Here is a 57,671-nt window from a genome sequence, read left to right as displayed (position 1 = left end):
TCCCGTCGCGTATGCGTTTTCGCGCATGCCGCCGCCCGGCATCGGCGCCATCCGCCAGATCCTGACGTCGCCGCTGATCATTCCCGCCATCCTGGTCGGCCTGGGCTTGCTGCATCACCTGGTCCTGACCATCAACGCGCCCGTGTACGTGGGCCTCTTGATCGGCCATATCGCACTGTTGATTCCGTACTCGGTGCGCGTGGTGTACGCCAGCCTGGTCAATTTGCGCGTGGATATCGAGGATGCCGCCATCACGCTGGGCGCGTCGCGCCTGCGCGCGTTCTTCATGATCGTGCTGCCGAATATCCGCAACGCCGTGATCGCTGCCTTCTTCCTCGCCTTCGTCACCTCGTTCAACCAGGTGCCCGTGTCGCTGTTCCTGACGGGACCGGGCATCAGCACCTTGCCCATCGAGATGCTGGGGCATATGGAAAACAGTTTCGATCCGTCGATCGCTGCCCTGTCGACCTTGCTGGTCTTGTTCACCATGGCCTTCGTGATGGTGACCGAGAAGGTGCTGGGCATTTCTAAATACATGTAAGAGGCAACACACGATGAGTTATCTGGAACTGCACAAGCTGAACCTCGGCTACGCCAAGAACACGACGTCCGTGAAAGACCTGGACTTGCACGTCGAGCAGGGCGAACTGATTTCCCTGCTGGGCCCCAGCGGCTGCGGCAAGACCACCACCATGCGCGCGATTGCCGGCCTGATGCCGCTGCAGTCGGGCCGCATCGTGCTTGACGGGCGCGAAATCGGCAAGCTGGCGCCGAACAAGCGCAATATCGGCATGGTGTTCCAGTCGTACGCGCTGTTTCCGCACCTGAATGTGTACGACAACATCGCTTTTGGTTTGCGCCTGCGCAAGGTCGCGCCGGCCCTGCTGAAAACCAAAGTGGAAGCGGTGATCGCCGCCGTGGGACTGACCGGTTTTGAAACCCGCTTGCCGGCGCAGATGTCCGGCGGCCAGCAGCAGCGCGTGGCGCTGGCGCGCGCCATCGTCGTCGAACCGGCCCTGCTGCTGCTGGACGAACCGCTGTCGAACCTGGACGCCAAGCTGCGCGTGCAGATGCGCGCCGAGCTGCGCCGCATCCAGCGCGAACTGGGCATCACCATGCTGTACGTGACGCATGACCAGGAAGAAGCGCTGGCGCTATCCGACCGCATCGTCGTCATGAACGGCGGGCGCATCGAGCAGCTGGCCGCGCCGGAAACCGTCTTCAATACGCCGTCGACGCGTTTCGTCGCCAACTTCATGGGTTTTGAAAACCTGTTCGACTACCGCGACGGCGCGCTGCACCACGCGGGCGCCAGCCTGCCGTACACGTCTGCCGTCGCGGCCGGCACCACGGTGCTGGGCTGGCGTCCGGACAAGGTGCGCGTCTGCGCCGCCGACGACGCAGCGGGCCAGTATCCTGGCACCGTGCTGGCACGGGGCTTCCTGGGCGACACCGTCGAATACCTGCTGCAAACGCCGCTGGGCCAGGTCAAGGGCATTTGTGCGGCCGGTGGCGCCACCTGGCGCGAAGGCACGGCCGTGTCTTTCGTGCTGCCGTCCGACAGCGCCCTGTGGCTGGGCGCGTGATTTCTGAATGGAGCGCAGCATGACCCAAGCCTTGAAGAAAATCTGGCTCGACACCGATCCCGGTTTCGACGACTGGCTGACGATGTTGCTGCTTGGCAGCAATCCCGATATCGAGTGGCTGGGCGTGAGCGTGGTGGCGGGCAATGCGCCCGTCGACATCACCTACGACAACGCCTTGCGCATCAAGGCGCATGACGGTTTGACGGTGCCCATTTATCGCGGCTGCGAGCAGCCGCTGGCCGGCGTCATCGAAACGGCGCAGCGCATCCTCGGTGACAGCGGCATGCCGACCACGGGAGAGATCCTGCCACCGGGTGCCGCCAGCGACGCTACCGCCCACGCCGTCGATGCGCTGATCGCCGCCGTGCGCAGGCATCCCGGTCAGATCACCATCATGGCGATTGCGCCGATGACCAATATCGCAACCGCGCTTGCCAAGGCGCCCGACATCGCCGAGAAAATCGTTGAAATCATCCTGATGGGCGGTTCGACCGACCAGGGCAACCATACGGCGGCGGCCGAATTCAATATCTATGCGGACCCGGAAGCGGCTGCTCAGGTGTTCCAGGCGGGCATCCCGCTGCGCATGTTCGGTTTGAACCTGTGTCGCCAGTTGCTGGTGACGAACGGGGAAGTGCAGCGTCTGCGCGCCATCGGCACGCCGCGCGCGCAGCGTCTGGCCGGCTACCTGGAAGCGTATGTGCGCATCCGCAGCGCCGACGGCTCCGTGCCCATGCCGATGTACGACCCCGTGGTGGCCCTGTACCTGGAAGCGCCGCAGCTGTTCCAGTTCCAGAGCGCCCACGTGGCCATCGAATTGACGGGCGAACTGACGCGCGGCATGACGGTGTGCGAATTCCGCGTGCCGCGCCGCGCGCCCATCAACACGCAAGTGGCGATGCTGGCCGATGGCCCGGCCGCCATCGAGCGCCTGATGCGCCGCCTGGCCGCCATTCTCGTCTGACCCACTTCACTACGAAACGAGCTTCATGTCTAATTCACCCCTGAGCATCGAACAGTTTTTACGCGCCATGCCGAAGGTGGAGCTGCATTGCCACCTGTTTGGCACGGTGCGCCAGGCAACTTTCCGCGCGCTGGCTGCCAAGTCGGGCAATGTCGTCACCCCTGATGAAATCGACGCGTTTTATACGCGTGGCGACAAACCGGTGGGCGTGCTGCGCGTGCTGCGCGCGCTCGATGCGCACCTGATCGTCTCGCCGACCGACCTGTATTGCCTCGCCTACGAATACCTGGAAGACGTGCATGGCCACGGCGTGCGCTATGCGGAGTTTTTCTGGAACCCGACCGGCACCGTGCGCGTGTCGGGCATCCGCTATGACGCGGCGCAAGACGCCATCGTGGCCGCCATCCGCGACGCGCAGCGCGACTTCGGCGTGATCGGCCGTTTGATTCCCAGCATCGACCGCGAAGCCGCTCCCGCGGAAGCCGTGCAGATGGTGGAATGGATGAAGGCGCACCGCGCGCCGGAAGTCATCGGCATCGGCATCGACTACCGTGAAAACGACCGCCCGCCCGAACTCTTCATCGAAGCCTACCGCGCCGCGCGCGAAGCCGGCTTCAAATGCACGGCGCATGCGGGTGAATTCGGCATGCCGTGGATGAACGTGGCGACGGCCATCGAGCAATTGCAGGTGGACCGGGTCGACCATGGCTACACGATTGTCGACAACCCGGAACTGGCGCAGCGCTGCGTGGAGCGGGGCCTGGTGTTTACGGTCGTGCCGACCAATTCGTATTATCTGCGCACGCTGGCGCCCGAACGCTGGGCGCTCGATCACCCGATTCGCGCCATGGCCAAGCTGGGCCTGAAACTGCATCCGAACACGGACGACCCGACCCTGCACCACGTGACGCCGACGGGCGCCTGGATGATGATGCGCGAATTCGGTTTCGGCCTCGATGACATGCGCGGCTTCATGTTGAATGGCCTGGACGCGGCCTGGATCGATGAGAGTACGCGGCGCGACTGGCGCGCCGATTTTACGCGCGAGTTCGACGCGCTGCGCGCCCGCGTCGCCGACGTCTCTTAAGCTGAAACAGGTGGTGGCAGCAGCAAGGACGGAAACGCCCGCTGCGGACACGCCTGCCGTTCGCACACCTTGCAGCCCGTGCCGATGGGCGTGGCGCTGGAAGGGTCGTGCAAATCGAGTCCCTTCGAGTAAATCAGCCGGTGCGCCTGCGAGATGTCGCAGCCCAGTGCCACGGCAAAGGTCTTGCCCGGCGCGCGGAAGCCTGGCGAGGCCGTACTCACCTGGCGCGCGATCCATAAATATGTGCAGCCGTCGGGCATGCTGGCCACTTGCGTCAGCACCTGGCCCGGATGGCTGAAGGCGTCATACACGATCCACAGGGGGCAGGTGCCGCCCACCCGCGAAAAGTGAAAGTCCGTGGCCGACTGGCGCTTCGAGACATTGCCGGCGCGGTCGACGCGCACGAAGAAGAAGGGCAGTCCCGCTGCCTCGGGGCGCTGCATGGTGCTCAAACGGTGGCACACGGCTTCGAAACCCACGCCGAACTGGTGCGCCAGGCGCTCGATATCGTAGGCGCGCGTCTCCGCCGCCTGCAGGAAGCGTTGATACGGCATCAGCAGGGCGCCGGCAAAGTAATTCGAGAATGCCAGGCGCGCGCTCGTTTGCGCGGCCGCGCCGGAAAATCCCGCCGCCAGCACCAGGGCATCGATCAGCTCGCTGTGCTCGAGCAGGCTGATTTGCGCCGCCATCTGGAAGGCGCGCTGGCCGCCCGTCAGGGTGTCGGGCAGCCACAGGATGTGTTGCTGGGCATCAAAGCGGTGCTTGCGCACCATGCCCGCGTCGCCATCGGACAGTTGCACCTGGATGCCGTGGCGCGCCAGCAGCCGGCTTTGCAGCGCGTCGAGCGCGCGCAACTGCGGATCGAGTTCGCCGGCCACCAGTTCGGCCGCCCGGTCCAGCTCATCGATATAGTTTTGCCGCCGGTTCAGGTATTCGCGCACTTCCTCGTCCGTGGAGGGCGCCGCCGAGCTGGCGCCGCGGCTACCGTCGTCGAGGCGCGCGGCCAGCGTGTCGGCCCGTTCCGCCATCACCCGGTAGCGCCGCTGCAGCAGCAGGATGGAACGCGCCAGTTCCGGCATGTTTTCCACCAGCATTTTGAGTTCGGCCATCGAGGTGGGCGGCGCGTCGGGCAATTCGCCGAACACGTCGCGCACGTCGGCCACCAGGCTGGCGCTGTCGTGTTCGGAGAAAATTTGCGGATCGACCCCCAGTACCGTGCCGATGCGCAACAGAATCGGCACCGTCAGCGGGCGCTGGTTGCGCTCCATCTGGTTCAGATAGCTGGGCGAGATGCCCAGGGACTTGGCCAGCGCCACCTGCGTCATGCGCCGTTCCTCGCGCAGCCGCTGCAGGCGCACGCCCATGAAAACCTTTGCCATCGCGCTTCCTCTTCCCCGGTTTGTGGAATCTGCAAATTTACAATATTTGCAGATTAACAGATTCAGCTTTGCATTATCTCGCATTTTCACGCCTTGTTTGCGGCGACGATTGTGCGAATAATGCAAACAGACCTATACCCACACCAGGAGACACCGAGTGACCACGCAAACTACTATTCCGACCGTTCCACTGTTGATCAACGGCGAGTGGGTTGAATCCCAAACCACCGTCTGGCGCGACGTCGTCAACCCGGCCACGCAGGAAGTGCTGGCGCGTGTGCCGTTTGCCACGCCCGATGAAGTCAATGCCGCCATCGCCTCGGCCCAGCGCGCCTTCAAAACCTGGCGCAAGACGCCGATCGGCGCCCGCGCGCGCATTTTCCTCAAATTGCAGCAACTGATCCGCGAAAACATGGCCGACCTGGCCGCCACCTTGACGATGGAACAGGGCAAGACCCTGCTCGACGCGGAAGGCGACGTGTTCCGCGGCCTGGAAGTGGTCGAGCATGCCGCCAATATCGGCACCCTGCAGATGGGCGAATACGCGCAAAACGTGGCCGGCGGCGTCGACACCTACAGCGTGATGCAGCCGCTGGGCGTGTGCGCCGGCATTACCCCGTTCAACTTCCCCGCCATGATCCCCCTGTGGATGTTCCCGATGGCGATTGCCTGCGGCAATACCTTCGTGTTGAAGCCATCGGAGCAAGATCCCCTGGTGACGGAAAAACTCGTGCGTCTGGCCCTGCAAGCGGGCATCCCGGCTGGCGTGCTGAACGTCATTCACGGCGGCGAAGACGTGGTCAACGCCCTGTGCGACCATCCAGACATCAAGGCCATCTCGTTCGTGGGATCGAGCAAAGTGGGCACGCATGTGTACCAGCGCGCCAGCCTGAACGGCAAGCGCGCGCAATGCATGATGGGCGCCAAGAACCACGCCGTCGTCTTGCCTGACGCCAATAAAGAACAGACGCTGAACCAGTTGCTGGGCGCCGGTTTCGGCGCGGCCGGCCAGCGCTGTATGGCCGCGTCTGTCGCCGTGCTGGTGGGGGCGGCGCGCGAGTGGCTGCCGGAGTTGTCTGCCAAGGCGCAAACCCTGACGGTCGGTGCGGGCAAGGATAATCCGGACCTGGGCCCCGTGATTTCCTGCGCGGCGAAAGAGCGCGTCTTCAGCCTGGTCGCCAAGGGCATCGAACAGGGCGCCGTGCTGACCCTCGATGGCCGCGACGTGAAGGTCGATGGCTATCCGAACGGTAACTTCGTCGGCCCGACGATTCTCTCCGGCGTGAAACCCGGCATGGTCGTGTATGACCAGGAAATCTTTGGCCCGGTATTGATCGTCGTCGAAGTCGACACGCTCGATGAAGCGATTGCCCTGGTGAACGCGAATCCGAACGGCAATGGCACGGCGCTGTTCACGCAAAGCGGCGCGGCCGCACGTTATTTCCAGGAAGAAATCGACGTGGGCCAGGTCGGCATCAACGTGCCCATTCCCGTGCCCGTCCCCCTGTTCAGCTTTACGGGTTCGCGCGGCTCCAAGCTGGGCGACCTGGGTCCGTTCGGCAAGCAAGTCGTGCTGTTCTACACGCAGACGCAAACGATTACCCAGCGCTGGTTCACGGACGCGGCCTCGGTGGGCAAGGTCAACACCACCATCAGCCTCAAGTAAGGAGCCGGCATGGACTTTGAATTGAGCGACGAGCAGCGCCAGTTTCAGCAGGCGGCGCGCGCGTTTGCCGAAGGCGAACTGGCGCCGCACGCGGCGCATTGGGATGCGGAATCGATCTTCCCCGTGGAAACCATTGCCAAGGCGGGTGAGATGGGCTTTTGCGGCCTGTACACGCCGCAGCGCTGGGGCGGCCTGGGCCTGTCGCGCCAGGATGCGGCCATCGTCTTCGAGGAGCTGGCCGGCGGCTGCACCTCCACCACGGCCTACATCACCATTCACAACATGGCCACCTGGATGCTGTCGCGCTGGGGCCAGGAAGCCCTGTGCGACGAGTGGGTGCCGGCTATGGCCGCCGGTCAGAAGCTGGCCAGCTATTGCCTGACGGAACCGCAGTCGGGTTCCGACGCGGCGTCCTTGCGCACGAAAGCCGTCAAGGATGGCGACTTTTATGTGCTGGACGGCACGAAAGCGTTTATCTCCGGCGCGGGCCAGACGGACATGCTGATCGTCATGGCGCGCACGGGCGGCGAAGGCGCGGCCGGGATTTCCGCGTTTGCCGTGCCGGCGAATTTGCCCGGCATCGTGTATGGCAAGAAAGAAGAAAAGATGGGCTGGAACAGCCAGCCCACGCGCATCATCAGCTTCGACCAGGTGAAAGTGCCTGTTGGCAACTTGCTGGGCGCGGAAGGCGAAGGCTTTGCCATCGCCATGAAGGGCATCGATGGCGGGCGCATCAACATCGCCGTATGCTCGGTGGGCACGGCGCAAGCGGCCCTCACGCGGGCGCAGGCGTACATGAAGGAGCGCACGCAGTTCGGCCGCGAGCTGGCGCAATTCCAGGCCTTGCAATTCAAGCTGGCCGACATGCTGACGGAGCTGGTGGCGGCGCGCCAGATGGTGCGCCTGGCGGCCTGGAAACTGGACCAGGAAAGCCCGGACGCCACCGCGTATTGCGCCATGGCCAAGCGTTTCGCCACGGATGCGGGTTTTAATGTCGCCAATGATGCGTTGCAATTGCACGGCGGCTACGGCTACATCCGCGAGTACCCGCTTGAGCGCCACGTGCGCGACACGCGCGTGCATCAGATCCTGGAAGGGACGAATGAAATCATGCGCCTGATCGTCGCGCGAGCGATTTTGAAAGACGGCGCCACGGAGACCTTACGATGAGCAAAGTGTATACCAATCTGCTGCTGGAACGCCGTGGCCACACGGCCCTGGTGACCCTCGACAACCCGCCCGCCCACACGTGGACCCTGGCCAGCCTGAACGCGCTGACGCAGCTGGTGGCCGACCTGAATGCCGACCCGGACGTGTATGCGCTGGTGATCACGGGCGGCGGCGCCAAGTTCTTCTCGGCGGGAGCCGATCTGAAAGTGTTTGCCGACGGTAACAAGGACACGGCGTTCGCCATGGCAGCCGCGTTTGGCGAGGCGTTCGAGGCGCTGTCCGCGTTTCGCGGCGTCAGCATCGCCGCCATCAATGGCTATGCCATGGGCGGCGGGCTCGAATGCGCGCTCGCTTGCGACATCCGCATCGCCGAAGAACACGCACAGATGGCCTTGCCGGAAGCGTCCGTCGGCTTGCTGCCGTGCGCGGGCGGCACGCAGCATTTGCCGTGGCTGGTGGGCGAAGGCTGGGCCAAGCGCATGATTTTATGTGGCGAAAGAGTTGATGCGGCCAAGGCCCTGGCCATCGGCCTGGTCGAGGAAGTTGTGCCTACCGGCAAGGCCGCCGCCACGGCGCTGGCGCTGGCCGCCAAGGTGGCGCGCCAGAGCCCCAGCAGCGTGACGGCGTGCAAGACCCTGATCCAGGGCGCGCGCAGCCATCCGCTGGTCAATTCCCTGCCCGACGAACGCACCCTGTTCCTGGGCCTGTTCGATACGCAAGACCAGAAAGAGGGCGTGCAAGCGTTCCTGGAAAAACGTCCGGCGGAGTGGCGCAATGGCTGAAACCTTGGTTGAGACCGTCAAGATAGAAGAACGCGACTGCCCCGGCGGCATGAAGCTGGGCGTCATCACCCTCGACGCACCGAAGTCCCTGCACGCGCTGACCTTGGAGATGATCCGCGCCATCGACAGCGCGCTGGTGCGCTGGGCCGGTGACGATGCCATCGCCTGCGTGGTGCTGCAGTCGTCGACCGACAAGGCCTTCTGTGCCGGCGGCGACGTGCGCAGCTTGCGCACTGCCGTGGTCGAGCAGCCGGGCGTCGTACCGAATCCGCAGGCGCTCGCTTTCTTTGCCGAGGAATACCGGCTCGACCACCGCATCCATACGTATGTGAAACCGCTGCTGGTGTGGGGCGGCGGCATCGTCATGGGCGGCGGTCTGGGCCTGATGGCCGGTGCCAGCCACAAAGTGGTGACGGAAAGCACGCGTATCGCCATGCCGGAAATTACGATCGGCCTGTTCCCGGACGTGGGCGGCAGCTGGTTCCTGGGCCGCATGCCGGGGCGCAGCGGCTTGTTCCTGGGCTTGACGGGCGCGCCTATGAACGCGGCCGACGCGCTGTTTGCGGGCCTCGGTGATTATTTCCTGCGCCAGGAAGAGCGCGCCATGGTGCTCGACGCGCTGGCGCTGGCGCAATGGCAAGTGGATGCGCCCGCGAACCACCAGCAGCTGAGCCGTTTGCTGCGTGGCTTCTCGGCCCCGGCGTCCATGCTGCCCGTCTCCGAAGTGCGCGCCAACTTCGACGCCATCGCCGCCTTGACGCAAGCGCCCACTCTGCCCGAAGTGGTGGCCGCCATTGCCGCGTATGACGGGGATTCGGCCTGGCTGCAAAAGGCGGCCCATACACTGGGCAAGGGCGCGCCCACTTCGGCCGCCCTGGTGTGGGCCATGCGTGAGCGCACTCTTCACCTGAGTTTGGCGCAAGTGTTCCAGCTGGAACTCATTGTTGCCGTGCAATGCTGCGCCCACGCGGACTTCAGCGAAGGCGTACGTGCCTTGTTGATCGACAAGGACAATGCGCCGCAATGGCAGCCGGCCAGCCTGGCGGAGGTCGGCGACACGTATCTCAATGAATATTTCACGGCGCCGTGGAGCACGCATCCGCTGGCCGACCTACCCATTTAAACATTTAAGTAGTGCATAAAAATGCTCAGGGCTAGGCGCCTTGCCGAAGGCAGTACGACCAGTACGACTAGGCAAGGCAACAACGCCATGGGCTTTTTTAGGCGCTACAGGAGACATTATATGCAACATATCGCTTTTATCGGCCTGGGCAACATGGGCGCGCCGATGGCCCGCAACCTGGTGGCCGCTGGCTTCCACGTCTCCGTGTTCGACCTGGCACCAGCGGCAGTGGCGTCGCTGGTCGAAGCAGGCGCTACGGCGGCAGCATCCGCCAGCGCAGCCGTGCAGACGGCCGATGCCGTCATCACCATGCTGCCAGCCAACAAGCACGTGCAGGAACTGTACCTGGCCGCCGGCGGCGTGCTCGACTCGGCCAAGCCCGGCGCCCTGTTCATCGATTGCAGCACCATCGCCGCCGATGTGGCGCGCCAGGTGGCGCAGGCAGCCAGCGAGCGTGGCTTTGCCATGATCGATGCGCCCGTCTCGGGCGGCACGGCAGGCGCGGCGGCCGGCACCCTGACCTTCATCGTCGGTGGCAGCGTAGCGGCCTTGCAGCAGGCGCGTCCCCTGCTGGAAAAGATGGGCAAGAACATCTTCCATGCGGGCGAGGCGGGCGCGGGCCAGGTGGCGAAGATTTGCAACAACATGCTGCTGGGCATTTTGATGGCCGGTACGGCCGAGGCGCTGAACCTGGGCGTGGCGCATGGCCTGGACCCGAAAGTGTTGTCCGACATCATGGCCAAGAGCTCGGGCCGCAACTGGACCCTGGAAGTGTACAACCCGTGGCCGGGCGTCATGGAGGGCACGCCCGCGTCGCGCAATTACACGGGCGGCTTCGGCACGGCGCTGATGCTGAAAGACCTGGGCCTGGCGCAGCAGTCGGCCTTGTCGGCAAACGCGCCCACGCCACTGGGCGGCCTGGTGCGCCAGCTGTACCAGATGCATGCGCAAGCCGGTTATGCGCAGCAGGATTTCTCCAGCATCGTGCACATGCTGCAGCCTGGTTTGCAAACGCCTGCCGCCTGAGAAATTTTGGGCAAAAAAAAGCCCGCTGGTAAAAGCGGGCTAAATCCAATTCTTGGAAGAGTTGGAGGAGACAGATGCATTATGCTGCATCGCCACATATAACTCCAATTTATCTTTGGAATATCAATTATATATTTACGTGATATCTCTTCCCAGTAGCCGCATGGCGGCTACCGTTCCCGTAACTCAGACCGGATTACAGGCGATCTGTACGTTGGTGACGTTGGCGCTGCCCATGGTGCCAGCGCCTGTGCCTGGCTGTACGACGCACAGCAGCCCCTTCGGCTGGGTGGAGACGCCGACGCCATAGGTGGTGCCATCGGCGACAGCGCCGTTCAAGGTAAAGGTCTTGACATCCTTGGCCACTATGGTTGTTACATTACCGTTAATCAGCACCAAGCCGTCTACCGTCAGACCAGAAATCGTGCCGCTCACGCTATACGTATTTTGTGAACAAGAAACAGCGGCGCTGATGTTGATGTAATGGCCAGCCGAACCGGAGCCGCCACTGATGCTGCAAGTCATATGGGCCGGTTGTTGCTTGAAGGTGATGTTGTAGTCGGTGCCATAGTCGATGCGCTTTTTAAAGGTAAACGAGGTCTGGCCGGCTGCAATCGGCAGCTCTTCTCCGCTATTGGCCAGGATCAGGCCATTATTGTTCAAGTTGCTGACGGTGCCGCTGACATCATACGATGCCTTGCCGCCGCAAGCGGCCAGTCCCAGGGTCAGCAGCAGCGCGGCGAGTGGGCGCAGGCAGGATAACTTCATGTATTTCTCCAAAAATTAGGTGACGGATCGCAAGGATTACTGCGGCGTGCAGTCGAGTGTGGCCGCGGTCGTGAGGGCAGAGCCCATCGTGCCGACCGTATCGCTGCCGTCGGCACTGGTGGAACCCTGGAAGCGGCACTTCAGACCCGTTGGCTGAGGAGGCAGTATGGAAATAATGTATGGGTAGCCGTCAGGTACCGAATCGAATTTGTAGGAGTCGGTGCCAGCCAGGGGGCTAATGCCGTTGGGGCCCATCACCAGGCGCAAGCCGCCAGCGGTCAGGCCCGTGATCTTGCCGCTCAGCGGGTAGGTGTTGGTCGTGCAGCTCACCACGGTCGTGCTCACGGAATAGCTCGTTGCCTTGCCGCTGCCATTGGTAATGCTGCAAACGGCGCCTTTTGGCTGTTCCGCGATGGTGATATCGTAGCGGTCATCGGTCTTGACCAGCTTGGTGAAAACAAAGGAGGACTGGCCCGCAGGAACGGACAAGCGTTCGCCATCATTCAGCAGAATCAGGCCATCCTTTGCCAGATTGGAGACTTGGCCACTCAGATACAGGTTGCCGCCGCTGCCGCCGCAAGCTGCCAGTGTGACGGCGCAAGCCGCCGCCAGCATCGAGCGCAGGTACAAATTTTTCATACATTCTCCAAAACGAATTAGGTTGGGTAGCGCAACGCGGACGCTGGCGCCGCATTGGAATGGCGCCTATTTTAGTCTATCTGGCAAGCCGAATGATCTTGCCTTGTATCACCCTGTAACAATTTTTCGCCGGGAAGCGCTGGCCCGGCCCCATTTCACGGGACGCAGCCAAGCCGGCGGCGGCGATCGGTGCGACAATACATGCAGCCTGCGCATCGTGGCGCGGCATCCACCGTGAGTCCCATGTCCCTTGCCCCTGTAAAACCCGCTGTGCCGCCCAAGGCCATCCTGTTCGATCTCGACGATACCTTGTGGCCCATCGCGCCCGTGATTGCCGCCGCCGAAACCCTGCTGCACGACTGGCTGGCCACGCATGCGCCCAGGGTGGCGCAGCAGTTTTCCATCGAGGTGCTGCGCCAGCACCGCCTGGCCATGCTCAATGCGCAACCGCATTTCCATGGCAACCTGATCGAGTTGCGCCGCGCCGGCCTGCTGGCCGCCTTCGAGACCGCCGGCGAGGATGCCGCCCTGGTCGAGCAGGCCATCGTGCACTTCCTGGCCGCGCGCAACCGCGTCCAGCCCTATGACGACGTCTTGCCTGGCCTGGCCTGGATGCGCCAGCGCATGCTGCTCGGCTCCATCTCGAATGGCAATGCGGACCTTGAAATTATCGGCCTGGCGCAGCATTTCAAGGTGTCCATCGCCGCCAGCGAGTTCGGCGTGGCCAAGCCCGATGCCAGCATCTTCCTGGCCGGCTGCGCCGCGCTGGGCGTGGCGCCGAGCGAGGCCGTGTATGTCGGCGACGATTTGTATTTCGACGTGACGGGAGCGCAAGGCGCGGGCATGCGTGCCGTCTGGATGAACCGCAAGGGCAGCGACGCCCACCTGGCCGCCGGTGTGCAGCCCGACGCCATCTGTGCCAACTTTGACGAGTTGCTGCTGTGGCTGCAGGGGCAACTGGAAGATTGATCGCCGCCGGACGGGCGAACGTGCATAATAGGTGCTGTTACTGCACGTTCGGCCGCTGTCGTTGCCGCTTGATTAACAATATGCTTGTTTAAAGAATATTTGCTTACCTGAGACACCATGCAACTCGATACACGTGCCCAAACACTGCTGAAAGCCCTGGTCGAGCGCTATATCGCCGACGGCCTGCCGGTTGGTTCGCGCGCCCTGTCGAAAATTTCCGGCCTGGACCTGTCGCCAGCCACCATCCGCAACATCATGGCTGATCTGGAAGAACTCGGTTATGTGTCCAGTCCGCACACCTCGGCCGGACGCATCCCCACGCCGCGCGGCTACCGCATCTTTGTCGACACCTTGCTGACCGTCCGGCATCTGGACGAGCACCTGGTGGAATCGCGCATGCGCCTGCAGACGCCGCAGCCGCAGAAAACCATCGCCAACGCGGCGCAGATGCTGTCGTCGCTGTCGCAGTTTGCCGGCGTCGTGCTCAGTCCGCGCCGCGAATCCGTGTTCCAGCAAATTGAATTTCTGCGCCTGTCCGAAAAGCGCATCCTGCTCGTCATCGTTGCCCCGGGCGGCGACGTGCAGAACCGTTTATTGCTGACGGAGGCTGATTACACGCCGGCGCAACTGGTGCAATCGGCCAATTACATCAACCAGAACTATGGCGGCCTGTCGTTCGATGCCGTGCGCGTGCGCCTGCGGGGCGAACTGCGCCAGCTGCGCGACGACATGGGCAGCCTGATGCAGGCGGCCGTGGAAGCGGGCAGCGAAGCGATGGCCGACCATAGCGACGACATGGTAATTTCCGGCGAACGCAACTTGCTCAGCGTGAGCGATCTGTCATCGAATATGCATTCGCTGCGCCAGATGTTCGACATGTTCGAGCAAAAAACGGGCTTGATGCAGCTGCTCGACGTGTCGAGCAAGGCGACGGGCGTGCAGATTTTCATCGGCGGCGAATCGAACCTGGTGCCGATGGATGAGATGAGCGTGGTGACGGCGCCGTATGAAGTCAACGGCAAGATCGTGGGAACGTTGGGGGTGATCGGACCGACGCGCATGGCCTACGAGCGCGTCATTCCGATCGTCGATATCACGGCTAAATTACTCTCTAGCGCACTCAGCCATCATTGATGCAGCTCCATGCTGCGCCAGCCGCCCCGTGGGAGCGGCCGGCAAGCGTCAGGCGGCTTTATGCGGGCAAGCCGTCTTGATGCAGTTGCCGTAGATGGCCAGGGCGTGTTCGGCGATCTTGAAGCCGCGCTCTTCAGCCACTTTTTGCTGGCGGATTTCGATCTCTTCGTCGAAGAATTCTTCGACCCGGCCACAGTCGAGGCACACCAGGTGGTCGTGGTGCGATCCTTCGTTGAGTTCGAAAATTGCCTTGCCGGTTTCAAAATGGTTGCGGTTCAGCAAGCCTGCCTGTTCAAACTGCGTCAGGACACGGTAGACAGTTGCCAAACCGACATCCATATTGTCGGCCAGCAGAATTTTATAGACATCTTCTGCTGTCAGGTGGCGTACCGGGCTACTCTGGAAGATATCGAGTATCTTCAGGCGTGGCAGGGTGGCTTTCAGACCGCTTGCCTTGAGATCACTAGGATTGTTACTCATGTTTGTTGCTCGTATGTGGGTCAGGTGCTTTATCATATAGCGTTTTGTCGGGGAGTGCCAAAATATGCATTTTTTTGGCAGGCCGGTCACTCCTGGCGTTTTGTTCATCCAATTGAGGTCATTTATGCGCGTAACACCGGCTGTATTGCCATCTCTCTGGCACCGTATTTCATTTCGAGCACCAGTCGTGGCAGGCATGGTCTGTGTCGCGCTGGTCATGTCCGGCTGCGCCAGCCGCGGCATCCTTGGCGAAAAGCCGGCAGCCAGCCAAAAAGAAGGCAAGGAAGTGGTCCCTGAGCAGGGCGCACAAACGACCACCATTACGCCGCTGCAAAAATTCATGTGGTTTTTCTCGCCGTATCGTCCTGACATTCAACAAGGCAACTTTGTCTCCGAAGAGATGCTGGCCCAGTTGAAAGTGGGCATGACGCGCGACCAGGTACGTTTCGTCCTCGGCACCTCGCTGCTGACCGACATTTTCCATGCCGACCGCTGGGATTATCCATTCCGCCTGGCCCGGGGCAGTGGCGAAACCACCAGCAGCCGCGTGGTTGTGTTTTTTGATAAAGAAGGCAAGGTGGCACGTTTCGAAGGCGGCAACTTGCCGACCGAGAAAGAATACATCGACCGCATCGCCGGTCCGTCGCCGTTCGCCAAGGTCGCCAAGGCCGACGTGCCTGCCGCCGCCGTGCCGTCGCCCGTGGCGCCGAGCGCCGTGCCCGTGCCGGCCGATGCCGCTCCTGCCATTCCTGTGAGCAAGCCTGACGTTGCACCTGCACCTGCAACGGCGCCTGCCGCCGAGCCTGCACCTGCTGCCGAACCCACCAAATAAGCTGTTGTAAGAGAATAAAATGACTGAACTGAAAATCGCCATCGCTGGTGCCAGTGGCCGCATGGGCCATATCCTGATCGAAGCCGTCAGCAACGCCCCCGACGCCGTGCTGGCCGGTGCGCTCGACCGCGCTGGTTCACCGTCCGTCGGCCAGGACGCCGCCGCTTTCCTGGGCAAGCCGGCCGGCGTGCTGATCGAGTCCGATCTGGCCACCGGCCTGGCCGGCGCCGATTACCTGATCGACTTCACGCGTCCCGAAGGCACTTTGCAGCACCTGGCGTATTGCGCCGAGCACGGCATCAAGATGATCATCGGCACCACCGGCTTCGATGACGCGGGCAAGGCGGCGATTGCCGCCGCCGCCGAAAAAACGGCCATCATGTTCGCGCCGAACATGAGCGTGGGCGTGAATGTCACCATGAAGTTGCTGGAACTGGCGGCGAAAAGCCTGTCCGAAGGCTATGACATTGAAATCATCGAAGCGCATCACCGCCACAAGGTCGACGCGCCATCGGGCACCGCCCTGCAAATGGGTGAAGTGGTGGCCGGCGCCCTGGGCCGCGACTTGAAAGAGTGCGCCGTGTACGGACGCGAAGGCGTGACGGGCGAACGCGATCCGTCGACCATCGGCTTTGCCACCATCCGCGGCGGTGATATCGTCGGCGACCATACGGTGCTGTTTGCCGGCATCGGCGAGCGCATCGAGATCAGCCACAAGTCGAGCAGCCGCGTCACCTACGCCCACGGCGCGCTGCGCGCCGCGCGTTTCCTGGCCGACAAGCCGACCGGCCTGTTCGACATGCAAGATGTGCTGTCGCTGAAGAACTGAGGAAGATCATGGCCACTGCCATCCTGAATGGAAAAGACATCACCGACGCAGCGAGCTTCCATGCGCAATGCGTGCCAGCCTTCGGTTTCCCTGAATTCTACGGCAACAGCATGGATGCCTGGGTCGATTGCCTCAGCTATCTGCGCGACGACGAAAACATGACGCAGTTCCGTTTGAAACCGAACGAAGTGCTGGAAATCGTGGTGCAGGACGCAGAGGCAATGAAGGCGCAAGTGCCGGACTTGCTGGAAGAAATCACCTTCTGTATCGCCGGCATCAATGAGCGCTATGAAGATTATGGCGAGAAGCCGGCGCTGAAGCTGGTACTCAAGTGAATAGAATCGTAGGTCGGATTAGGCCCTGCGGGCCGTAATCCGACAACATTGTTGGCTGTGCAAGTCGGATTACGCGCAAGCGCTAATCCGACCTACGTCCAGACGACCAACATTTACACCACCTTGCGTTCGCGCAAACCGTCGATCTGACTGCCATCGAGGCCCAGCCACTGCTGCAGCACCTCCTGCGTATGCTGCCCCAGCAACGGCGGCGGCAAACGGTACTGCACCGGCGAACCGGACAGGCGCACGGGATTGGCTACCAGCGCCACCGTGCCCGCCGTCGGATGCGGCATCTCCACTTTCAAGCCACGCGCCACCACTTGCGGGTCGGCAAAGACCTGGTCGATGCGGTTGACGGGGCCGCACGGCACGGCTTGCGCCTCGAACGCGCTGATCCACTCGGCCGTCGTGCGCATGACCGTGGTCTGGCGCATCAAGGGAATCAGAATCGCCCGGTTTGCCACGCGCTGCGGATTGCTCATGAAACGCTCGTCCTGTGCCCATTCCGGGTGGCCGGCGACGGCGCAAAAGCGCGAGAATTGCCCATCGTTGCCGATCGCCAGAATCATGTCGCCATCGGCCGTCGGGAAGTCTTGATACGGCACGATGTTCGGATGCGCATTGCCCATGCGCTGCGGCACTTTGCCGCCGCACAAGTAATTCGCCGCCTGGTTGCCCAGCGCCGCCACTTGCACGTCCAGCAGGGCCAGGTCGATATGCTGGCCCAGGCCCGAGCGCTCGCGTTCTGCCAGCGCCGCCTGCACGGCGATGGTGGCGTACAGGCCCGTCATGATGTCCGTTTGCGCCACGCCCACTTTTTGTGGCCCGGCGCCCGGCTGGCCATCGGGCACACCCGTGATGCTCATCAAGCCGCCCATGCCCTGGATCAAAAAGTCATAGCCGGCGCGCGCCGCATATGGCCCATCCTGGCCAAAGCCCGTGATGGAGCAGTACACGAGGCGCGGGTTGAGTGCCAGCAAGCTGGCCGCGTCCAAACCATATTGCTTCAAGCCGTCCAGCTTGAAATTTTCCAGCAAGACATCCGCTTCGGCGGCCAGCTGGCGCACCAGCGCCTGGCCTTCAGGGGCGGCCAGGTCGATGCACAAGGAGCGCTTGTTGCGGTTGGCGCACTGGAAATAGGCGGCCTCGGCGGTGTCGCGGCCGTCTGCATCTTTCAGATACGGCGGACCCCAGGAGCGCGTGTCGTCGCCGCGCCCCGGCTGTTCGACCTTGACCACGTCGGCGCCGAGGTCGGCCAGCATTTGCCCGGCCCACGGGCCGGCCAGCACGCGCGACAGGTCCAGCACGCGCAAACCGGTCAGCGGTGCGGGCCGCAGGGTGGAAGCCAAGGTGTCCATCAGTTGTTGAAGGCGGCGATGCCGGTGATGGCGCGGCCGATGATCAGCGCGTGCACATCGTGCGTGCCTTCATAGGTGTTGACCACTTCCAGGTTGACCAGGTGGCGGATGACGCCGAACTCGTCGGAAATACCGTTGCCGCCCATCATGTCGCGCGCCACGCGGGCGATATCGAGCGCCTTGCCGCAGCTGTTGCGTTTCATGATCGAGGTGATTTCCACGGCAGGCGAACCCTCATCCTTCATGCGGCCCAGGCGCAAACAGCCTTGCAAGCCCATGGTGATTTCTGTCAGCATATCGGCCAGTTTCTTTTGCACCAGCTGGTTCGCGGCCAATGGGCGGCCGAATTGCTGGCGGTCCATCGTGTACTGGCGTGCCTTCAGATAGCAGTCTTCGGCCGCGCCCAGCGCGCCCCAGGCGATGCCGTAGCGGGCGCTGTTCAGGCATGTAAATGGACCCTTCAAGCCGCGCACGTCGGGGAAGGCATTTTCTTCCGGGCAAAACACTTCATCCATGACGATTTCGCCGGTGATGCTGGTGCGCAAGCCCACCTTGCCGTGGATTTCCGGCGCCGACAAACCCTTCCAGCCTTTTTCCAGCACGAAGCCGCGAATCGCGCCTTCATCATCCTTGGCCCAGACGACGAACACGTCGGCAATCGGGCTGTTGGTGATCCACATCTTGGCGCCGGACAGGCTGTAGCCGCCCGGTACCTTGCGCGCGCGCGTGACCATGCTGCCCGGATCGGAGCCGTGGTTCGGTTCCGTCAGGCCGAAGCAGCCGATGAATTCGCCCGTCGCCAGTTTTGGCAGGTATTTCTGTTTCGTTTCTTCGTTGCCGAAGGCATGGATCGGTACCATCACCAGCGACGATTGCACGCTCATCATCGAGCGGTAGCCCGAATCGACGCGCTCGACTTCGCGCGCCGCCAGGCCGTAGCAGACGTAGTTCAGGCCGGCGCCGCCATATTCTTCGGGTATCGTCGTGCCCAGCAAGCCCAGCTCGCCCATTTCGCGGAAGATGGCTGCGTCCGTGCGGCCATGGCGGAACGATTCGAGCACGCGCGGCACCAGACTGCCCTGGCAATAGTCGCGGGCCGCTTCCAGCACGGCGCGTTCGTCGTCCGTCAGTTGTTCTTCCAGCAGCAGGGGGGAATTCCAGTCGAATACGGTTTTGCTCATCACAGGCCTCGCAGGTGAGCGCCGGTGATCGGCGCAAGATTGAATATGGCTCATGGTAGGTTCTTGCCTAGCCTTGCGCAAACGATTTTTTCGCACCCAGACATGCGTGTTACGCATATCTTGCGGCATACTGATGTTCTTTCACCGGCCGGATACCCCATGTCACGCAAAATCCCGATGCTGCAGGCGCTCAATTGTTTCGAGGCGGCCGCGCGCCACCAGAGCTACACGCACGCGGCGCGCGAACTGTCGCTGACGCAAAGCGCCGTGTCGCGGCAGATTTCATCACTGGAAAGTTTTCTGGGCGTGCAACTGTTCCAGCGCACGCGCCATGGCGTGTTGCTGACCAGCGCCGGCGCCGCGTATGCGCGCCAGATCGCGGCACGCCTCGATGGCCTGGAGCGCGACACGCTCGACACCATGGCGCGCCAGGGCGGCGGCGGGGTATTGCAGCTCGCTTCCGTGCCCACGTTTGCCACGCGCTGGCTGATGCCGCGCCTGGGCTCGCTGGCAGGGCTGCACCCCGACATCGTCGTGCATATCGACGCGTATACAAAACCGTTCATGTTTGCCGATACGGAATACGACGGCGCCCTGTACGCGGGCACGCCCGAGCAGCTGGCGCGCTGGCCCGGCACGCGCGCCACTTTGCTCATGCACGAAGAAATCGTGCCCGTCGCCAGCCCGCGCCTGCTGGCGGCGCGCAGTCAGTGGCAGCCGCAGGATGTATTGGAACTGACCTTGCTGCAACAAAGTACGCGCCCGGGCGCCTGGCGCCAGTGGTTTGACGCCATGCAGGTCGAGGGCGAAGGGCGTGATGGGGCGCATTACGGCGCCCGCTACGAACTGTTTTCCATGCTGGCCATGGCGGCCGTGCAGGGGCAAGGGGCAGTCCTGCTGCCGCGCATGCTGGTCGAAGCGGAACTGGCGCGTGACGAACTGCGCATCGTCTGCGAGCGCCCACTGCGCGGCCAGCGGGCGTATTACCTGATCACGCCTGAAACGGCGCATGAAAAGACGGCCTTGCAGCAATTGCGCGCCTGGCTGCAGGACGAAGCGGCTTAGAGCCTATCCCAGTAGATGAATACATCCCCTGCTGGCGCCCCTCAGAAGCGGGGACTGGCCGTCATGCATGACTTGCCTCGTCGTCGCGTGGCTCGCCACGCGTCCTCCTCACGCCTTGTCCGCGCTCCTGATGAACTGCCAGCAGAAGACGCTCCCTACTGGGATAGGCTCTTAAACGACTTTGCCGGTCTCGAAATGGGGATTGTCGATCAGGCCGATCTGGTTGCCGAACGGGTCGAGCAACTCCACCGTGCGGATGCCGTCGCCCACGTCCGTGATCGGATGGTGCAGGGTGCCGCCCAGCGCAACGATGCGCTCGACTTCCTGCTCGATGCCGTCCACGCCCCAGTACGTCACGCTGCCTTGCGTGCCTGGCTCGCCGCCCGGCATCAGCCCAAGTTCGAAGCCGCCAATGGCAAAACCCACATAAAACGGCTGGTCGAAATACGGCGCCGTGTTAAATACCTGGCTGTACCAGGCTTTGGCCTGGTCCAGGTCGGGGACGGGATAGGTGACGGTGCGTAAGCCCTTGATCATGTTCTGCTCCTGGTGAATGAAGAATAACGCCATCATGCCACCGGCGCGTGCGGGGCGATTGGAAAAATGGAAGGTGCTCAGGCGCGCCGGCCCGTCAGCCACGCCTCGGGCGAACTGTGCGCGAAATCCTGGAAGTCGCGGATCAGGTGCGACTGGTCGAAATAACCGAATTGCAAGGCCACTTGCGCCCAGTCCGGCTGCCCCGCCAGGTTTTGCATGCCGGCGCTGGCAGCGCGAAAACGGCAGATACGGGCAAACAATTTCGGGCTGATGCCGACGTGCTGGCGAAATTGCAGCGCCAGGTGCTGGCGCGACACACCCAATTGCGCGGCCAGTCCCTCCACGCGCACCTGGCCGGACGCTGCCTCAATGGCCGCGATGGCATGTTCGGCCGCGCCGGCCTGGCGCCGTGGCGGCGCGCTGCGCAGGCGCAGCAGCAGATATTCTTGCAAAACAGAAACTCTTTGTGCATTCGACAAGGGCTCGCTCCACAGCGCCTCACCCAGGCGTGCCGCCAGCTCGCGGCCCCACAGTTGCTGCAGTCCCGTGCGGCCATCGCTCAGTTCGCACAGGGGCAGCTGGAAGAAGGACGCCGCCGCGCCCGGCCTGAAGCGGGCCGCCACCGTCTGCACCAGTCCCAGGCTGGCGACGGCAATCGGCGCCGTCATCATGCCCACGGCAAAGCTGGCATCCTGCTGGTCCTGGCACAGGATGTCGATGCAATTGTCGGGCAAGACCTGGTGCGTGACAGGTGTGGCGCCCGTCTGCACGCGACAGGTCCAGACGCAGTCCAGCCACGGCCGCAGGGCGGGAATGGGCAGATATTCCTGGTAGACGATCATGGCCGGCTTTGATGCAAAGAACAAGATTGCCCATATATTACACAGCATAATTGTGCGCCGGCCAAAATTTGCCAGGCCGGGCCGCCAGCGCGCCGCGCTATCGGGCGGCGACAACCAGTATAATGCTCGGTTCATATCCACTATTGGCCGCACATCATGCAAGATAAATATAGTCCCGCCGACGTCGAACAAGCCGCCCAATCGCACTGGAAGGCGATCGACGCCTACAAAGCCGTCGAACACGACCCGCGTTTCCCAAAAGGCAAGTATTTTGCCTGCTCGATGCTGCCTTACCCTTCGGGCAAGCTGCACATGGGTCACGTGCGCAACTATACGATCAATGACGTGATGTACCGCTACCTGCGCATGAACGGCTACAACGTGCTCATGCCGATGGGCTGGGATGCGTTCGGCATGCCGGCGGAAAACGCGGCCATGGCCAACAACGTGCCGCCCGCGCAATGGACGTATTCGAATATTGCCCACATGAAGCAGCAGATGGAATCGATGGGCCTGGCCATCGACTGGTCGCGCGAAATGACCGCCTGCAAGCCCGAATACTACAAATGGAACCAGTGGATGTTCCTGAAGATGCTGGAAAAAGGCATCATCTACAAGAAGACCGGTACCGTGAACTGGGATCCGATCGACCAGACCGTGCTGGCCAACGAGCAAGTGGTCGATGGCCGCGGCTGGCGTTCCGGCGCGCTGATCGAAAAGCGCGAAATCCCCATGTACTACGCGCGCATCACCGATTACGCGGAAGAGTTGTTGGCGTATGTCGATGACAAGCTGCCGGGCTGGCCCGAGCGCGTGCGCACCATGCAGACCAACTGGATCGGCAAGTCGACGGGCGTGCGCTTCGCTTTCCCGCATGCAATCAAGGATGCCGAAGGCGCCCTGATCGGCGACGGCAAGCTGTATGTGTTTACCACCCGCCCTGACACCGTCATGGGCGTGACCTTCTGTGCCGTGGCCGCCGAGCATCCGCTGGCCCTCCACGCCGCGCAAAGCAATCCTGCACTGGCCGCCTTCAACGCCGAATGTAAACTCGGTTCCGTGATCGAAGCGGACATGGCGACGATGGAGAAGAAGGGCATGCCGACCGGCCTGTTCGTCACCCATCCGTTGACGGGCGCGCAAGTGGAAGTGTGGGTCGGCAATTACGTGCTGATGACCTACGGCGATGGCGCCGTGATGGGCGTGCCGGCGCACGACGAGCGCGATTTCGGCTTTGCCAAGAAATACAATCTGCCGATCAAGCAAGTGATCGAAGTCAAGGGTCAGAAATTTTCGACCGATGCGTGGCAGGAATCGTATGGCAGCAAGGACGGCGTCTGTGTCGCCTCCGGCAAATACGACGGCCTGCATTTCGCGTCCGCCGTCGATGCGGTGGCCGCCGACCTGGCAGACCTGGGTCTGGGCGAAAAGAAAACCACGTTCCGCCTGCGCGACTGGGGCATTTCGCGCCAGCGCTACTGGGGCACGCCGATCCCGATGATCCATTGCCTTGACTGCGGCGTGGTGCCGGTGCCGGAAAAAGATTTGCCGGTGGTGCTGCCGGAAGACTGCGTGCCGGACGGCACGGGCAACCCGCTGAACAAGTATGAAGCCTTCCTGCAGTGCGACTGCCCGCAGTGCGGCAAGCCGGCGCGCCGCGAGACGGACACCATGGATACCTTCGTCGATTCGTCGTGGTATTACATGCGCTATACCTCGCCAGGCTCGAACGACGCCATGGTCGACGCGCGCAACGATTACTGGATGCCGATGGACCAGTACATCGGTGGCATCGAACACGCCGTCATGCACTTGTTGTACGCGCGCTTCTGGACCAAGATCATGCGCGACTTCGGCCTGGTCAAGTTCGACGAGCCGTTCGTCAATCTGCTGACGCAAGGCATGGTGCTCAACGAAACATATTATCGCAAGGACGCGGTGGGCAAGACCACCTGGTTCAACCCGGACGACGTGCGCCTGTCGCTCGATGACAAAGGCCGTCCGCAAAGCGCCGTCCTGGTGGCCGATGGCCAGCCGGTGGAAATCGGCGGCACGGAAAAAATGTCGAAGTCGAAGAACAACGGCATCGACCCGCAAGCGCAGATCGAGCAGTACGGCGCCGACACGGCCCGTCTGTTCACCATGTTCGCCTCGCCGCCGGAACAGACGCTGGAATGGTCGGGCAGCGGTGTCGAAGGCGCGAACCGCTTCCTGCGCCGCGTGTGGAACTTCGGCTACGCCCAGTCGGCCACGATCCAGGCCGCACTGGCTGGCGGCGCGGCACCGGCCACGGGCGACGCGCAGAAAAACCTGCGCCGCGAATTGCACAAGCTGCTGCAGCAAGCCGATTACGACTTGAAGCGCATCCAGTACAACACCGTGGTGTCGGCCTGCATGAAGATGCTCAATACCCTGGAATCGGCCAAGCTGGACGATAGCGCGCAGTCGAAGGCCCTGATCGCCGAAGGCTTCTCCATCTTCCTGCGCCTGCTCAATCCTGTCGCGCCGCACATCACCCACGTGCTGTGGCAGGAACTGGGCTACGCGGGCGTGCACGGCGACCTGCTGAACGTCGCATGGCCGCAGGTCGACCCGCAAGCGCTGGAGCAGTCCGAGATCGAGATGATGATCCAGGTGAACGGCAAGCTGCGCGGCTCGATCACGGTGTCCAAGGATGCGGACAAGGCCAGCATCGAAGCGGCCGCGCTGGCGTGCGAAAGTGTGCAAAAGTACGTCGAAACCACGCCGAAGAAGATCATCGTCGTGCCAGGCAAGTTAATCAGCATCGTGGTGTAATCATGACGACTTCCTCTCAAGTATCGCTGTTGGGCCGCCGTGCCGCGCTGGCGTTGGGTCTGACTGTTTTGTTGTCGGCCTGCGGCTTTCATTTGCGCGGTTCGGATGGCAGTTTCATGCTGCCGTTCGCGACGATGTACATCGGCTTGCCCGAGACATCGCCGCTGGCGATTGGCCTGAAGCGCTATATCCGCGCCATCGGCAGCACGGAAGTGGTCGACACCAAGGATGGCGCCGACGCTGTCCTTGAGGTGCTCAGCGACCCGGAGAGGAATCGTACCAAGACCATTTTGTCGCTGAACAAAAATGGTCGCGTACAAGAGTATCAACTTGGCTATTCGATCAATTTCCGCGTCCTGGACAAGGCCGGCAACCAGTTGCTGGCACCGACGACCATTAGCCTGGTGCGTCCGATTACCTTCGACGAGTCGCAGGTACTGGCCAAGGAAACCGAGGAAGCGGCGCTGTACCGCGACATGCGCAACGACCTGGTGCAGCAGATCATGCGCCGCCTGGCCGCCATCAAGCCGGTGCTGCCGGCCATGTCGGTGGCGCCCGTGACACCGGTCGCGCCGGCCGCCCCGCAGCAGTAACGGGGACGCCATGCAATTGCGGATAGACGCGCTCGACGGGCATGTGGCCAAGCCGCTGGCGCAGCTGTATGTGATCACCAGCGACGAACACTTGCTGGCGCTGGAAGCGGCCGACAAGATCCGTCGCGCGGCGCGTGCGCAGGGCTATTCCGAGCGCGACGTGCTGACGGTGGAGCGCAGCTTCAAGTGGGGCGAACTGCTGGCGGCGAACCAGGAGCTGTCGCTGTTCGGCGATAAAAAACTGATCGAGCTGCGCATCCCTACCGGCAAGCCGGGCAAGGATGGCGGCGCGGCGCTGCAAAGCTATGCGAAAAACCTCAGCCCCGACAACCTGACCTTGATCACCTTGCCCAAGCTGGACTGGGCCACGCAGAAGGCGGCCTGGGTCGCCAGCCTGCAGCAGGCGGCCGTGTATATCGAGATTCCGAATGTGGAGCGGGCGCAGTTGCCGGCCTGGATATCCCAGCGCCTGGCCGCGCAGGGCCAGAGCGCAGAGCGCGCCAGCATCGACTTCATCGCCGAACGGGTGGAGGGCAATTTGCTGGCGGCGCACCAGGAAATTCAGAAACTGGGTTTGCTGCACGCGGCGGGCAAGCTGACGTATGAGCAAGTGCAGGATGCGGTGCTGAATGTGGCCCGCTACGATGTCTTCAAGCTGTCCGAAGCCATGCTGGCCGGCGATCCGGCGCGCCTGGTGCGCATGCTCGAAGGCTTGAAAGGCGAGGGCGAGGCGCTGCCGCTGGTGTTATGGGCCGTCTCCGAGGAAATCCGCACGCTGTTAAAATTGAAGGCCGGCATGGCACAAGGGCGCCCATTGGGCGCGCTGCTGAAGGAATACCGCATCTGGGGTCCGCGCGAGCGGATGATGGAACCGGCCCTGCGGCGCATCTCGCTGCCCGTGCTGGAAGCGGCGCTGCAGCAGGCGGCGCAGGTGGACAAGATGATCAAGGGCTTGCGCGCCAAGGGCTACGCGGGCGATGCCTGGGATGCCATGTTGCAGCTGGGCCTGAAGATCGCCCGAGGCTAGTTTTTAACTATATGGATACGAGCATGGACATCACAGAATATATGCAGGACGTGGGTACGCGTGCGCGCGCCGCTTCGCGCGCCATGGCGCGTGCCGACAGCGCCACGCGCAACCGCGCCCTGACCCTGATCGCCGCCGCCATCATGCGCGACGCGGACCTGCTGCGCGCGGCCAACCAGCGCGACCTCGATGCGGCTGCTGCCGCCGGCCTGGCACCGGCCATGCTGGACCGTCTGACCCTGTCCGACGCCGCCATTGCCACCATGGTCGAAGGCTTGACGCAAATCGTCGCGCTGGCCGACCCGATCGGCGAAATCTCGAACATGAAATTCCGTCCGACGGGCATCCAGGTGGGCCAGATGCGCGTGCCGCTGGGCGTCATCGGCATCATCTATGAAGCGCGTCCGAACGTGACGGTAGACGCGGCCGGCCTGTGCATCAAGAGCGGCAACGCGACGATTCTGCGCGGCGGCTCGGAAGCGATTCATTGCAACCGCGCGCTGGCCAAGCTGGTGGCCGAGGGCTTGCTGGGAGCAGGCCTGCCGGCCGATGCCGTACAAGTGATCGACACCACCGACCGCGCCGCCGTCGGCGCCCTCATCACCATGCCGCAATACGTGGACGTCATCGTGCCGCGCGGCGGCAAGGGCCTGATCGCGCGCCTGATGGCCGAGGCCACCGTGCCGATGATCAAGCACCTCGATGGCATCTGCCACGTCTACATCGACGCCAAGGCCGACATCAAGAAAGCGATCGATATCGGCTTCAACGCGAAGTGCCACCGTTACGGCACCTGCAACACCATGGAAACCCTACTGGTGTCGCGCGCCGTCGCCGCTACCGTGCTGCCGCAGCTGGCCGAACTGTACCTGACCAAGCAGGTCGAACTGCGTGCCGATCCGGAAAGCCATGCGATCCTGGCCGCCGCCGCTTATCCGCACCTGGTGCCCGCCACCGAGGAAGACTGGTCCACCGAGTACCTGGCGGCGATCCTGTCGATCAGGGTCGTCGACGGCATCGATGAAGCGATGGACCACATCAACCGGTATTCGTCCAAGCACACGGAGTCCATCATCACGGAAGACTACAGCGATGCGCTGCGCTTCCTGCGCGAAGTCGATTCCGCCTCGGTGATGGTGAACGCGTCGACGCGTTTTGCCGATGGCTTTGAGTATGGCCTGGGTGCCGAGATCGGCATCTCGAACGACAAGCTGCACGCGCGCGGCCCGGTGGGACTGGAAGGCCTGACATCGCTCAAGTACGTGGTCTTTGGCCACGGCGAAGTCCGTAAATAGTCTCTTCGCGGGTTGCCCACAAGGCGGCCCGTGCTCGCATTTTTCTCCACCTCTGACACTGGGAACCCCATGCTCTTTCTCTGGACCAAAGCCTTCCACATCATCTTCGTCATGTCCTGGTTTGCCGGCCTGTTTTATTTGCCGCGTATTTTCGTCAACCTGGCGATGGAGACGGAAACGGTGGCCACGGAACGGCTGCTGCTGATGGCGCGCAAGCTGTACCGCTTCATGTCCCTGCTAGCGCTGCCGGCGATGGTGCTGGGGCTGGCCTTGATGTGGATGCTGTACGGTGGGGGCGAAGGCCGCATGAAGATGCCGGGCTGGATGCACGCCAAGCTGACGTTCGTGGTGCTGCTGCTCGGCTACCACCACGCCTGCGGTTCCATCTTGCGCAAGTTTGAAAAAGGTCTTAACAAGCGCAGCCACACCTGGTTCCGCTGGTTTAATGAAGTGCCGGTGGTGATGCTGCTGGTCGTCGTGGTGCTGGTCGTGGTCAAGCCTTTCTAAGGGAATCGAGATGAGTGCAAGCCAGAGCAAAGTCGTGCAGTATTTCTTCGCGCCCCACTCGCCATGGACCTACCTGGGTCACGCGCGCCTGATGGCCATCGCCGCCAAGATGGGCGCACAGATCGACGTGCGCCCCTTCGACCTGGGCAAGGTCTTCAGCGTTTCGGGCGGCCTGCCGCTGGCCAAGCGCGCACCGCAGCGCCAGGCGTATCGCCTGGCCGAACTGGCGCGCTGGTCGGCCTTTTTGCAAGTGCCATTGACCTTGCAGCCAAAGTTCTTCCCCGTGTCGCCGGAAGCCTCGGCCAAGCTGATCATCGCCACGCGCCTGGCGCACGGCGTGGAGGCGTCGCTGAACCTGGCGCACGCCATCATGCGTGGCCTGTGGGCCGAAGAGCGCAATATCGGCGATGAAGAGACACTGGTGCAGATCGCGCTGGATGCCGGTTTCGATGGCCGCCAGTTGCTGAAAACGTCGGAGACGGCCAGCGTGCAGGCCGAATACGATGCCAACACGGAAGCGGCGACTGCCGCCAGCGTCTTCGGCTCGCCGTGGTACATCGTCGATGGCGAAGGGTACTGGGGCCAGGACCGCCTCGATTTTGTCGAGCGCGCGCTGGAGAGGTTGTAGGTCGGATTAGCGCTACGCGCGTAATCCGACAGGCGCAGTGTGCGGCATGTCGGCTTACGCCCTGGCGGGCTAAGCCGACCTACGCCGACCTACGCCGACCTGCGCAAGATATTGGATGTAGGTCGGATTAGCGCTGCGCGCGTAATCCGACAAGTTTTGAAATTTTTAGTTAATTGTTTTTCAACGGATAAAAGGTACACCATGGCTTCATATTTTTGCCCATGCCCGCGCGGCATGGAAGCGGCGCTGGCCGAGGAACTGGGCGAGATCGCCCTGGATAGTTCGACCATGAAGGTCCATAACCAGGTACCGGGCGGCGTACATTGCTCGGGCGACCTGCTGGACTCCTACCGCATCAACCTGCATTCGCGCATCGCTTCGCGCGTGCTGATGCGCATGGCCCATTCCGGCTACAAGACGGAAAACGATATTTATGATCTGACCCTGGCGCAATCCTGGGAAGACTGGTTCGGCGTGCACCACACGATTCGCGTTGACGTTACGGCCGTGAAATCGCCGCTGCGCAGCCTGGAATTTACCACCCTGAAAATCAAGGATGCGATCTGCGACCGCTTCCGCGACCAGTTCAACGAGCGTCCATCGGTCAACACCAAGACGCCGGACATGCGCATCGTCGGCTTCCTCGACGCGCACACGTTTACCGTGTATCTCGATACCTCGGGCGAAGCCCTGTTCAAGCGCGGCTGGCGCGAAGAGACGGGCGACGCGCCGCTGCGCGAAAACCTGGCCGCCGGCCTGCTGCGCGTGTCGGGCTGGAAGCCGGGCATGGTGCTGTTCGACCCGATGTGCGGTTCCGGTACCATCCTGGCCGAAGCGGCGCAGATGCTGCAGGGCATTCCGCCGGGCGCCACGCGCCAGTTCGCCTTTGAAAACTTCCACGACTTCGATCCTGCGCCGTGGAATGCCATGAAAAACGCCATCAAGGTCAATCCGCTGCCAGCGGAACCGACGATTTTCGGCAGCGACATTTCGGGCGACATGGTGGCCATGACGCGCCATAACCTGCGTTGCGCCGGCGTGCGTTTCGACGTGCCCTTGAAACAGATCGAGGCGCAGGAAGTCAAGCCGCCAAGCGACGTGCCAGGCATCATGCTGACCAACCCGCCGTACGGCGAGCGTATCGGCGTGCGCGGCGACAGCACCATCCCGGAAGATGAATTGTCGACCTCCTTCTATTCGGCCATGGGCACGACCCTGAAGCAGCGCTTCGCCGGCTGGACCGTGTTCCTCTTCACGGCCGACCTGGGCTTGCCCAAGCTGCTGCGGTTGAAGGAAGCGCGCAAGACGCCTTTCTTCAACGGCGCGCTGGAATGCCGTTTGTTCCGCTTTGATATGGTCGCAGGTTACAACCGCCGCGAAGAAGCCAAGCCGAAAAACATCTGATTAAACCTACTGCGCGTTGCCACTTGCGGCTTGCGATGCTCACCGTACTTTTGTACGGTTGCGCTTCTCGGCCACAATTGGCGGCCGCTCGCTACGGTTTTCTCAGATGTTTTACGCACTAAAAAATGCAGTATCACGCGCGCGGACCGGAATCGGTCCGCGCGCCACTTTGGACCCGTCATGTTTCCCATCCCTCCGGCAAGTGTGCCGCCCGACCCGGTCACGCCCGTTCCGCCTCCCACCCCGAGCCACATGGCGCCGCTGAGCCGCGGTGCGCTGGCCATGCTGCTGGCCGGCCTGTCGATGCTGGGGCCTTTATCGATCGACACCTATCTGCCCGCCTTTGGCGCGATCCAGGGCTCGCTGCAGGCGTCGCCGCTGGAAGTGCAGCAGTCGCTGACGTTCTACATGCTGGCCTTTGCCGGCATGGTGCTGTGGCATGGCGCGATCTCGGACACCTTTGGGCGGCGCAACGTGGTGCTGGTATCGCTGCTGATGTTTGCCATCGGCTCGCTCGGCTGCGCTTCGGCGCACACGGTGCATTATTTATGGTTCTTCCGCATCCTGCAGGGTGTCTCGGCCGGTGCCGGCGTGGTGATCAGCCGCGCCATCATCCGCGACCTGTATGCCGATGCGGCGGCGGCGCGTTTGCTGTCGCTGGTGACGATGATCTTTTCCATCGCCCCGGCCGTGGCGCCCATCCTCGGCGGCTGGATCGTCATCTGGTTCGACTGGCGCTCGATCTTCCTGTTCCTTGCCTTTTACACGGTGGTGCTGCTGGCGTTCTGCTACTGGCGCCTGCCCGAAACCCTGCCGATGGAAAAGCGCCAGCCGTTCAATCCCCGTTTCCTGGCGTCGAGCTATGGCCAGATCCTGCGCTCGCCCCTGTTCCACATCAAGGCCGGCATCGTCGCCCTCAATTTTGCGGGCCTGTTCCTGTTCATCACGGCCGCGCCGGAAATGCTGCCCAAGCAGCTGGGCCTGGGGCCATCGCAATTCGCCTGGCTGTTCATTCCGTGCGTGAGCGGGATTTTCATGGGCGCCCTGGCGGCCAACCGCATCGCCGGCAAGGTCACGTTCGCGCGCCAGATCGGCATCGGCTTTGCCTTCCTGCTGTGCGCTGCCAGCGTCAACGTCGTGTACCACCTGTTCCTGACACCGTCGCTGCCCTGGTCGGTGCTGCCGCTGTTCTTCTACACCTTCGGCATGTCGCTGGTGGGGCCGGGCGCGACCCTGCTGGCGCTGGATCTGTTCCCGCATATCCGCGGCACGGTGGCCTCGTGCCAGTCGTTTGCCAGCACCTTGCTCGGCGCCGTGGTGGCCGGCGTGATCTCGCCCCTGCTGTCCGGTTCCGTGCTGTGGCTGGCCTCGGGCCAGCTGGCGTTTACGGCCCTGGCGCTGGGGCTGTGGCTGATATCGCGGCGCTTCCGCCACCGTTTGCTGGGTTCCTTCAAGGCATAAGTTTCCACGGCAGAACGCTGGATTTATTTCAACTTAATTTTCTATATTGCAAGTAATATCCGGCGCTTATGATAAGATGACTTTTTACCCGGCATCCTCTCAGGCAGTCTATTTTTGGGTTACAGGAGTGGAGGATTCCTCTGAACGTGGCCGCGCTTTGCTGCTGAGCGCTCTTCCTTTTCGAACCGGCAATGCCTGATACGATGCATCAATCTGATCAAGATATTCGCAATCGCCTGCTGATTGCCCGCCTGCCGGCCATGCCGCAGATTCTCATCAAGCTGATCGCCCATCTGCAGGCCGACGATGCCGGCATGCCGGAGCTGGCCGCCCTGATCGCCAAGGATGCGGGCATGACCAGCAAGATCCTCGGCGTGGCCAACAGCTCGGCCTATCATCGCCAGGGCAAGGTCGTCAGCCTGGAACAATCGCTCGTGTCGCTGGGTACGGACATGATCAAGACCCTGGTCATCAGCGAATCCGTCTTCCAGACCTTCAACAGCTTTCCCCATTCCGGTAGCACGGATTTGCGCGCCTTCTGGAAAAGCTCGCTGTCGGCCGCCGTCCTGGCGCGCGCGCTGGCCAAGGCCATGGCCTATCCGCACGTCGAGGAAGCGTACCTGGCGGGATTGCTGCACAACGTGGGCCGCCTGGCCTTGCTGGCCACGGCGCCGAAGGAATACGCGTTCAATTTCACGGCGCGCGACGATGCCGCCCTGTGCGCGGTGGAGCAGCGCACCCTGCAGATCACGCATGCCGAAGCGGGTGCCTGGCTGATCGAGCGCTGGCAACTCGATTCCTTCCTGGCCGACAGCGTGCTGTATCACCATGAACCGCTGGCGCGCCTGGAGGCCAGTCATCCTTTGATCCGCATCGTGCGCCTGGCACACCTGCTGTGCTGCCATGCCGACGATGCAGAATCGATTGCGCAGGCGGCGCAATTTTGCGCGCTGGAGCTGGAGGTACTGGACAACCTGGCCGGCAGCGTCGCGCGCCAGGTGGAGCAGACGGCGCAGCATCTGGGCATCGACCTGGCCGGCGCGGACGATATCGCCACCCCGCCCGCGTATGCTCCGCCATCCGTCGATCCGGTGCAGCAGCGCCTGTCCGACGAAGTGCGCAACATGGTGCTGGTATCCGAAGTGGGCCAGACCTTTGCCCGGCAGCAGGGCGAGAGCAGCCTTTTGGAGGCCATCACGCGCTCGGCGCGCATCCTGTTCGATTTCGACACCGCCATCGTCCTGCTGCAAAACCCCACCGGCCATGCGCTGGTGGGCGTGGCGGCGGGCGAACATCAGCAGCGCCTGGCCGGCTTCTCGATCCCGCTGGCCAAGGGCGGGCCCCTGGCCGCCGCGGCGCTGGAAGGCAAGCAGGCGTTCTTGAAACGCGACATGCCGGCGCTGGGCATCGTCGAGGAGCAGATGTTCCGCATTCTTGGTACCGATAGCCTGGTCTGCGTGCCTTTGGTGGCGGGCCAGCGCAGCCTTGGGGTGCTGATCGGCGGCGTGGCGGCGTGGCAGATTGCCGCTTGCCAGAAGCGCGAGGGTTTCCTGCGCGCGTATGCCAACCAGGCCGCCACGGCGCTGGAAACGGCCGTCAATGCGCGCGGGCTGGCACGGCGCCAGCTCGATCACGTGACCGAGGAATACCGTGCCGCGTCGCGCCGCGTCGTGCATGAAGTGAATAACCCGCTATCCATCATCAAGAACTATCTGAGCGTGCTCGATCACAAGCTGGAGCAACAAGAGCCGGTCAGCAGCGAGATGGCTATCCTGAACGAAGAGATCGACAGGGTCGGGCAGTTGATCGGCGGCCTGGCCGATTTGCAGCCGGTGGCGGCCAGCGGCGTGACCGATTGCGCGCGCGTGGTCGACGATGTGCTGCGATTGTTCCGCGCCACCGACTTCCTGCCGCCGAAGATCGAGGTGGTCACGCGCATGCAGGACGCGCCATGCGAGGTGGAGGCCGATGCCGACATGCTCAAGCAAATCCTGCTCAACCTGCTGAAAAACGCCGTCGAAGCCCTGCCCGATGGCGGGCGCATCGAAGTGGCGAACCGTGGCCACGTCAACCGCGACCGTCGCCTGTATCTGGAGTTGTGCGTCAGCGATAATGGCGCCGGCCTGGCGCCGGAGGTGCTGGCGAATCTGTTCTCTCCCGTGCGCAGCAACAAGGAAGGGGCGCATCACGGCCTGGGCTTGTCCATCGTGCATGACTTGGTCACGCGCCTGCATGGCGTGATAGGCTGCCGCAGCAGCAAGTCCGGTACCTCGTTTGAAATTTTACTGCCCATTCCCTTGCCGGCGAGCGCTGCAGCCGCGCTGCCCGCGCCCGGCAATACCGCCCTGTCTTCGTAACGTCCATGAACTCCTCCGCCATTCCATCTGACCTGGAAAACAGCCCGCGCATCCTGCTGGTCGATGACGAGCCCCGTTTGCTCGCTTCCCTCCACGAATTGCTGAAGGACCGCGGCTACCAGCTGTACACGGCCACCTGCGGCAGCGAGGCGCTGGCGCAGTTGTCGAAACTGCGCTTCGACCTGATCCTGCTCGACTTGCGCCTGCCCGACATGAGCGGCCATGAAATCATGGACCACATCAACCGGCGCGGCATCGAGGGCGACGTGATCGTCATGAGTGGCGACGTCGGCATCGAGGCGGCCATCGGCGCCCTGAAGCGTGGCGCCTACGATTATCTGCGCAAGCCCTACAGCCGCGAGGAACTGCTCAAGACGGTGGAGAACGCGCTGCAAAAGCGCAAGCTGGCGCTGGAGAACGAGCGCATCGCGCTGCAGCTGGAAAACTCGGAAAAGATGTACCGCTACCTGGTCGACAGCTCGCCCGACATCATCTACACCCTGAACCACGAAGGCCGCATCACCTTCATCAATGATCGGGTGCACCAGTTGCTGGGTTTTAGCCGCGAAGAGCTGATCGGCAGCCATTATTCGATCCTCGTGCACGATGAAGACCAGGAGCGCGCGCGCTATGCCTTCAACGAGCGCCGCCTCGACGAACGCGCCTCGCGCAATGTGGAATTGCGTCTGAAGTGCCATAGCGGCAGCTGCAGCGACCGTACCTTCAACAACACGCTGATGACGATTCCGCTCAATTCGATCGGCATGCACGGCCTCGATCACGAAGCGAAAAAGCAGGAATACTTCGGCACCTACGGCGTGGCGCGCGACATCACCGACCGCAAACGGGCCGAAGAAGTCATCTCCTACCAGGCCTACCACGACATCCTGACTGACCTGCCGAACCGCATGCTGTTCAAGGACCGCCTGGGCCTGGCCGTGATCCAGGCGCGGCGCAAGCTGACGGAACTGGCCGTGATGTTCATCGACCTGGACCGTTTTAAACTGGTCAACGATACCCTGGGCCACGTGAAGGGCGACGAGTTGCTGCAGCAGGTGGCCCTGCGCCTGAAGGATTGCCTGCGCCGCGGCGATACCCTGGCGCGCCAGGGCGGCGATGAATTCACCATCGTGCTGCCGGAACTGCGCGACCGCCAGGATGCGCGCCTGATCGCCGACAAATTCCTCGAATGCCTGCACCAGCCCTTCGACCTCGATGGCAACCAGGTGCATATTTCGGCCTCCATCGGCATCGCCATCTATCCGGGTGACGGCGAGACCATCGACGAGCTGCTGCGCCATGCCGACATCGCCATGTACCAGGTCAAGGCGCTGGGCAAGAACGGCCACAGTTTTTATCACGAGTCCATGCTCGATGTGTCGCACCAGAAGATCGCGCTTGAGCAGAGCCTGCGCAAGGCACTGGAGCTGAACCAGCTGGAGATGTATTACCAGCCGCAGGTGGACGTGATGACGGGCCGCATCGTTGGCGCCGAAGGGCTAATGCGCTGGAACCATCCGCAGCGGGGCTTGCTGACGGCAGGTGAATTCCTGCCGTTCGCCGAGGAAAACGGCTTGATGCTGCCGATCTCGGACTGGATGCTGGGTGCCCTGTGCCGCGACCTGGTGCAGTGGAACGCGGCCGGCGGCGAAGCCGTGCGCCTGTCGTTGAATTTGTCGCCGCAATACCTGGACCGGGGCGATTTTTTCGAAAAGATGCGCGGCGCGCTGACGCGCTACGGTATCGCGCCGGAAAAGATCGAAGTGGAAATCACGGAAAACATCTGCATCCGCAATCCGCAATATGCGATCGAGCAGTTGAACAAACTGTGCCAGCTGGGCGTGTCCGTCGCCATCGACGATTTCGGCACCGGCTATTCCTCGCTGTCGTACCTGCACCGCTTCCCCATCCACACCATCAAGATCGACCAGTCGTTTGTGAAGGAAATCCACGACGAGCACGGACACTATCCCGTGATCCTGGCCATCATCTCAATTGCGCGCGGCCTGGGCCTGCACCTGATCGCCGAAGGCGTGGAAACGGAAGGCCAGGCGCGCTATCTGCAGGACAAGGGTTGCACCACGATGCAGGGCTATCTGTACCACCGGCCCATTTCGCTGGGCAGCTTCATCGGCGTGCTGCAGGAGCAGAACCGCCTGATCGTCGATGCCGCCCCCGCGCTGTCGCAGACGCTGGCCATCGAGGCCTGAGCCATGCCGCCTGCCGCTCCCCGCTCCACGGCCGCGCATTCCACGGCTGCGCATTCCACAGCTGCGCATTACACAGCCGATTACCTGCGCCTGAAAGGGCAGGCCGAGAAGGGCAATGCGAATGCCCAGCACAGCCTGGGCTTCATGTATTTCAACGGCCAGGGTATCGAGCAAAGCTATGCGCTGGCGCTGCACTGGTATGGCCTGGCTGCCGCGCAGGGACTCGAGCACGCCCAATACAACCTGGGTGTCATGTGCCAGAAGGGACAGGGCGTGGCGCAGGATTTCGTGCAGGCCGCGCACTGGTACCAGAAGGCGGCCGAGCAGGGTTACGCGGCGGCGCAGTACAACCTGGGCTGGCTGTATGCCAAGGGCCAGGGACTGGCGCAAGATAGCGGGCAAGCCATGCTGTGGTTCAGCCGCGCGGCCGAGCAGGGCGACGCGGGCGCGCAAAACAATCTGGGCATGATGTATGACAATGGCAAGGGCGTGCCGCAGGATTTCGTGCAAGCCATCAATTGGTATCGCAAGGCGGCAGAACAGGGCTATGCGCGCGCCCAGTTCAACCTGGGCCTGCGCTACGACAATGGCCAGGGCGTGCGGCAGGACCGCCAGCAGGCGACCGCCTGGATGCGCAAGGCGGCCGAGCAGGGCTATGCGCCGGCCCAGTTCAACCTGGCGCTGCGCTATGAAAACGGCGACGTGCTGCCGCAGGACAGCAGGCAGGCGATCAGCTGGTACCGGCGCGCGGCCGAGCAGGGCCACGCCAGTTCGCAGTTCAACCTGGGCCTGATCTACGACAATGGCCAGGGCGTGCCCTGCGATAAACAGGCGGCGCTGGCGTGGTACGTGAAGGCGGCAGGGCAGGGCCACGCGGCGGCCCAGCACAACCTGGGCCTGCACCATGAACATGGCGCGCAGGACTATACCCGCGCGCAGGTGTTCTACCGCCAGGCGGCCGGGCAGGGTTTTCCCGCCGCGCAGTATCAGCTGGGACTCCTGCATGAGCATGGACAGGGCGTGCCTGCCGATGCGCAGGAAGCCATTTTCTGGTACCGCAAGGCGGCCGACCAGGGACATGTGCGGGCGCAATTCGACCTGGGCCTGCGCTATGAACATGGCCAGGGCGTACCGCAGGATCTGTCGCTGGCGCTGGAGTGGTACCGCCGCGCCGCCGAGCAGGATTACGCGCCGGCGCAATACATGCAGGGCGTCTTGCACGACCGCGATGATGGCCCGGCGCCAGACAGCCAGCTGGCCTGTGCCTGCTATTGCCGCGCCGCCGCGCAGGGCCACAGCCTGGCCCAGTTTGCGCTGGGCCTGCGGCACGACAATGGCCAGGATGTGCCGCAGGATTATGCTGCCGCCTGGGACTGGTATGCGCTGGCCGCGCGCCAGGGCCATGCACGGGCGCAAATGAATCTGGGCTTGATGGCGGCCAGCGGCCAGGGTGGCCCGCTCGATTTGCAGCAGGCGTATATCTGGCTGTCGATGGCCGTGGCGGCCGGCGTGGCCGGTGCGGAAAAATCCTTGCGCCAGACAGCGGCGCGCATGCGCGAGACAGATCTGGCGCGGGTGCGCGAACATCTGGCAGCGATAGCAGGCTGAGCTGCGCCGCAGGCGTTAGCGTGCGCGGATACAACAGCAGGTGCTGTATAGTCCTTTCCCTTCGCCATCTGCGGACCCCCTTGTTTGCCCCGGACACAACAAATTGCTGCAGTATTTGCAGTTTTGATGTGCTAATGTTCCAGAAGAAGGTGGTCTGTATAGTCTTTAGAAAAGGAAAACCATGCGCCTGAACTCTTTCCCTGGCTGGCCGGCCGCTATCCTGTGCGCGCTGGCGCTGCTGTCGTCCGGCGCAGGCGCCGCCAGTCCCCTCGATGCCCTCAGCAACCAGGATGCCAGCAATGGCTTGAAAGCGGCGCTGCAAGCCGGTTCCGCTGCCGCCGTATCGAAACTGGGTGTCGAGAATGGTTTCCTGAACAACGACAAGGTCAAAATCAAGCTGCCCGGCATCCTGGAGCAAGCCCAGCCCTTGCTGAAAATGACGGGCCGCGGCCAGCAACTGGACGATCTGGTGGTGGCGATGAACCGTGCCGCCGAATCGGCCGTGCCCATGGCCAAGCCCTTGCTGCTCGATGCGGTCAAGTCGATGAGCGTGACCGATGCAAAGAATATCCTGTCCGGTGGCGATACTTCTGTCACGGATTTCTTTCGCCAGAAGACCTCGGCGCCGCTGGCCGTCAAATTCCTGCCCATCGTGAAATCCGTGACCGACCGTTCCGGCCTGGCCAGCAAATACAACAGCACCATGAGCCAGATCGGCAAGACGGGACTGGTGCCGCAGCAACAATCGACGGTGGAAGGCTATGTCACGGACCGGGCGCTTGACGGGCTGTATCTGATGATAGGCGAGGAAGAGAAAGCCATCCGCAGTAATCCGCTCGCGTATGGCAGCAAGATTATCGGCAAGGTATTTGGCAGTTTGAAGTGAGTATAGAAGCGTGCTGCGAAGCCGCAGGCGGCGTTTGCGCCGCACCGACAGGTGTAGCGCAAGGGAAACAAGTTAAGCATTTGCTACAAGAAAATAATGTTAAAATTCCGCGACATACATTCCTGGGGCATGCTTAAGCAACGCTCAACTGCCCGGAAGTGCCGAGTTTAGTGGCGAACTGATGCGTGGTATTGCGAGATGCCCGTCGGTTGGCCTTTTTTCGTTTTATTCACGTCCCCAAAGCTCATTGATTTTCTGAAGACATCGTCAGGAATTCCAGGTGCAGGATATTTTAGGTAGCCGGATTTGTTAAGCGTACTCAGAAAATCAATTAAATATACCTGGTGTGGCTGCTTGGTGCTTGGCGCGCCTTCGGCGATTGCCGCGACGCCGAATCATGGTGGTCAATCCGGGTATATCAATATGCCCAGCGCCGTGGTGGAAACGGACGGCACTTTCAGTGTAGGGTATAGCTACGATAGCCCGTACGGTCAGTTGTGGGTCACGTCGGATATCCTGCCTTTCCTGCAAATGACGGGACGTTATGTGTCGATCACGGGCATACCTGGTTTTACCAACGTGCCCGGTGAGTACGGCAGTGGCTATGGCCGCTACAAGGATAAAGTCGTCGATGGCAAATTGCGCCTGTGGACGGAAACAGAGTGGATGCCATCGGTCGCCGTCGGCATGACGGATTTGTTCGGCACCGAGCTGTTCAAGGGGCAATATGTGGTTGCCACCAAGACTTTTGGCGCCAGCAAGAATATCGAAGCGAGCCTGGGCTATGCGCATAAACGCCCGGACGGCGTGTTTGCCGGCGCGCGCTGGACCCCGGCCGCGCTGCCGCGCTGGTCGGTGGTGGCTGAGTACGATACCACCAATTATCTGCGCGACTTCCGCGCCAGCGAAACGACTGCCGGCAAGCGCCGCAAGGGCGCCTCCGTGGGCCTGGAGTACCGCTGGGGCTGGCTTGCCCTGCAAGCGGCACGCAGCCGCGACCAGTTCAGCCTGAACGCCTATGTCAGCATTCCGTTTGGCGAGCGCGAGTTCGTTCCCAAGGTGTATGAGCCAGCGTATTTCGTCGACGACAAGAATCCACCGCCGCTGCCGAGCAAGGAAGAATGGCACCGCGACGCCGTGTACGGCGCCGACCTGGTGAAGGCACTGGTGAAGCAGGACTACAAGAATATCCGTGTCGAGCAGGAGGGCAATACCCTCAGCCTGAGCCTGACCAACAGCCGTATTTCGAACATGGGCCGGGCCGTTGGCCGCGCCGCGCGCACTGCCGTCGCCTTCACGCCGAAGGGCGTGACGACCCTGCGCATCACGTACACCAAGCTGGACCAGCCGATCGCCACCTACGAATTCTTTGATTTGCCAAAACTGAACGACTATTTGGCAGGCAAGATCGACCGCAAGGCCTTCCTCGACGTCGTGCTGCTGCGCTATCCGGAGAAAAGCGATGTCATCCGGGATGATCAGCAAAGCTGGCTGAAAGAATTCCTCGACACGCCGGCGCCCGTCGTGGCTGCTGCACCGGTACCGGCTGCGGCACCTGCCAGCGCATCGGCTCTGGCCATTGCGCCCACAGCGCCAGTCCTTGCGCCGGCAGCGCCCGCAGCCGTCAAGGCAGCCGATGTCCTCAAGGACGATGGCAAGCTGGCCGTCGGTGTCGGCGTCGATGGCGACGTGGTGCAGATCAAATCGCTGGACCGGGAAGCGAACCGTTTCAAAATCGCTCCCAAGGTGGGCTTCTTCTTCAATGATCCGAGCGGCGCCTTCCGTTATTCGATTTCGGCCGTGGCCAACTATGATCGCCGCTTGGGCGATGGCCTGTACCTGAATAGCGCCGCCAGCCTGCAGTTGCTGGAAACGGTATCGGGCGTCAAGCAGCCATCGAACAGCAACTTGCCGCATGTGCGCACGGACGTGGCGGAATATTTGCGCGGCGGACGTTTCTCGTTGAGCCGCGTCTTGCTGAACAAATATGACAATCCCGCCGAGCGCGTGTATACCCGCCTGTCGGCCGGCCTGTATGAAGACATGTTCCGCGGTGTGGGCGGCCAGGTGCTGTACCTGCCGAAAGACAGCCGCTGGGCGGCCGACGTGGCCGTCGATGCCTTGCAGCAGCGTGGCTACAAAGGCTTGCTCGACTCGCTTGACTACAAGACGGTGACGGCAATCGGCTCCCTGCACTACCGCTTGCCGCACGACATTACCGTCACGGCGCGCGCCGGCCGCTTCCTGGCGAAAGACACGGGCGTGCGCGTGGAATTCAAGCGCCGCTTCCAGTCCGGCATTGAAGTGGGCGCCTGGTACACGCATACGAACGGCAACGATATCACCAGTCCTGGCACGCCATCGAAGCCATACCAGGACCGTGGCATCTTCCTGTCCGTGCCCTTGAACAGCATGTTGCCGATGGACACGCAGTCGACGGCCGGCTTCGCCCTCGCCCCATGGACGCGCGACGTGGGGCAGATGGTGGCCTCGCCGGGCGACCTGTACGACATGTTCGAGCGTCCGCGCGCCGACATGCACAGCTACGATGGCCTGGGTAACTTTGCCGAGCGCCCGGACGAACAGCGCCTGCCTGCCGTCAATCCGCCAGACCGGCCGTTTGTCAGCCCATGGCCCGCCATGCGCGCGCGCCTGGAGCAATCCGCATCTGCTACGCCGAGCGCCCCTGAATGGCTCAAGGCGACGGCGGTGGTCGGCGGCGTGGTGCTGGCATCAGCCCTCAGCGACAAACCCGTCGACCGTTTCGTCAAGAAACATCAAGATTCCAAGGTGTACCGCAACTGGGACAAGCTGGGCAAGGCCATGCCATACGCGGCAGTGGGAGCGGCGGCGGCCGCCTTCGCCCTGGGCGATGAGCGCATGCAAAATACGGGACTCATTTCCCTGCAATCGATTGCCGCGGCAACGGGCGTGGCGGTGGCCGGCAAATATGCGTTTGGCCGCGCCCGTCCGGAGGAAGACCTCGGAGCGTGGAGCCGTGTCGGCAGCGGCAGTTCCCGTTCGAATTCATCCTTCCCTTCCGCGCATGCCGCCATCGGCTTTGCCGCCGTGACGCCGTTTGCCAAGGAATACGATGCGCCATGGCTGTACAGCGTGGCTGCCGTGGGTTCAGCTGGCCGCGTATTTGGCCGCAAGCACTGGGTGTCCGACACGGTCGCCGGCGGCATCGTCGGCTACGCGATGGGCAGCTGGCTGTGGCACGCGCAGCGCGACCAGAGCAAATCGGGTTTGTCGATCAACCCCGGCCCGAAGGAAATTAGCGTGACCTGGCAAACCAAATACTAAGCGAGCAATAGAGCTGCTTACCTATAAAACATTATTCATTCAGACAAAGACCAGCATGAAAAAGCCATTTCGCCTTTCCCCTCCACACGTGAAACAGATGATCCTGACGGCTTGCCTGCTGGGCGCAAGTTCATCGTTCGCCGTCGCACAAGAACTCAATATTGGTGACCTTAAGGCACAGTCGTCTGATTCAGGCAGCTTGCCCGCCATTCGCAGCCGCGGCGAACAGCGCCAGGCGCAGAACCCGCCCGCCAGCCGTCCGGCCAAGCGTGCCGCCGCCGAAGTGGGACCATTCCAAGCCTATGCGGCAGGCGTCACAGGACAAAACCTGGCCATTTATGGCAAGGACCTGTTCAGCGACGTGCCGTCCACCTTCGCGCCGTTTGATGCAGCCCAGGTCAATCAAGATTATGTCATCGGCACGGGCGACGAGCTGCAGGTGCGCGGTTGGGGCATGGTCGATATTGACGTCAGCGCCACGGTCGACCGCAGCGGCGCGATCTTCATTCCCCGCGTCGGCTCCGTCAAGGTCAGCGGCGTGCAGTACAAGGATCTGCAGGGCTACCTGAAGAAAGCCGTCGGCAAGATTTACAACAACTTTGAATTGACGGCCAGTATTGCCCAGACGCGCGCCGTGCAAGTGTATGTGGTTGGCCACGCGGTGCGTCCCGGCACCTATACCCTGAGCGCCATGAGCACGTTGTTGAACGCCCTGTTCACCTCGGGTGGCCCGGACGCCACGGGTAGCATGCGCAACATCCAATTGAAGCGTGGCGCGCAAACCGTCAGCACCTTCGACTTGTACGACATGCTGGCCAAAGGCGACAAGAGCAGCGACATGACCCTGCGCGACGGCGACGTGATTTACATTCCGGAAGTCGGTCCCCTGGTGGCCTTGACGGGCAATGTGAAGCAGCCCGCCATTTTCGAATTGAAAGGCAATGCCAGCCTGGCCGATGTATTGACCTGGGCCGGCGGCTTCGATTCTGCAGCAGAAACGAAGCAGGTGATCGTTGAAAAGAACGTCGACAATCAATACAAGACGGTGGTGGAACTGATCGCCGACAAAACCGTCACCAGCACCCAGCTGGCGAGTATCCCCGTAAAACCGACCGATGTGCTGCGCGTGTTTGCGCCGGGCGCCGTGCCGGTGCAGGCCCAGATCCAGAATGAATACGTGCGTGTGGCCGGCGAAGCCAAACAAAGCGGCATCTTTCTGCTGAAGAAAGGCGAAACGTTGCGCGAGTTGATCGCCCGCGTGGGAGGTCCGAATGAAAACGGCTATCTGTACGCCACCCAGTTGAATCGCGATTCGGTACGGCGTGCCCAGCAAGCCAAGTTGAATGAAGTGGCGGACCGTTTCGAGCGCGATCTGGAGTCGAATGCCACCCAGCGCATGGGCGCCTCTGCCGATCAGGCTAACGCGGCTAAACTGGCTGCAGAAATTGAGCAACAGCGTCGCATCGTGCAAAAACTGCGTGGTATCAAGGCGGAAGGCCGCATCGTGCTCGATTTGCCAGGAGTTGAGACGCAAATCAAGAATTTACCCGACTTGCCCTTGCAGGATGGCGATACCATCATGATCCCGCGCCGCCCGGGCACGGTGGATGTGCTTGGCTCGGTATTCCAGCAAAACGCCTTTGTCTACCGCCCACAGCGCACAGTGAACGATTATGTCCAGCAAGCCGGTGGTCTGACCATCACTGCGGATAAATCCGAAATGTATGTGATACGCGCGGACGGTACGGCGCAGAGTGGCCAAAGTACGGGCTGGTTCAGCGGCATTGGCGGCACGGCATTGAATCCAGGTGATACCGTGGTGGTGCCGGAGAAAATTGACCGCAGCACGTTTATGCAGAGTTTGAAGGAATGGACATCGATCTTTTACCAGTTTGGTTTGGGTGCGGCTGGTTTGAAAGTGTTGAAGGATTAATTTCCTGAATATATGAAAAACATAGGATAAAACCTTCCGCGCGTCGGTACAGGTGCCTGCGATGCTTGCTGTCCATCCGGTACAGCTGCGCTTCGCGGCCACCTCACCGCTTTGCCTGCCAGGTTTTTGTCAGGTGTTGTGAATCGTAAAGTTATAGTTTCAATTACAGGCATGGATAAAACAATGGAAGATAAGGCGGTACGCCCCGGTGTTCTGGCAGACGGTAACACGACACTCAAGCATGACGATGAGGAAGTGAATTCATTAGACTTGTTAACGATCATTGCACGAAAAAAATTCTATATCGTCGGCATACCACTACTGGCCGGTATCATCGCTGGCGGACTGTCTTTGCTGATGCCGAACATTTATACAGGTACGGCATCAGTATTGCCGCCGCAGCAATCGCAATCGGGCTCCTCTGCAATTCTGGGACAGTTGGGTGCGCTAGGCGGCATGTCGGGTAGTGCGTTAGGGCTGAAAAACCCAAGTGACTTGTATATTGGCATGCTCAATAGCCGGACTGTCGCTGATAGCATCATTGAACGCTTCAAGTTGCAGTCAGTGTATGACACCAAAACGCTGACCGATACCCGTCTGACACTGTCCAGTTCCAGCACCATCGGTTCTGGCAAAGAAGGCATCATTGTCATTGATGTCAAGGACAAGGACCCGAAGCGCGCTGCGGCGCTGGCCAACGGCTACGTGGAAGAGCTACAAAGATTGACGCAGACACTGGCGATAACGGAAGCTTCGCGGCGACGCCTTTTTTTTGAAAAACAATTGCTGCAGTCCAAGCAGTTGTTGGTCGATGCCGAGGTGAGTCTGAAGGTCATGCAAGAGAAGTCGGGCTTGATTCAACTGAATGGCCAGGCTGAAGCGTTGATCAAATCGTCTGCCGACTTGCGTGCGCAAATTGCGTCCAAGGAAGTCGCTTTGAGTGCCATGCAGACATTCGCGACGGGCTCAAATCCGGAATACATGCGAGCGCGGCAAGAACTGGTGGGCTTGCGCGAGCAGTTGAAGAAGATGGAGTCCGGCTTGAATCAAGGCAGCGGCGATCTGTTGGTTGGTTCGGGACGCATACCTGAAGCCGGACTGGAATATGTGCGTCGCGTTCGCGATGTGAAATATGCGGAAACGATATTTGAATTGATGTCAAAGCAGTTCGAGATTGCAAAACTTGATGAAGCCAAAGATAGTTCGATTATCCAGGTGCTCGATGTTGCGATCGTACCGGACAAGAAATCCAAACCTAATCGCGGCGTGATCGTCGTCAGTACTATCCTGTTTGTTGGGATTTTGACGATGTTCTGGATACTTGCCAGCGAGTTTTTACGAAAAATGAAAGAAAATCCGGCACAGTTAAGGCGTTTGAAAAAACTGTCTGACAGCCTGAAATCGTCATAAGACCATCTGGCAACAATTCGTCAATAAAACTTACCGCAGGAAATCTGCGATAAGTTTTTATATTGTGATAAATCAATATGCAACACTATTTAACAGAGCATGCCTGAATGAGTATTTCCGTTCAACGACTTGACTACATGAATGTAGCGCGTGGCTGCGCCATTCTGATGGTTATTTTTGTGCACACTGCGCAAGCGGTTCCGGGTTTGAGTTTTTTTGCATCTGCTATTGCTCAATATGGTCAGTTTGGTGTGCAGCTGTTTTTCGTAGCTTCCGCATATACGCTTTGTCTTTCATTCGAAAACCGTTCGAACGAAAGTAAGCCGATATTCTATTTTTATATCAGACGATTTTTTAGAATCGCGCCTCTGTACTATGTTGCGATTGTGGTTTACTTCCTATTTTTTACACTTAAGAAGTTTTACTTAGAGGGAAGCGTCTCGTCATTTTATCCGTACTCCATCTCTAATGTCTTGGCCAATATTTTTTTAATACATGGATTCATACCTTCCGCCAATAATAACATCGTGCCTGGAGGTTGGTCGATCGGGACGGAGATGGCATTTTATCTTATTTTCCCGTTTCTGTTCTCCTTTCTAAAAAATGGTGCTGTCAACCATGTGAAAAAAGTCAGTATTGCTATCATCATGGTATTTTTGATTAATTTGGTTTTTCAGTCACTGGCGGTTGAATATTCATCTCTTGGTCTGGATAGTTCAGATTTTCTCTATTTTAATATTGTCAATCAATTTCCCGTTTTCCTTTTGGGTATATTAATTTATTTTTTTACCAAGGAAGGACAGGGTAAGCGATCGCGGATTCCTAGTCTCTATCTGATTATACTGGGAATGCTTTTCTCTCTAGTTGCCGTATATAGTCTAAATTCCGGCATGGTGCTGATGCGCGCCGTCATACCAACCATATCAGGCGTGTTTTTCTTTTTCTTTGTATTATTTTTGATGAAAATAAACGCCGGAAATATTTTCTTGTCCAAGGTCGGAGTTTATTCTTTCTCTATGTATGTTTTTCATTTTATTTTTGCTTGGGGCGTGGTGCCACCGCTTGCGAAACAGTTAAATAGAGTAATTAATCCAGATGCGACACTACTATTTTCTTTTGCGATAGTGGTTTGCCTGACCTATCTGCTTGCCTCGATTACGGAAAAACATATAGAAAAAAGGGGCATATTTTTCGGGAAGTATCTGATAGATATGAATAGTCGACGAAATGGCGTGAAAGAAGCCTAATATGTGTTTGCCAAGTTCGTTTCATAATTTCAAGGAAAATTAATTGAGTATTCCAAGCTGTACAGTTGTAATCGCCACATATAATAGCGAGAAAACATTGGAGAAGTGTCTGGTAAGCGTATTTGAGCAAACTTATCATCCGGAAGTCATCATTATTGATGGTGGTTCCACTGATGATACTCAGCTTATTATTGGTAATTTCATCGGTAAGATTGCATATTTTATTTCCGAACCCGATCGCGGTGTTTATGATGCCTGGAACAAAGGTCTTGAGCGTGTGACGGGAGAGTGGGTCACATTCATCGGCTCCGACGACTATTTTTCGGACCCGGATAGCCTTTCCCGTGGCCTCGCGTTTGCTGGAAAGGATGCGAGTCTGGGACTGGTCTATCCACGTATTAATCTGGTTGACGGTGCCGGTAATTTCGTCGAATTGGAAAACTATCCAATCCGGGATATCAGAAGCAGGCTGCGCAAGAAAATGCCGTTCACGCATTGCGGGTCGCTGCACAAGATGTCGACATTTGCGGAGTTGGGGAAATTCAACCCAAATTTCCGCATCGCCGGTGACTATGAGTTCGTGCTCAGATTAAGCAAGGAAAACGCTATCGGATTCTGTGAGCAATATCTGATATCAATGGGAAATGAAGGTTTATCTAGAACGCCGAAAACAAAAATCATCCTGCTTAACGAAATGTTGGCGGCGAGAGAGAAAAACAACATACAAGGCAAACTTCTTTATGATATCTACGTGCACATGAAAATAATTATATTTAAAGTAAGTGCTTTTTTTGAAAAATTCAAGTCGTGAAATTCCCATATTGAAAATGAAGAAAATTTAAGATAATGATGAATTTCAAAGACAAATATTTTCTCTGGCTAAGAACATCTTCGCCTTGGTTTACATATCTGGCGTTTACCTCTTTTTTTGTATACGGGAAATTCTATTATCGATATTTGACCAATGCATTGCCGCTGCATTGGGAACTTTGGTTTAACGATACCATCGTTTCTCTATTTTTCGCATTGTCCGCCTACTTTCTTCACCGCCTGTGGGTCGCAAGCAAGAAGAATGCAGATAGCGATTTGGGAAAAAATGTACACAATAGTAGAATCTTTATTTTTGATGAAGATTTGGAAAAAAAACTAAATTATTTTTTATTTTCTTTGATTGCAATTCTAATATTAATCGGATTTTTATCTGTTGGTAATCCATTTTCCAATCCGCTTGGATTCCGCCAAGCGATTCAGGGCGGTGGTGCCGCCTATTTTTTTCTAACCTTCTTGTTCTTTTTTAAGTTCAAGGGAATAACTTATTTCAACAAAGTTTATCTAAAAAAATCGAATTTTACAGATCATGCCTCGATGCTTGTCATTATTGCATTTTGCTTCACGACGGGCTTCGCTTCTCTGTTTGTTTATTTTTTCATGGCAGGCCTGTTATTTCTGAATATACGTTATTCGGTCAGGATAATTCGTGCATCGACAATTATTGTTTTTGTTGCTCTTCTTGTATTTACTCCTCTTTACACCATCATTCGTGAGCAATTGATGTTTGGTACTGCGGATATTCCGCAGATATATAAGCTGTTTGTGGAAAATATAATGGATGATCCATTAAAGATTATCTATAATCGCTATGATTATTTTGATAACCAGGTATTGGGTTCGTATTTTTCACGTATCTATATGGATATATGGAAAATATTTGATACGCTGCTTCAACCAGTACCTCGTCTTTTCTATGCGGAAAAACCTCCAATTTTTTCCACTTATCTGACTAACCTGACGTATCCGAATTTAAAGACAATTGGCGTCAGCATTAATTTTGGTTACCTGAGTGAATTTGTACTGTATCTAGGTGATTTTGGTCCGGTAATCGGCGGTATGTTCTTCGGCTGGATACTGAGCGTCAGTTACGGTTATTTTTCTAAAGGAACAAAGGACGGCAATGCGGCCGTCATCTATATTCTTGCGATCTATACATATTTTTCAGGATTCATTGTTGGCTATCTTAATGAAGCTCCAATTCAAATGCTAATCATTGCATACATCCTCTTGCGCATGCTGGGCTGGAAAACTTGGGGTCGTGAAGTTGCGAATACACCAGAAGTTAAAATTGGTTGAGTTGACGATATACTTCGTCACCAAAGTTATAGCGCAGATATAATATTCATGATCAAGCAAAAATTTAATTCAATCCAATATCTCAGGGCACTGGCATCATTGATGGTGGTGCACTGCCATTTCTACGAAATAGTACTGGATGACTTTCACTCTTGGTGGGGGGGGATGGGTGTCGACTTGTTTTTTGTTATCAGTGGTTTTGTACTATATCTGTCGACTCGTCACAGTCCGTCACCGAAGCAGTATCTAATCAATCGCGTGTCGCGTGTTGTTCCTACTTACTGGGTAATGACGATTTTTTTGGCTTTTATCCTTGTACTTTCCCCCGGGGTGTTTAAAAGTGCTCAGTTTACGATTCCGCATTTCCTGTTGAGTCTTGCATTTTTTCCACATTGGGCGCCTAATTCAACGACCAGCATTTTCCCGATTTATGCGATCGGCTGGACATTGATGTATGAATGGTTTTTTTATCTTTCCTTCATGTTATTCCTGGCTGTAAAAAAGAATTTGCTACTCAAACTATTTTTGTTTCTTGCATCTTTCGTTGTCGGCGCTAACCTGATCTTGCGGTTCAACCATGATTTTGCACTGATCACGTTCTTTTCCAGTCCGATCATACTGGAGTTTTTCATGGGTGTGGTAATAGCGCATTTGTATATCGAAAACAAGATCCATATCGGCTTGCCGGCGCAGCTGCTGCTGGTATTGAGCGCCGTGCTGATGTTCGTCTTCATGCTGGACTATTACGAGCAGTTTGGCCGCGTTGTCTGTGCCGGTATTCCTGCGGCGATGCTGGTGTTTGCCCTTGCTGGCATGGATATGATGGGACAGATCCGGGAAATCAAGCTGTTTTCGCTGCTGGGAGACTCTTCCTATTCGTTGTACCTGATTCACCCCTTCGTGTATGGCGCATTCCGCCTTGCTTATAATAGGCATTATTTCGAACAAGTTCCCTTGTTTTTCTTGTATTTCTTTTCCCTGCTCGTGGTGATATCGGTCGCGATTATTTTTTACAAGCTGGTGGAAATCCCGCTATGCGCCGCTGTAAAAAGATCGCTGAAAAGAAATTTCGAAGCACAGCCCGCTCATTAATCTGGTCAAGTTTTTTTAATTTATGGAACCCTGTTGTGACTATCTTATTTGTTACCTCAAAAAGCCTGGGTGGCTCCGGTAAATATATTTCCGCGCTGTCCAATGGCATCAAATCCGTTCCCCGCGAGATTGTGTTTTATCCATCTGGCGTGTCGCAGGACAAGGAAGTTGAAAGTGGTTTTGACGACGTGCATCACTTTTCGAAGCGGCCGTCTTTCAATCCGTTGAGCTTGATTAGAAATGTTCTCCAAGTCAGAAGATTATTGCTTACGGGAAAGTACAAGATCGTACACACTCATACCAGCCTTGGCGGTTTCATGGGCAGGTTGGGAGCTTTTTTTTCAGGAACTGATGTCAAGGTCATTCACACCATCCATGCGTATGGCGCCGATGAATTCACGCCCAGCCCGCAGAAGTGGGTATATTGGCTGATCGAAAAGTTTCTCGACCTAGTCACCGATACCTATATCTCGCCGTCCGGATACATGGTCGAGTATGGCAAGCGGATTCATCTGATTAATGCGAAAAAAGCCGTGGTCATTTACAACTCGCTGCCGTTGCGTACGCCTGGAAGCGAAAAAGCGACGCAACGGGAAAATGTACGCAGCCGCTTGGGATTGACGCAGGCAGAAACCGTGTTTTTGTTTTGCGGCCGTCTTGAGCGTCAAAAGGGCGTCGACGTCATGCTAGATGCCGTGGCGGCGGTCAAGTCCGGCAAGCCATTCAAGGTGCTGGTCTGCGGCGATGGTGACTTGCGTGATGAACTGCACCGTCAAGCGGCAACGCTGGGGATCGAGCAGCATATCGTCTGGCTTGGATGGCAGTCCGAGATCGCCGAATTTTATGCCGCAGCCGATGTTTACCTGATGCCTAGCCGCTGGGAATCGTTCGGCCTGGTCTTCCTGGAAGCGATGAATTATCACTTGCCTATCTTGTCGACCAAGACCCAAGCCATTCCGGAGGTGGTTGAGGATGGCGTGTGCGGCCTGCTATCCGATAATGAAAATGCCGGTCAGCTGGCAAAAAATATCGACAGACTACTGGAGGATGTCGCGCTGTGCAAGGAAATGGGGGAGCGTGGAAATGAGCGACTGAACAAATTATTTTCGTTCGAGATTTTTATTCAATCGCACCTTGACGTATATCGAAAAAATGGCGTGCAGCCGGTGAAAGCGCTACAGTTCGAGTCTGGTGCACGCGCGGCGCTGCGTTGAGCTTCGATGCAGCGACTGGCCCATGCAATGTAGTGCAACCGGTGCTGCTGGCGGTGCCGACCTGCTCATCATGACAGCGCCGATGATGTCGATCCCGGCATGCATTTGCATGAATACAACAACAATTGCGGTATAGTGCGCGCCCGCCACTGTTGCACCGGACTTCTGGCTAGCTGATGTGGAAAGATTGTCTTGCGAGTACTTTCGCCGTGCAACGTTTGGCACAGCAGGGGCTTTGCCGGACGGTAGTGCAAGCTATTCTTGAAGCGCCGGACGTGAGGGTACTTGAAATCAACGATATTGAATTGACGAGCATGTAATTATTTTTCTTGCGACGATATTTGTGAACGAAAATTTCGGATAAAATTATATGCTCTGTTAAAAAATTCCAGCGTAGAGAAAATCCGAAGAAAAGTAAAATTGCAATATTATAATTTTATCTCGCCAAAATTTGAAAAGTTTAGAAATTTAAATGTTTTGAACATAGAAAATAAACTTCAAAAATGTTCGCAATTTATTAATTTCGCCATTTTTTTGGCATACATTAAATTTTAAGGTTGTGTGAAATGAAGGCAGTTATTTTAGCTGGTGGTCTGGGTACGAGAATTAGTGAAGAAACTTCCACCAAACCAAAACCGATGGTTGAAATCGGTGGCAAGCCGATTCTGTGGCATATTATGAAATCTTACTCCGCTCACGGTGTGAATGATTTCATCATCTGCTGCGGTTATAAAGGTTATGTCATCAAGGAATACTTTGCCAACTATTTTCTGCACACCTCGGACGTAACGTTCGACATGCAGAATAATCAGATGGAAGTTCATGCGCGCAATGCGGAACCTTGGAAAGTCACGCTGGTCGATACCGGTGACGAAACCATGACTGGCGGTCGCTTGAAGCGCGTCAAGCGCTACCTGGAAGGTGAGGAGGCATTCTGCTTCACCTATGGCGACGGCGTCAGTGATGTCAATATCACCGAATCGATCGCGTTCCACAAGGCGCACGGCAAGCTGGCCACGCTGACCGCGACTCAGCCTCCGGGCCGTTTCGGCGCATTGATCTTGGATGGCCAGAAAATCAATAGCTTCCAGGAAAAGCCGCAAGGCGATGGTGCCTGGATCAACGGCGGTTATTTTGTATTGTCGCCGAAAGTCATTGATTACATCGCGGACGACAGCACCACCTGGGAAAAGCAGCCGCTGGAACGCCTGGCTGCCGAAGGTCAGCTGGATGCCTTTTTCCACCGTGGTTTCTGGCAGCCAATGGACACCCTGCGCGACAAGGTGCACCTGGAAGAGCTGTGGCAATCGGGTAAAGCTCCCTGGAAGGCTTGCTGATGAACGCAGCATTCTGGCAAGGCAAGCGGGTTTTCCTGACCGGCCATACGGGGTTCAAAGGCGGTTGGCTGAGCCTGTGGCTACAGCAGTTGGGCGCCGAGGTGACCGGTTATGCGCTGGAAGCGCCAACTACGCCCAGCCTGTTTGAAGTGGCGAGCGTGGCGCGCGGCATGGTTTCCGTCATCGGCGACGTGCGCGATGGTGAAGCGCTCAAGCGCGCCATGGCACAAGCGCGGCCTGAAATTGTGATCCACATGGCGGCCCAGCCGCTGGTGCGCTATTCGTATGTAAATCCTGTGGAGACGTACGCCACCAACGTGATGGGCGTGGTCAATCTGCTCGAAGCCGTGCGCGCCACGCCTGGCGTGCGTTCGGTGGTGAACGTCACCAGCGACAAGTGCTACGAAAACCGCGAATGGCCGTGGGGTTATCGTGAAAATGAAGCGATGGGCGGCTATGATCCGTACAGCAATAGCAAGGGTTGCGCCGAACTGGTGACGGCCGGCTACCGCAGTTCATTTTTCAATGCCGAAAAGTATGCGGAACATGGCATTGCATTAGGCAGTGGCCGTGCCGGTAATGTGATCGGCGGCGGTGACTGGGCCATGGATAGACTGATTCCCGACATGCTGCGCGCCATCGGCGCCGGCCAGCCGGTGATGATCCGCAACCCGCATTCGATCCGGCCATGGCAGCACGTGCTCGAACCCCTGAGCGGTTACCTGACCCTGGCGGAAAAGTTGTACACCGAAGGTCCGGTACATGCCGAAGGCTGGAACTTCGGTCCGCATGACACCGATGCCAAGCCGGTCGAGTGGATTATCGAACGCATGACGCAAGAGTGGGGCGCCGGCGCGTCCTGGTCGCTCGACGGACAGAACCATCCGCATGAGGCGACTTATTTGAAGCTTGATTGCTCCAAGGCGCGTGGCCAGCTGGGCTGGCATCCGCGTTGGGACATCGGTCAGACGATCACCAAAATTGTCGAATGGCATAAAGCCTGCGACCAGGGCGCGGACATGCGTGCAATGACGCTGGCGCAAATCACGACTTATCAAAATACCTAACAAATTGAAGGCTGTACCATGAACGAACAACTGACTCAACAACAAATCCGCGAACAGATCGCTGCCCTGGTGGAGCAATATGGCGCACTGGCCAGCGTACCGAAACCATTCGAACCGGGCGTGACGGTGATTCCACCGGCCGGTAAAGTCGTTGGCGCCCCTGAGATGGGCCTGATGGTCGAAGCCTCGCTGGACGCCTGGCTGACGACTGGTCGTTTCAATGACGAATTTGAAAAACGCCTGGCCAAGTTCATCGGTGTCGAATTCCTGATTACGGTCAACTCCGGCTCGTCGGCCAACCTGGTCGCCTTTTCGGCCCTGACGTCGCCCAAACTGGGTGCGCGCGCGATTCAGCCTGGCGACGAAGTCATCGGTGTGGCGGCTGGCTTCCCGACCACCGTCAATCCGATTTTGCAATATGGTGCGGTGCCTGTGTTCGTCGACGTCGAACTGGGAACCTACAATATCGATGCCAGCAAAATCGAAGCGGCCATTACCGACAAGACCAAGGCCATCATGCTGGCCCATACCTTGGGTAACCCGTTCAATCTGGAAGTCATCGTCGCACTGTGCAAAAAGTACAATCTGTGGCTGATCGAAGATTGCTGCGATGCCCTGGGTGCAACCTATAACGGTCAGATGTGCGGTACCTTCGGCGATATCGGCACCATGAGTTTCTATCCTGCGCACCACATCACCATGGGTGAAGGCGGTGCCGTATTCACTAACAATCCAGAGCTCAAGGCCATCGCCGAATCGTTCCGCGACTGGGGCCGCGACTGCTACTGTGCACCGGGCAAGGATAATACCTGCGGTCAGCGTTTCTGCTGCAAGCTGGGCACGCTGCCGGAAGGATACGATCACAAGTACACGTACAGCCACCTGGGCTACAACCTGAAGATCACCGACATGCAAGCGGCATGCGGTTTGGCGCAGATGGACCGCGCGGCCGGTTTTGTACAGGCGCGCAAGGACAATTTCAACTACATGAAAAACGGCCTGCAAAGCTGTGCGGAGTTCCTGATCCTGCCGGAAGCGACGCCAAACTCGGATCCATCCTGGTTCGGCTTCCCGATCACCTTGCGTCCAGAGGCCAATGTGGACCGGGTCAACCTGTTGACCTTCCTCGATCAACACAAGATCGGTACGCGTTTGCTGTTTGCCGGCAATTTGACGCGCCAGCCGTACATGATCGGTCGCAACTATCGCGTATCGGGCGAGCTGACCAATACCGATCGCATCATGCACGATACCCTGTGGATCGGCGTGTTCCCTGGCTTGACCAAGGAAATGATGGACTTCTCGATCAGCAAGATCGAAGAGTTCTTTGGCGTCAACTTCTAAAAAACGGTCCATGTTTCAAGAACCGACGTCAATGAGTCCGTACTCGCCTGGCATCGCGCCAGACGATTTGCGCCTGATCATTGAAAAAACAGCACCGGTAGTGTGGCAAGCCTTGCGTGGCAAGCGTATCTTTATCACCGGTGGAACCGGCTTTATTGGTTGCTGGTTGCTGGAGGCGCTGCTTTGGGCCGACCAGCATTTTCAGCTGGAGTTGCAGCTGATGGTACTGACGCGCCGCCCTGCGGCGTTCGTTGCCAAGGCGCCGCACCTGGCGCAACATCCAGCGGTGCGCCTGATCATGGGCAATGTCAATGCCTTGGGCGGCTTCAACGAGCCGGTCGATATCGTGTTGCATGCTGCAACCGATGTCGCCAATGCCGGCAGTGATCCGTGTCAGGTCTTCGACGATATCGTCGATGGCACCAAGGAAACGCTGGCCCTGGCCATCAGGTGCAAGGCACAGCGTTACTTGCTGACCAGTTCGGGGGCCGTGTATGGTCGCCAACCGGGCAAAATGACACATATTCTCGAGGATTATGCTGGCGCGCCGGACACGCTGCAGCCAAACACGGCATATGGCCAAGCCAAGCGCGTTTCCGAATGGCTGGTGCAATGCGCCGCGTCCCGGCACGGGATCGATAGCCGTATCGCCAGGGTGTTCGCGCTGCTTGGACCTTATTTGCCACTCGACGCCCACTTTGCCGCGGGGAACTTTATCCGCGATGCCATGGCGGGCCAGGAGATCAAAGTTAGTGGCGACGGAACGGCTTTCCGTTCTTATCTATATGCCGCCGATATGGTGATCTGGTTGCTGACCATCCTCGTCGTGGGCGAGCCCGGCCAAGCATACAACCTGGGTTCGGACCAGGCGTTGACGATACGCCAGCTTGCTGCCACCGTTTCACGCGTGGTGCTTGGCGAAGAACGTTTCAGCGTCGCCGCCGAGTCCGTTGAAAACGCGCCGGCGCAGCGCTATATTCCGAATATCGACAAGGCCTGCAAGGACTTGAACCTGTTTGTTCATACCGATTTACCGTCGGCCATACGTAAAACCGTTGACTGGACGATCATGCAATCGACCGCCAGTCGTACTTAATCCGGAAATTCATGATGTCTGAATTTAACGCTTCTACACTCCGAGCAACCGTGCTCAAGATGGCATATGCGGGGTCAACTGTGCACATCGGCTGCGCTTTCTCGATCATCGAGATTTTGGCCGTTCTTTATCGTAATCATTTACGCTATCCGGATAACGATCCGGAGTCAGCGCAACGCGACTATATGGTGCTGAGCAAAGGGCACGGCGTGATGGCGCAATATGCGTGCCTGTATGAAAAAGGCTGGTTGCCGAAAAGTGATCTTGAGAACTATTTCAGCGACGGTTCACGCTTGAAGGGCTTGTCTGATGCGCACATCACCGGCTGCGAAGTCACTTCGGGTTCGCTGGGGCACGGCTTGTCGGTCGGTACAGGAATGGCGCTGGCGGCGAAACTGAACAAGAGTGATCAATATTGCTACGCAGTCGTTGGCGACGGTGAAATGAATGAAGGCCCGATGTGGGAATCGATGCTGTTTGCTAAGCACTGGGCGCTGGATAACCTGATCGTGATTGTCGATGAAAATGGCTTCCAGGCAATGGGCACTACTGCCGATGTTATGCAACTAGGTAACCTGCAGACCAAGTTCGAAGCGTTTGGCTTCGACGCCGTCACGGTGGATGGCCATGACGAAGCGGCGCTGGATCAAGCCTTGATACAGTTGAAGGCCAATAAAAATGGCGCACCGAAGGCCATCGTGGCGAAGACCGTCAAAGGCAAGGGCGTTTCTTTCATGGAGCATCAGAATATCTGGCATTACACGCGTCTGAACGAAGACACATTTGGCGCGTCGATGGCCGAGTTGGAGCAAGCACAATGAGATCCGCATTTTCGAAAGCAATTGTCGATGCCGCCAAGGCCGACCCAAAAGTGTTGTTATTGACCGGCGACCATGGCTACGCCTTGTTCGATGAGTTTCGCAAGCATTTTCCCGCCCAGTTCATCAATGCCGGCATCGCCGAGCAAAATATGGTGGGCGTGGCAGCAGGACTGGCCAAGGCCGGCTTCAAGCCTATCGTCTATGGCCTGAGTGCCTTTGTGCCAGTGCGGGTGCTGGAACAGATCAAAATGGATGTTTGTTATGAAAACCTGCCGGTGGTTTTCATCGGCGACGGCGCCGGCGTCGTCTACAGCAGCTTAGGGAGTAGCCACCAGTCGACCGAAGACATCGCCATGCTGCGCCCGCTGCCCAACATCACCATTCTGTCGCCTTCGGATGCCTACGAAATGGAATATGCGCTCAAGCATGCGCTGCAGTTCAAGGAGCCGGTGTACGTTCGCATTGGCAAGTCGGATGTAGGCGGCGTGCATCAGGTAGTACCGACGGCGCCGATCGGCGATCTGTTATCGGTCGTTGCCGGGAGCAACAAAACCACGGCCTTCATTGCCACCGGCTCGATGGTCAATACCGCCGTGAAGCTGGCCCGGCAACTTGGTGATTGTACAGTGTGGAGCATGCCGACTATCAAACCTTTCAATGGCGCACAATTGCTGGAGCTTGCTGCAGAAATGGATAATCTGGTGGTATTGGAAGAACACAGCATTTACGGCGGGATTGGCGGCCTGGTTTCCGAACTGATTGCCTCCAAATCGGGTGTCAGGGCCAGGGTCATCCGCCACGGCATGCAAGATCGGTTTTCGGAAAAATGTGGCAGCTATCCCTACCTGATACGCGAACACCAGCTCGACGATGTGGCCTTACTGTCGCAATTGAAAGAAGTATTACAAACTGAAAAAAAATAGAAAGCATGAAAGTGCCATCGGCACCTTCATGGTTTTGACATGTGTACCGTATTGCACGCTCCTGACATGCCAAAATAACTTTTGGACGTCCAGTTATTTTTCTCGAAAAGAATTGAATATTTTTCGATTTTTGAATATTTTTTAATTTCCTTATTGAATTCTGCATAAAATGAAAAAAGCCTTAATTACCGGTGTCACCGGCCAAGATGGATCGTATTTGGCAGAGT

50 protein-coding genes (2 of these 50 cut by a window edge) are annotated in these 57,671 nt (G+C 59.2%); 42 read left to right on the top strand and 8 right to left on the bottom strand.

The annotated features are described in order from the left end of the window. The 4 genes in view from ACP7EG_RS13400 to ACP7EG_RS13385 are tightly spaced (at most 25 nt apart) and all read left to right on the top strand, a layout consistent with a single transcriptional unit that may run on beyond the window. Positions 1–541, top strand: the 3' portion of a protein-coding gene (locus ACP7EG_RS13400) for an ABC transporter permease (RefSeq protein ID WP_070290842.1). It extends 239 nt beyond the left edge of the window; only the last 541 of its 780 coding nucleotides appear in the window; its start codon lies beyond the left edge, outside the window; its stop codon occupies positions 539–541. Between the two features lie 13 nt (positions 542–554). Continuing rightward, positions 555–1,586 carry an ABC transporter ATP-binding protein gene (locus ACP7EG_RS13395; protein ID WP_426087980.1) on the top strand — a complete coding sequence of 344 codons (1,032 nt, stop codon included), beginning with the start codon at positions 555–557 and terminating at the stop codon, positions 1,584–1,586. A gap of 19 nt (positions 1,587–1,605) precedes the next feature. Further along, a complete protein-coding gene (locus ACP7EG_RS13390) occupies positions 1,606–2,550 on the top strand; it encodes a nucleoside hydrolase (protein ID WP_426087979.1) in 945 nt (314 codons plus the stop codon). A gap of 25 nt (positions 2,551–2,575) precedes the next feature. Then, entirely contained in the window at positions 2,576–3,637 is a 1,062-nt protein-coding gene (locus ACP7EG_RS13385) for an adenosine deaminase family protein (RefSeq protein ID WP_426087978.1), read from the top strand. Here ACP7EG_RS13385 and ACP7EG_RS13380 read toward each other — a convergent pair. Beyond that, complete coding sequence (locus ACP7EG_RS13380; RefSeq protein WP_426087977.1) at positions 3,634–5,016, bottom strand: short-chain fatty acyl-CoA regulator family protein; 1,383 nt, start codon at positions 5,014–5,016, stop codon at positions 3,634–3,636. The two genes, ACP7EG_RS13385 and ACP7EG_RS13380, sit on opposite strands and share 4 nt — an antisense overlap. A 157-nt stretch (positions 5,017–5,173) precedes the next feature. Here ACP7EG_RS13380 and ACP7EG_RS13375 point away from each other — a divergent pair, with 157 nt between their 5' ends. Genes ACP7EG_RS13375 through mmsB form a run of 5 tightly spaced genes read left to right on the top strand, consistent with a single transcriptional unit; the run spans position 5,174 to position 10,783 of the window. Next, complete coding sequence (locus ACP7EG_RS13375; protein WP_099761914.1) at positions 5,174–6,682, top strand: CoA-acylating methylmalonate-semialdehyde dehydrogenase; 1,509 nt, start codon at positions 5,174–5,176, stop codon at positions 6,680–6,682. A 9-nt stretch (positions 6,683–6,691) separates the two neighbouring features. Next, positions 6,692–7,852, top strand: coding sequence for an acyl-CoA dehydrogenase family protein (locus ACP7EG_RS13370; protein WP_426087976.1), 1,161 nt, complete (start codon positions 6,692–6,694; stop codon positions 7,850–7,852). Then, on the top strand, positions 7,849–8,634 hold the full coding sequence (locus ACP7EG_RS13365; RefSeq protein ID WP_099403951.1) for an enoyl-CoA hydratase: 786 nt from the start codon (positions 7,849–7,851) through the stop codon (positions 8,632–8,634). Before ACP7EG_RS13370 ends, ACP7EG_RS13365 begins: the two co-directional genes overlap by 4 nt. Beyond that, complete coding sequence (locus ACP7EG_RS13360; RefSeq protein ID WP_426087975.1) at positions 8,627–9,757, top strand: enoyl-CoA hydratase/isomerase family protein; 1,131 nt, start codon at positions 8,627–8,629, stop codon at positions 9,755–9,757. The genes ACP7EG_RS13365 and ACP7EG_RS13360 overlap by 8 nt, the downstream gene beginning before the upstream one ends. Positions 9,758–9,778: 21 nt before the next feature. Continuing rightward, entirely contained in the window at positions 9,779–10,783 is a 1,005-nt protein-coding gene (gene mmsB, locus ACP7EG_RS13355; protein ID WP_426087974.1) for a 3-hydroxyisobutyrate dehydrogenase, read from the top strand. Positions 10,784–10,969: 186 nt separating this feature from the next. Here mmsB and ACP7EG_RS13350 read toward each other — a convergent pair whose 3' ends face one another. Together ACP7EG_RS13350 and ACP7EG_RS13345 are read right to left on the bottom strand one after the other, a co-directional pair. Then, positions 10,970–11,551 (bottom strand): hypothetical protein, encoded by a 582-nt coding sequence (locus ACP7EG_RS13350; protein WP_426087973.1) that lies wholly within the window; start codon positions 11,549–11,551, stop codon positions 10,970–10,972. Between the two features lie 36 nt (positions 11,552–11,587). Further along, positions 11,588–12,190, bottom strand: coding sequence for a hypothetical protein (locus ACP7EG_RS13345; protein WP_426087972.1), 603 nt, complete (start codon positions 12,188–12,190; stop codon positions 11,588–11,590). A 243-nt stretch (positions 12,191–12,433) separates the two neighbouring features. On the opposite strand from ACP7EG_RS13345, the gene ACP7EG_RS13340 reads away from it, so the two are divergent. After that, positions 12,434–13,159 (top strand): HAD family hydrolase, encoded by a 726-nt coding sequence (locus ACP7EG_RS13340; protein WP_426087971.1) that lies wholly within the window; start codon positions 12,434–12,436, stop codon positions 13,157–13,159. Between the two features lie 117 nt (positions 13,160–13,276). Then, positions 13,277–14,293 carry a heat-inducible transcriptional repressor HrcA gene (gene hrcA / locus ACP7EG_RS13335; RefSeq protein ID WP_071075245.1) on the top strand — a complete coding sequence of 339 codons (1,017 nt, stop codon included), beginning with the start codon at positions 13,277–13,279 and terminating at the stop codon, positions 14,291–14,293. 48 nt (positions 14,294–14,341) lie between these two features. Here hrcA and fur read toward each other — a convergent pair whose 3' ends face one another. After that, positions 14,342–14,773, bottom strand: coding sequence for a ferric iron uptake transcriptional regulator (gene fur / locus ACP7EG_RS13330; RefSeq protein ID WP_096238086.1), 432 nt, complete (start codon positions 14,771–14,773; stop codon positions 14,342–14,344). A 196-nt stretch (positions 14,774–14,969) separates the two neighbouring features. Here fur and ACP7EG_RS13325 point away from each other — a divergent pair, with 196 nt between their 5' ends. Genes ACP7EG_RS13325 through ACP7EG_RS13315 form a run of 3 tightly spaced genes read left to right on the top strand, consistent with a single transcriptional unit; the run spans position 14,970 to position 16,769 of the window. Continuing rightward, entirely contained in the window at positions 14,970–15,605 is a 636-nt protein-coding gene (locus ACP7EG_RS13325; RefSeq protein WP_426088062.1) for an outer membrane protein assembly factor BamE, read from the top strand. 19 nt (positions 15,606–15,624) lie between these two features. Continuing rightward, the gene (dapB, locus tag ACP7EG_RS13320) at positions 15,625–16,434 is read left to right on the top strand and encodes a 4-hydroxy-tetrahydrodipicolinate reductase (protein ID WP_092711959.1); all 810 of its coding nucleotides are present in this window, start codon (positions 15,625–15,627) and stop codon (positions 16,432–16,434) included. A gap of 8 nt (positions 16,435–16,442) precedes the next feature. Further along, positions 16,443–16,769 (top strand): barstar family protein, encoded by a 327-nt coding sequence (locus ACP7EG_RS13315; RefSeq protein WP_100874709.1) that lies wholly within the window; start codon positions 16,443–16,445, stop codon positions 16,767–16,769. A gap of 113 nt (positions 16,770–16,882) precedes the next feature. On the opposite strand, the gene ACP7EG_RS13310 is transcribed toward ACP7EG_RS13315, so the two are convergent. After that, positions 16,883–18,130, bottom strand: coding sequence for a CaiB/BaiF CoA transferase family protein (locus tag ACP7EG_RS13310; RefSeq protein ID WP_426087970.1), 1,248 nt, complete (start codon positions 18,128–18,130; stop codon positions 16,883–16,885). Further along, the gene (locus tag ACP7EG_RS13305; RefSeq protein ID WP_426087969.1) at positions 18,130–19,311 is read right to left on the bottom strand and encodes an acyl-CoA dehydrogenase; all 1,182 of its coding nucleotides are present in this window, start codon (positions 19,309–19,311) and stop codon (positions 18,130–18,132) included. Before ACP7EG_RS13305 ends, ACP7EG_RS13310 begins: the two co-directional genes overlap by 1 nt. Positions 19,312–19,470: 159 nt before the next feature. Between ACP7EG_RS13305 and ACP7EG_RS13300 the strand changes: the two genes are divergently transcribed. Further along, positions 19,471–20,376, top strand: coding sequence for a LysR substrate-binding domain-containing protein (locus ACP7EG_RS13300; protein WP_426087968.1), 906 nt, complete (start codon positions 19,471–19,473; stop codon positions 20,374–20,376). Positions 20,377–20,547: 171 nt separating this feature from the next. On the opposite strand, the gene ACP7EG_RS13295 is transcribed toward ACP7EG_RS13300, so the two are convergent. Then, positions 20,548–20,913, bottom strand: coding sequence for a VOC family protein (locus ACP7EG_RS13295; RefSeq protein WP_426087967.1), 366 nt, complete (start codon positions 20,911–20,913; stop codon positions 20,548–20,550). Positions 20,914–20,990: 77 nt separating this feature from the next. Further along, complete coding sequence (locus ACP7EG_RS13290) at positions 20,991–21,779, bottom strand: AraC family transcriptional regulator (RefSeq protein ID WP_426087966.1); 789 nt, start codon at positions 21,777–21,779, stop codon at positions 20,991–20,993. A gap of 132 nt (positions 21,780–21,911) precedes the next feature. Here ACP7EG_RS13290 and leuS point away from each other — a divergent pair, with 132 nt between their 5' ends. The 27 genes from leuS to gmd all read left to right on the top strand — a co-directional run. Next, entirely contained in the window at positions 21,912–24,551 is a 2,640-nt protein-coding gene (gene leuS / locus ACP7EG_RS13285) for a leucine--tRNA ligase (protein ID WP_426087965.1), read from the top strand. Between the two features lie 2 nt (positions 24,552–24,553). After that, positions 24,554–25,144, top strand: coding sequence for an LPS assembly lipoprotein LptE (lptE, locus tag ACP7EG_RS13280; RefSeq protein ID WP_426087964.1), 591 nt, complete (start codon positions 24,554–24,556; stop codon positions 25,142–25,144). Positions 25,145–25,154: 10 nt separating this feature from the next. Continuing rightward, positions 25,155–26,171: a DNA polymerase III subunit delta gene (gene holA, locus ACP7EG_RS13275; protein ID WP_092802781.1), complete on the top strand. Its 1,017-nt coding sequence runs from the start codon at positions 25,155–25,157 to the stop codon at positions 26,169–26,171. A gap of 23 nt (positions 26,172–26,194) precedes the next feature. Continuing rightward, complete coding sequence (locus tag ACP7EG_RS13270; protein ID WP_426087963.1) at positions 26,195–27,466, top strand: glutamate-5-semialdehyde dehydrogenase; 1,272 nt, start codon at positions 26,195–26,197, stop codon at positions 27,464–27,466. 69 nt (positions 27,467–27,535) lie between these two features. Continuing rightward, positions 27,536–27,973, top strand: a complete 438-nt coding sequence (locus tag ACP7EG_RS13265) for a CopD family protein (protein ID WP_282408301.1) — start codon at positions 27,536–27,538, stop codon at positions 27,971–27,973. Between the two features lie 10 nt (positions 27,974–27,983). Then, entirely contained in the window at positions 27,984–28,601 is a 618-nt protein-coding gene (locus ACP7EG_RS13260; protein WP_426087962.1) for a 2-hydroxychromene-2-carboxylate isomerase, read from the top strand. Between the two features lie 201 nt (positions 28,602–28,802). Then, positions 28,803–30,005, top strand: coding sequence for a THUMP domain-containing class I SAM-dependent RNA methyltransferase (locus tag ACP7EG_RS13255; RefSeq protein WP_426087961.1), 1,203 nt, complete (start codon positions 28,803–28,805; stop codon positions 30,003–30,005). 180 nt (positions 30,006–30,185) lie between these two features. After that, positions 30,186–31,466: a multidrug effflux MFS transporter gene (locus tag ACP7EG_RS13250; RefSeq protein WP_426087960.1), complete on the top strand. Its 1,281-nt coding sequence runs from the start codon at positions 30,186–30,188 to the stop codon at positions 31,464–31,466. A gap of 203 nt (positions 31,467–31,669) precedes the next feature. Next, complete coding sequence (locus ACP7EG_RS13245; protein WP_426087959.1) at positions 31,670–33,823, top strand: HDOD domain-containing protein; 2,154 nt, start codon at positions 31,670–31,672, stop codon at positions 33,821–33,823. Positions 33,824–33,828: 5 nt separating this feature from the next. Further along, positions 33,829–36,033 carry an EAL domain-containing response regulator gene (locus tag ACP7EG_RS13240; RefSeq protein ID WP_426087958.1) on the top strand — a complete coding sequence of 735 codons (2,205 nt, stop codon included), beginning with the start codon at positions 33,829–33,831 and terminating at the stop codon, positions 36,031–36,033. A 3-nt stretch (positions 36,034–36,036) separates the two neighbouring features. Next, positions 36,037–37,641 carry an SEL1-like repeat protein gene (locus tag ACP7EG_RS13235; RefSeq protein WP_426087957.1) on the top strand — a complete coding sequence of 535 codons (1,605 nt, stop codon included), beginning with the start codon at positions 36,037–36,039 and terminating at the stop codon, positions 37,639–37,641. Between the two features lie 181 nt (positions 37,642–37,822). Beyond that, entirely contained in the window at positions 37,823–38,527 is a 705-nt protein-coding gene (locus tag ACP7EG_RS13230) for a DUF4197 domain-containing protein (protein ID WP_426087956.1), read from the top strand. 357 nt (positions 38,528–38,884) lie between these two features. Further along, positions 38,885–41,833 (top strand): YjbH domain-containing protein, encoded by a 2,949-nt coding sequence (locus ACP7EG_RS13225; RefSeq protein ID WP_426087955.1) that lies wholly within the window; start codon positions 38,885–38,887, stop codon positions 41,831–41,833. Positions 41,834–41,888: 55 nt separating this feature from the next. Beyond that, positions 41,889–43,766: an SLBB domain-containing protein gene (locus tag ACP7EG_RS13220; protein ID WP_426087954.1), complete on the top strand. Its 1,878-nt coding sequence runs from the start codon at positions 41,889–41,891 to the stop codon at positions 43,764–43,766. 183 nt (positions 43,767–43,949) lie between these two features. Then, on the top strand, positions 43,950–45,176 hold the full coding sequence (locus ACP7EG_RS13215; RefSeq protein WP_426087953.1) for a GumC family protein: 1,227 nt from the start codon (positions 43,950–43,952) through the stop codon (positions 45,174–45,176). A gap of 107 nt (positions 45,177–45,283) precedes the next feature. Continuing rightward, positions 45,284–46,423, top strand: a complete 1,140-nt coding sequence (locus tag ACP7EG_RS13210; RefSeq protein ID WP_426087952.1) for an acyltransferase family protein — start codon at positions 45,284–45,286, stop codon at positions 46,421–46,423. A gap of 43 nt (positions 46,424–46,466) precedes the next feature. Continuing rightward, on the top strand, positions 46,467–47,234 hold the full coding sequence (locus tag ACP7EG_RS13205; RefSeq protein ID WP_426087951.1) for a glycosyltransferase family 2 protein: 768 nt from the start codon (positions 46,467–46,469) through the stop codon (positions 47,232–47,234). A gap of 35 nt (positions 47,235–47,269) precedes the next feature. Next, the gene (locus ACP7EG_RS13200; protein ID WP_426087950.1) at positions 47,270–48,550 is read left to right on the top strand and encodes a hypothetical protein; all 1,281 of its coding nucleotides are present in this window, start codon (positions 47,270–47,272) and stop codon (positions 48,548–48,550) included. Between the two features lie 48 nt (positions 48,551–48,598). Then, positions 48,599–49,642 (top strand): acyltransferase family protein, encoded by a 1,044-nt coding sequence (locus tag ACP7EG_RS13195; RefSeq protein WP_426087949.1) that lies wholly within the window; start codon positions 48,599–48,601, stop codon positions 49,640–49,642. Continuing rightward, on the top strand, positions 49,585–50,856 hold the full coding sequence (locus tag ACP7EG_RS13190; RefSeq protein ID WP_426087948.1) for a glycosyltransferase family 4 protein: 1,272 nt from the start codon (positions 49,585–49,587) through the stop codon (positions 50,854–50,856). Before ACP7EG_RS13195 ends, ACP7EG_RS13190 begins: the two co-directional genes overlap by 58 nt. A 566-nt stretch (positions 50,857–51,422) precedes the next feature. Then, a complete protein-coding gene (gene rfbF / locus ACP7EG_RS13185; protein WP_426087947.1) occupies positions 51,423–52,193 on the top strand; it encodes a glucose-1-phosphate cytidylyltransferase in 771 nt (256 codons plus the stop codon). Next, positions 52,193–53,260: a CDP-glucose 4,6-dehydratase gene (gene rfbG, locus ACP7EG_RS13180; RefSeq protein WP_426087946.1), complete on the top strand. Its 1,068-nt coding sequence runs from the start codon at positions 52,193–52,195 to the stop codon at positions 53,258–53,260. The genes rfbF and rfbG overlap by 1 nt, the downstream gene beginning before the upstream one ends. A gap of 18 nt (positions 53,261–53,278) precedes the next feature. After that, complete coding sequence (gene rfbH, locus ACP7EG_RS13175) at positions 53,279–54,604, top strand: lipopolysaccharide biosynthesis protein RfbH (protein ID WP_426087945.1); 1,326 nt, start codon at positions 53,279–53,281, stop codon at positions 54,602–54,604. A 10-nt stretch (positions 54,605–54,614) separates the two neighbouring features. Further along, the gene (locus ACP7EG_RS13170) at positions 54,615–55,700 is read left to right on the top strand and encodes an NAD-dependent epimerase/dehydratase family protein (RefSeq protein ID WP_426087944.1); all 1,086 of its coding nucleotides are present in this window, start codon (positions 54,615–54,617) and stop codon (positions 55,698–55,700) included. Positions 55,701–55,711: 11 nt separating this feature from the next. Then, on the top strand, positions 55,712–56,521 hold the full coding sequence (locus tag ACP7EG_RS13165; protein WP_426087943.1) for a transketolase: 810 nt from the start codon (positions 55,712–55,714) through the stop codon (positions 56,519–56,521). Then, the gene (locus tag ACP7EG_RS13160; protein ID WP_426087942.1) at positions 56,518–57,444 is read left to right on the top strand and encodes a transketolase family protein; all 927 of its coding nucleotides are present in this window, start codon (positions 56,518–56,520) and stop codon (positions 57,442–57,444) included. Before ACP7EG_RS13165 ends, ACP7EG_RS13160 begins: the two co-directional genes overlap by 4 nt. Before the next feature lie 169 nt (positions 57,445–57,613). After that, positions 57,614–57,671: the 5' portion of a GDP-mannose 4,6-dehydratase gene (gene gmd, locus ACP7EG_RS13155; protein WP_426087941.1), read on the top strand. 1,061 nt of this gene lie beyond the right edge of the window; only the first 58 of its 1,119 coding nucleotides appear in the window; the start codon lies at positions 57,614–57,616; its stop codon lies beyond the right edge, outside the window.

This window comes from Janthinobacterium sp. PSPC1-1 (assembly GCF_049897625.1).
Taxonomy (GTDB): Bacteria; Pseudomonadota; Gammaproteobacteria; order Burkholderiales; family Burkholderiaceae_D; genus Janthinobacterium; species Janthinobacterium tructae.
Note: the sequence above shows the minus strand (reverse complement) of the source record. Positions and strands in the feature narration are given on the sequence as shown.

Excerpts from the sequence above, each read along its gene's own strand:
- ACP7EG_RS13270 (WP_426087963.1), top strand. The coding sequence starts at position 26,195 with ATGGACATCACAGAATATATGCAGGACGTGGGTACGCGTGCGCGCGCC.
- ACP7EG_RS13265 (WP_282408301.1), top strand. The coding sequence starts at position 27,536 with ATGCTCTTTCTCTGGACCAAAGCCTTCCACATCATCTTCGTCATGTCC.
- ACP7EG_RS13200 (WP_426087950.1), top strand. The coding sequence starts at position 47,270 with ATGATGAATTTCAAAGACAAATATTTTCTCTGGCTAAGAACATCTTCG.
- ACP7EG_RS13165 (WP_426087943.1), top strand. The coding sequence starts at position 55,712 with ATGATGTCTGAATTTAACGCTTCTACACTCCGAGCAACCGTGCTCAAG.
- ACP7EG_RS13250 (WP_426087960.1), top strand. The coding sequence starts at position 30,186 with ATGTTTCCCATCCCTCCGGCAAGTGTGCCGCCCGACCCGGTCACGCCC.
- ACP7EG_RS13160 (WP_426087942.1), top strand. The coding sequence starts at position 56,518 with ATGAGATCCGCATTTTCGAAAGCAATTGTCGATGCCGCCAAGGCCGAC.
- rfbH (WP_426087945.1), top strand. The coding sequence starts at position 53,279 with ATGAACGAACAACTGACTCAACAACAAATCCGCGAACAGATCGCTGCC.
- ACP7EG_RS13385 (WP_426087978.1), top strand. The coding sequence starts at position 2,576 with ATGTCTAATTCACCCCTGAGCATCGAACAGTTTTTACGCGCCATGCCG.
- leuS (WP_426087965.1), top strand. The coding sequence starts at position 21,912 with ATGCAAGATAAATATAGTCCCGCCGACGTCGAACAAGCCGCCCAATCG.
- ACP7EG_RS13305 (WP_426087969.1), bottom strand. The coding sequence starts at position 19,311 with ATGAGCAAAACCGTATTCGACTGGAATTCCCCCCTGCTGCTGGAAGAA.
- ACP7EG_RS13195 (WP_426087949.1), top strand. The coding sequence starts at position 48,599 with ATGATCAAGCAAAAATTTAATTCAATCCAATATCTCAGGGCACTGGCA.
- ACP7EG_RS13370 (WP_426087976.1), top strand. The coding sequence starts at position 6,692 with ATGGACTTTGAATTGAGCGACGAGCAGCGCCAGTTTCAGCAGGCGGCG.
- ACP7EG_RS13325 (WP_426088062.1), top strand. The coding sequence starts at position 14,970 with ATGGTCTGTGTCGCGCTGGTCATGTCCGGCTGCGCCAGCCGCGGCATC.
- ACP7EG_RS13235 (WP_426087957.1), top strand. The coding sequence starts at position 36,037 with ATGCCGCCTGCCGCTCCCCGCTCCACGGCCGCGCATTCCACGGCTGCG.
- ACP7EG_RS13390 (WP_426087979.1), top strand. The coding sequence starts at position 1,606 with ATGACCCAAGCCTTGAAGAAAATCTGGCTCGACACCGATCCCGGTTTC.
- mmsB (WP_426087974.1), top strand. The coding sequence starts at position 9,779 with ATGCTCAGGGCTAGGCGCCTTGCCGAAGGCAGTACGACCAGTACGACT.
- dapB (WP_092711959.1), top strand. The coding sequence starts at position 15,625 with ATGACTGAACTGAAAATCGCCATCGCTGGTGCCAGTGGCCGCATGGGC.
- ACP7EG_RS13220 (WP_426087954.1), top strand. The coding sequence starts at position 41,889 with ATGAAAAAGCCATTTCGCCTTTCCCCTCCACACGTGAAACAGATGATC.
- ACP7EG_RS13260 (WP_426087962.1), top strand. The coding sequence starts at position 27,984 with ATGAGTGCAAGCCAGAGCAAAGTCGTGCAGTATTTCTTCGCGCCCCAC.
- ACP7EG_RS13240 (WP_426087958.1), top strand. The coding sequence starts at position 33,829 with ATGAACTCCTCCGCCATTCCATCTGACCTGGAAAACAGCCCGCGCATC.
- ACP7EG_RS13315 (WP_100874709.1), top strand. The coding sequence starts at position 16,443 with ATGGCCACTGCCATCCTGAATGGAAAAGACATCACCGACGCAGCGAGC.
- ACP7EG_RS13350 (WP_426087973.1), bottom strand. The coding sequence starts at position 11,551 with ATGAAGTTATCCTGCCTGCGCCCACTCGCCGCGCTGCTGCTGACCCTG.
- ACP7EG_RS13255 (WP_426087961.1), top strand. The coding sequence starts at position 28,803 with ATGGCTTCATATTTTTGCCCATGCCCGCGCGGCATGGAAGCGGCGCTG.
- ACP7EG_RS13230 (WP_426087956.1), top strand. The coding sequence starts at position 37,823 with ATGCGCCTGAACTCTTTCCCTGGCTGGCCGGCCGCTATCCTGTGCGCG.
- lptE (WP_426087964.1), top strand. The coding sequence starts at position 24,554 with ATGACGACTTCCTCTCAAGTATCGCTGTTGGGCCGCCGTGCCGCGCTG.
- holA (WP_092802781.1), top strand. The coding sequence starts at position 25,155 with ATGCAATTGCGGATAGACGCGCTCGACGGGCATGTGGCCAAGCCGCTG.
- ACP7EG_RS13380 (WP_426087977.1), bottom strand. The coding sequence starts at position 5,016 with ATGGCAAAGGTTTTCATGGGCGTGCGCCTGCAGCGGCTGCGCGAGGAA.
- rfbG (WP_426087946.1), top strand. The coding sequence starts at position 52,193 with ATGAACGCAGCATTCTGGCAAGGCAAGCGGGTTTTCCTGACCGGCCAT.
- hrcA (WP_071075245.1), top strand. The coding sequence starts at position 13,277 with ATGCAACTCGATACACGTGCCCAAACACTGCTGAAAGCCCTGGTCGAG.
- ACP7EG_RS13345 (WP_426087972.1), bottom strand. The coding sequence starts at position 12,190 with ATGAAAAATTTGTACCTGCGCTCGATGCTGGCGGCGGCTTGCGCCGTC.
- ACP7EG_RS13395 (WP_426087980.1), top strand. The coding sequence starts at position 555 with ATGAGTTATCTGGAACTGCACAAGCTGAACCTCGGCTACGCCAAGAAC.
- ACP7EG_RS13360 (WP_426087975.1), top strand. The coding sequence starts at position 8,627 with ATGGCTGAAACCTTGGTTGAGACCGTCAAGATAGAAGAACGCGACTGC.
- fur (WP_096238086.1), bottom strand. The coding sequence starts at position 14,773 with ATGAGTAACAATCCTAGTGATCTCAAGGCAAGCGGTCTGAAAGCCACC.
- ACP7EG_RS13245 (WP_426087959.1), top strand. The coding sequence starts at position 31,670 with ATGCATCAATCTGATCAAGATATTCGCAATCGCCTGCTGATTGCCCGC.
- ACP7EG_RS13365 (WP_099403951.1), top strand. The coding sequence starts at position 7,849 with ATGAGCAAAGTGTATACCAATCTGCTGCTGGAACGCCGTGGCCACACG.
- ACP7EG_RS13295 (WP_426087967.1), bottom strand. The coding sequence starts at position 20,913 with ATGATCAAGGGCTTACGCACCGTCACCTATCCCGTCCCCGACCTGGAC.
- ACP7EG_RS13170 (WP_426087944.1), top strand. The coding sequence starts at position 54,615 with ATGTTTCAAGAACCGACGTCAATGAGTCCGTACTCGCCTGGCATCGCG.
- ACP7EG_RS13300 (WP_426087968.1), top strand. The coding sequence starts at position 19,471 with ATGTCACGCAAAATCCCGATGCTGCAGGCGCTCAATTGTTTCGAGGCG.
- ACP7EG_RS13310 (WP_426087970.1), bottom strand. The coding sequence starts at position 18,130 with ATGGACACCTTGGCTTCCACCCTGCGGCCCGCACCGCTGACCGGTTTG.
- rfbF (WP_426087947.1), top strand. The coding sequence starts at position 51,423 with ATGAAGGCAGTTATTTTAGCTGGTGGTCTGGGTACGAGAATTAGTGAA.
- ACP7EG_RS13210 (WP_426087952.1), top strand. The coding sequence starts at position 45,284 with ATGAGTATTTCCGTTCAACGACTTGACTACATGAATGTAGCGCGTGGC.
- ACP7EG_RS13215 (WP_426087953.1), top strand. The coding sequence starts at position 43,950 with ATGGAAGATAAGGCGGTACGCCCCGGTGTTCTGGCAGACGGTAACACG.
- ACP7EG_RS13190 (WP_426087948.1), top strand. The coding sequence starts at position 49,585 with ATGCGCCGCTGTAAAAAGATCGCTGAAAAGAAATTTCGAAGCACAGCC.
- ACP7EG_RS13340 (WP_426087971.1), top strand. The coding sequence starts at position 12,434 with ATGTCCCTTGCCCCTGTAAAACCCGCTGTGCCGCCCAAGGCCATCCTG.